The following is a 57,671-nucleotide window of genomic DNA, read 5'->3' as shown; positions in this document are numbered from 1 at the left end:
TGACGGCGAGTTCCAGTTCGCCCGCGGAGCAGACGTCCAGGCCGAGGCCCTCTTCGTGCACCCAGTGGACCATGGCGCGGCAGAGGAACGCCTTGGCCGCGTAGAAGACGTCGGTGTCCGGGAAGGCCCGGAGGTAGGCGCGGCAGCGGTGGCGCACCTCGTCCTCGTCCAGTACGTAGGCGGGGGTGCCGAAGCGGTCGGCCAGCTCGGTCAGCGGGACGCCGCCCAGGGTGAGGTCCCCGGGGCCGTACGGCAACGTGGAGCCGGGCCAGACGGAGAGCGGGTCGGGCGCCGGGGTGGGGAGCGGGGCGGGCAGCGGGGCCCTCACGTGGTCCGCGGGGGCCGGGGCGGTGGCCGGACTCGGGGCCGCGCCCGGTGCCGGGGACGAAGCGGGAGCCGGAGAGGGTGCCGAAGACGCTGCCGGAGAGGGCGCCGGAGAGGGCGCCGGAGAGGGTGCCGGAGGGGGGAGCGGTCCGTCGGTCGCGGACGGTGGCGGGCCGCCGGGCTCCTGGGCGGTGCGGGGGAGAGTGCTGTGGCTCATGGTGGTTCGCCCCTCTCAGACGGCCCGTAGGCGCGGCGTACCGGACGCCTGGGCCCTGTGCGAGGCGCCCGCCGTCCGGGCCGCCTGGGGCACGCGTGGTGTGCCCGGGGTGCGCGTGCCGCGGGTGGCGCGGGGGGCGTCCGGGGTGAGACGGGGATCGACGGTCAGGACCGTCGCCCCGAGGGGCTCGGCCAGCGCCCGCAGGGCCGGCTCGGAGAGCCTGACCCACGGCTGGCCGCCGCCGAGGGCCGCGGCGAGGCGTTGGACCGAGGTGAAACCGACGGCGGTACGGCCGCCGAGCGGAGTACGGAACAGGCGGGCCGTACAGCCCGCGGGGCCCGACCGGACGGGGACGAACAGAGGCCCGGCCGGGACGCGATCAGAGGGCTCGGGATCTTCCGCGTAGAGATGGTGGGACACGGCGTTGCTCCTCGAACAGGACATCGGCGGCCCCGGGCCGGTGGATGACGATGCGTATGCCGGGGCTCGGCTCTGCCGACGCTATGCCCGGAGAACGGGCGCATCCGCCGGATGCTGACGCGTCATTGACGAGTTGTGGACCCTACTTGACGCGATGCTGCCGCCCGGTGGCCGATTGTGGGGCGGGAGTGACGCGGTGGACACGGCCGCCCCGCTGATCGTTCGGCGTGCACCGCCCGCTCGTTCCGCCCGCCACCACCGCGTGGATCTTGGCATGGCCCACGGCCGTAGTCCCCGTACCCCATCCGGTGGACCACCGCTCTTGACCTTGACACTGTGGAAAGCACTCCACTGGAAGGCGTCATGTTCAGCATCGGAGATTTCGCCCAGTACGGACGCGTGTCGGCGCGCATGCTGCGCCATTACGACGCGATCGGGCTGCTGTGCCCGGCCCGTACCGACCCCGTCACCGGCTACCGCCACTACGAAGCGGCCCAGCTCGCCCGGCTCAACCGGATCATCGCGCTCAAGGACCTCGGATTCAGCCTCCAGCAGGTGGGGGCGATCCTGGCCGAGGAGGTGAGCGTGCCGGAACTGCGCGGCATGCTGCGGCTGCGCCGGGCGGAGCTGGAAGCGACGCTGACGGCGGCCGGTGAACGGCTGGCACAGGTCGAGGCGAGGCTCCGCACCATCGAGAGTGAGGGACACATGTCTGCCGACGATGTGGTGGTCAAGCCGACCGGGACGGTGCTGCTCGCGGAACTGAGCGGGATCGCCGCCAGTTACGGGCCCGAGGACATCGGCCCGGTGATCCAGCCGCTCTACGCGGAGCTGTGCGCCCGCCTGGAGGCGGCCGGTGTCACCCCGGCGGGACCAGGACTGGCGTATTACGAGGCCGTGCCGGGGGACTACGGGGACGGACCGGGGAGCGCGGCGGCCACGGCGGTGGCGGCGGCCGCCGCGGCCAACGAGCCGGGCCCCGGCGCCGTCGTCGTGCACGCCGGGCTGACGGTCACCGCGGAGGCGCTGGCCAGGGCGGGGGCCCGGTGCGGCGGGGCGGACGCCCCGGCCACCGGCACCCCCACGGCGACCGGCCTCGGCTTCGACGTGGTCGCGCTGCCCGGGCTGGAATGCGCCGCCACGGTGGTGCACCGCGGGCCGATGAGCCGCATCCTGCCCACCGCGCAGAACCTGGCCCACTGGATCGACGCGAACGGCTACCGCTCCGCCGGGTACGCCCGTGAGCTCTACCTGGAGTGCCCGCCGGACCAGGAGAAATGGGTCACGGAGATTCAGGAACCGGTGGTGCGGGCCGCCCCAGACACGCCGTGACGGTCTCCGCGAACGCCACCGCCGCCGGGCTCAGGGCGTCCCACTGACGCACCGCCCACCCCGTGTCGAGCGGCGGCAGCGCGGGGATAGGGACCAGTCGCAGGGAGGGATGGGCGGTGGCGCCAAGGCCCGGGGGCCGGGGGACGACCGCGGGGCCGACGCCGAGTTCGGCCAGCAGCAGGGCGGTGTCCCAGTCGGCGACACTGGTGGTGCTCGGCGGCGGCACGGCGCCGGAGCCTCCCCCGTAAGGCGGCTCCTGATCGCTGAGGGGCCCGCCGAGTCGATGACTGGGGTGCCCGTCGAGCCGATGGCCGGGGTGCCCGTCGAGCCGATGGCCGGGGTGCCCGTCGAGCCGATGGCTGACATGTCCGTCGAGTCGATGGTTGAGGTGTCCGTCGAGCCGCATCCGGGAGGTGGAGTTCTCCGGCAGCCGTATGTGTCGGATGCCGGCCAACTCCTCCGGCTCGATCCGCTCCCGGGCGGCGAGCGGATCATCGCTGCGTACGGCGAGCACCCACGGCAGTCCGATCACCGGATGCTGCTCGATGCCGCGCACCGCCGGACCGATGGTGATCCAGGCCAGTTCGGAGCCGCCGTCCGCCACCGCCTCGAAGCAGCGGCGGCTCGAACTCTCCGTCCGGAACTCCAGGTTGACGTGCGGATGGCGGCCGCGGAAGGCGACCACGGCCTCGGACATGAAGTGCCGTACGGTCGTCGCGCCGGTGGTGACCCGTACGGTGCCGCCGTCGCCCGCCCGCAGATCGGCGAGTTGTCGTAGCGCCAGATCGAGCCCGCTCAGGCCGTCCGCCGCGGCGCGCTGGAGGATCCGGCCCGCCTGGGTGGGGGCGACCCCGCGCGGCCGGCGTTCCAGGAGCGCGATGCCCGCCTCGCGTTCGAGGCGCTTGATCCGCTGGCTCACGGCCGACTGGGTGCAGCCCAGATCACGGGCGACGGCGCTGAGATTGCCCGCTTCGCAGACCGCCACGAAGGCGCGCAGATCATCGAGGGTCACCCGGGTACGGTACGCCGCGCCACCGCACCGCCCCACCCGCCGGATGAGGCGGACGATTCACCTCGCGGTGAACGACGACCGCAGCCGGCGGCCGTTGACGATCAGTGCGACGCCGAGCAGGGCGATGCCGCAGACCCCCTGCTCGATCTTCAGCCACATCGGGAAGGCACCGGGGACCGCGACGATCACCGCGATGGCCCCCAGCATGACGCCGGAGAGGATCCGCACGCGGCGGTACGCCGGGCGGGAGCCCCGGGCCGCGCGGAGAGCGGAGACGAACAGCAGCACCGCGCTGGCGACGACGATGACGGTGCGCACCCAGACGGCGTCGTTCACCATCGCGGCCGTCATCGCGCAGGGCGACGACGGCCGCGAGGGTGAGGACGCTGAGGCCGAGATAGCCGCCGACGAGCCACTTCGTGCGGCGGAGCGCCGCGAGGGCGCGCGGGGCGAGCGGCGGCGTGCCCACGGAGGGATCGGAAGCGGGAACGCAAGCGGGATCGGTAGCGGGAACGCAAGCGGGATCGGTAGCGGGAACGCAAGCGAGGTCGGAAGCGGGAACGGAAGTGGAGTCGGCGGCGGGGGAGGAGGAGGTCTCGGGGCGTACATTCCGGGCGCCCATGCGGGGGTCCTTTCGTTCCGTCGGCGGGCCGGTTCCGCGGGCCGGTTCCACGGGTCGGTTCACGGGCCGGTTCCGCGGGCCGGATTCCAGGATCCGGTGCGGCGAGCGCCGATTCCTCGGCCGCGTGGACGAGACGAGGCACCGCCGCTCTCCGGGGCCTGTCCGGGCCGCCCCGTAGTGGACCGGGCACGGGAACCCGGAAATCTCCCCCGTTCCGCCCCTACCGATCCGCCGGTACGGGCACGGTGGCCTCCCCCGCACGAGCCGCGCCCCCCCGCCCCGCCCCCGCCCTCACCCTCGGCCCGCGTCCTCGCCCCTGCCACCGGGCCCGCCACCCGGCCCGCCACCGGGCCCGCCACCGGGCCCGCCACCGTTCGCCTCGTCGCCCGCGCGCCGCTGCCGTACGACCGCCAGCACCAGCAGGCCGGCCGCCACCGCCACCAGTCCGGAGATCAGCATGATGTCCCGCAGCCCGGTCACATAGGCGGAGTTGACGGCCTGACGGGAGACGACGACCGGGCGCGCGGCCGATCCGCGTACGCCGTGCAGCGCGTCGGCGAATACGGTGCCGAGGACCGCGATGCCCAGGGCGTAGCCGAGCTGCCGGAAGGTGTTGACCGCGCCGCTCGCCATGCCCGCGCGCGAGGGCGGAGCCGCGCCCAGCGCCGCCGAGACCAGCACCGGCATCGCCATCCCGATGCCCACCCCGCTCACCGCGAGGCCGGGCACCAGCGTCGCCCAGCCGGAGCCGGCACCGAGCAGCACCCAGTGCAGCAGTGCGCCCGTACCGGTCAGCAACAGGCCGACACCGACCGGGAGTTGCGGCGCCAGCCGCTGCAGGTGCCGTCCGCCCAGCGCGCCCACCAGCAACGACATCACCGCCATCGGCATCACCGCGAGACCTGCCTGCACCGGGCTCAGCCCGAGGACCTTCTGCACCCACAGCCCCACGAACGTCAGGTACGGGAACGCCGCCGCCTGCAGCAGAAGCGCCGCCGCCAGCAGCGCCACGAACGACGGCCGGCGCATCAGGCCCAGGTCGAGCAGCGGCCGGGCCACCCGCCGTTCGATCACCAGGAACGCCACCAGTGCCAGGGCCGCGACCGCCAGCGAGCCCAGCGTCCCGGCCTCCGACCAGCCGCGTTCACCGCCGCGGATCAGCCCGTACGTCAGTGCGCCCGCACACACGGTGAAGGACAGCGCGCCCGGCCAGTCGATCCGGCCGACGCGGGCCACCCGTCCCAAGTCCGTTCGCAAAGACGGGAGTTCGCCGTACGACTCGGGGATCCGGCGCAGCGTGAGCAGCACGGCGACCGCGGTCAGCGGCAGATTGACCAGGAAGATCGCCCGCCAGTCGACGTACTCGGTGAGCAGCCCGCCCAGTACGGGACCGATCGCCGCCGCGGCCCCGCTGGTGCCACCCCAGACGCCGAACGCCACACCGCGGTCCCGGCCCTGGTACGTGGCCATCAACAGCGGCGTGTTGGTGGCGAACATCGCCGCCGCACCCACCCCTTGGACGGCCCGAGCCGCGATCAGCACGCCCGGCCCCGGCGCCAGCCCGCAGGCCAGCGAGGCGAGCGCGAACACCGCCAGCCCCGCCACGTACAGCCGGCGCCGCCCGAAGAGGTCGGCCGCCGACCCGGCGACCATCAGCAGTGCGGCCAGCGCCAGCGCGTAGATGTCCATCACCCACTGGAGCGAGGTGAAGGAGGCACCCAGGCCGTCGGCTATCCGGGGCAGCGCGGTGTTCACGATCGTCACGTCGACCAGCAGCAGGAAGTTGCCCAGCGTGATGGCGACCAGCGGCCACCACTTGCCGCCCCGGCCGGCCCCCGGCGTGCCCTCCGGCGACTCCGCACCGCCGACAAGCCCCTCGGGAACGCCGCGCATGCCCGGCTGTCCCGTGTCGGATGCGTGGGGCGCGCCGTGCCCGTCCGGTTGTCCTCCGCCGGGGCTGCCGGGGCTGCCGGGTCTGTCGGGTGTCTGGGGTGCACCGTGGATGAACGGTTGTCCGCCGCCGGACCCGTGCGATGGGCTGTGCATGACTGCCTGTCCTCTTTCCTTCGTCGCTTCGACCGCGACCCCACGGTCGGTTCCGTACCGGTGGGGTTTCCAGCCACCGGGCTCCCGGCGGCGCAATCCGACACGCGCTAGCCTCGAACGGTGAAAACCGACGGGGAGCCCGGCGCGGGTGGTGGCGGTTTCGACGCCCTCGACCGCAGGCTGGCCCATGCACTGCAGCTCGACGGTCGCGCGCCGTTCAGCCGGATCGCGGAGGTGCTCGGGGTGTCCGACCAGACCGTCGCCCGGCGCTACGGGCGGCACCGCTCCAGTGGTGCGCTCAAGGTGCTGGGACTGTCCGACGCGCGGGCGTTGGGCGAGGTCGAGTGGATGGTCCGGGTGCAGTGCGCGCCGGAGGCAGCGGTCACCGTCGCCGAGGCACTGGCCCGCCGCCCGGACACCTCGTGGGTCAGCCTGATGTCCGGCGGTACCGAGATCACCGCGGTCTGCCGGGCGGCGAGCAGCGACCACAGCGACGCCCTGCTGCTGGAGAAGCTGCCGCGCACGCCGAGCGTGGTCGGCGTCACCGCTCACTGCCTGCTGCACGAGTTCTGCGGCGGACCGCAGGGCCTCATCAGCAAGTCCGGTGCGCTGACCGAGGAGGAAGCCGCCCGGCTCGCCCCACCGCCCCCGGACGTCGATCCGGGGGCCGGTCCGGGGGCCGACGTCCAGGGGCGGCGGGCCGGTCCGGGGGCCGATCCGGTGGTGCTCGGCGACGCCGACCGCCGGCTCTTCACCGCCCTCGCCCGGGACGGCCGGGCACCGCTGGCCGAACTCGCCGCCGTCACCGGCTGGTCCCCCACCACCGTCCGCCGCCGGCTCGCCGAACTCCGCGCGACCGGGGCGCTGTATTACGACGTCGATTACGACCTGCGGAAGTTCGGGTACGGCGTGATGGTCGCCCTCTGGCTGTCCGTCGCGCCCGCCGAACTCGACGCGGCCGGGACGGCGTTGGCGGAACACCCGGAGGTCGCCTTCGCCGGCGCCACCACCGGCCCGAACAACCTGTTCGCGTCGGTGCTCTGCCGGGACGTCCGGGCGCTCTACACGTACCTGACGACCCGGGTCGCGGCGCTGCCCGGCGTACGGACGATGGAGAGCGCGCCCCGCATCCGGCAGATCAAGGGTCCGGGCCCGCTGGTCGCCGGCTCGCCGGCCGCCCGCCCGTCCGGGTGGACGGGGCGCCGCCGATGAGGACGCTGATGAGGATCCTGCTGGAGCCCCCGCGCGATCCCTGGGCGCGGCCCGCGGGCACCCCCGTGATCTGGGTGAAGAACTGGGTCCGGTCGTCCCCCGGCACCCACATCTGGCTGCTGATCATCGGCGTCACCAGCCTCGTGATCGCCTCCGCCTCGGAGGGGCTGGGCCAGTTCCTCATCCACCGCACCAGCAGCAACATCCACGAACTCAACGAGCATCCGCTGCCCTCGCTGCTGATCAGCGGCTTCTGGATCGAGAACCCCGGTTCGTTCCTGCTGTACGTCGTGATGTTCGAGCTGGTGCATGCCAACGTCGAGCGCTGGACGGGCAGTTGGCGCTGGCTGCTGATCGTCGGCGGGGCGCACGTCGCCGCGACCCTGGCCAGTCAGGAACTCGTCCTGCTGGCCATCGAGGGCCACCAGCTGCCGCGCTCGATGACGCACGTCGTCGACATCGGCGTCTCGTACGGTCTGGCGGCCGCCGCCGGAGCGCTGACGTACCGCCTGCGCTCCCCCTGGCGCTACGGCTATCTCGCCGGGGTCCTGGTCTTCTTCGCCATCCCCCTGACAACCGGCGCCACCTTCACCGACTTCGGCCACGCCATCGCCCTGACCATGGGCTTCGCGGCCTGGCCCCTCACGCCGGCGGCGGAGGTGACGGGTGAGGACGGGGACGAGGAAGCCGAGGCGAGAGGGGCGGGCGGCGCGGGGGCCGAGGCGAGAGGGGCAGGCGGCGCGGGGGCGCTGTGCGAGGAGGCCGACGTGAGCGAGGCAGGCAGCGCGGCGGCGCTGTGCGAGGAAGCCCACCCGGGCGAAGCCGAGGGCGGGCCTGGCACGGGGGGCGCGCCGGGCGCAGGGGGAGCAGGGGGAGCAGGGGAAGACGAGGGCGCGGGCGGGCGTTAGGGGTTCAGGGGGCCTTCGGAACCCCTACGGGTGGGTCGAACAGATCCCGTAGGGGACGCGAGCGCCCCCTCGGGGCCCTCAACAAGGCGGCGGGGAACGGTATTCCGTAGCTGTTGCCCACCAGCCACCAACCACCAGCCGCCGGTCACCAGCCAACAGCCGCCAACCACCGGCCACCAATAACCAACCACCGGCAACCAGGCCACCGGCCACCAATAACCAACCACCGGCAACCAGGCCACCAACCCCCGCCGCAGCCAACCGCCCCCTCACACCCCGTACAGCCGCCCCCTCACACCCCGTACAACCGCTCCAGTACCACCGCGATGCCGTCCTCCTCGTGGGAAGCGGTCACCTCGTCGGCGACCGCCTTCAGTTCGGGGTGGGCGTTGGCCATGGCCACGCCGTGGGCGGCCCAGGCGAACATCGGGACGTCGTTGGGCATGTCGCCGAAGGCCAGCGTCTCCTTGGCGGTGAGGCCCAGGCGGCGGGCGGCCAGGGACAGCCCGGTGGCCTTGGTCAGGCCCAGTGGCAGCAGTTCGACGACGCCGGGGCCGGCCATCATGATGCCGACCAGGTCACCGGCGACCTGGCGGGCGGCCGCCGCCAGCGCGTCGTCGTCCAGCGTCGGGTGCTGGAGGTAGACCTTGTTGATCGGTGCCGCCCAGAGCTCGCCGGGGTCGTCGAGCATGACGTTCGGCAGCGGGCCCTCCTGGACGCGGTAGCCGGGGCCGACCAGCACCTCGCCCTCCAGGCCGTCCCGGCTCGCCGCCAGATACAGCGGGCCGACCTCGGCCTCGATCTTGGACAGCGCGAGACCGGCCAGCTGGCGGTCCAGCGTCACCGAGGTCAGCAGCCGGTGCTCACCGGCGTGGTAGACCTGCCCGCCCTGGCCGCACACCGCGAGCCCGTTGTAGTCCAGGGCGTCGAGGATGTGCCGGGTCCAGGGCACCGCACGGCCGGTGACGACGATGTGCGCCGCGCCCGCCGCGGTGGCCGCGGCGAGCGCCTGGCGGGTGCGCTCCGAGACGGTTTCGTCCGGGCGCAGCAGCGTCCCGTCGAGGTCCGTCGCGATGAGCTTGTACGGCAGCGGCGGGGTGCCCGTCGGAGCTGATCGGCTCACTTGGCGCTGGACTCCCGGCCCGCCGTGACAGGCTCCAGCACGCTGCGGCCGCCGAGGTAGGGGCGCAGCACCTCGGGGACGCGCACCGAGCCGTCCGCCTGCTGGTGGTTCTCGAAGATCGCCACGATGGTGCGCGGGACGGCGCAGAGCGTGCCGTTGAGCGTGGCCAGCGGGCGGACCTTCTGCTTGCCGTCGGCGTTCTCGCGCATGCGGACGGAGAGCCGGCGGGCCTGGAATTCGTCGCAGTTGGAGGCCGAGGTCAGCTCGCGGTACTTGCCCTGGGTCGGGATCCACGCCTCGCAGTCGTACTTGCGGGAGGCCGAGGCGCCCAGGTCACCGGTGGCGACGTCGATCACCTGGAACGGCAGCTCCAGGCTGTTCAGCCACTGCTTCTCCCACTCCAGCAGGCGCTGGTGCTCGGCCTGCGCGTCCTCCGGCGCGACGTAGGAGAACATCTCCACCTTGTCGAACTGGTGGACCCGGAAGATGCCGCGGGTGTCCTTGCCGTACGTGCCGGCCTCGCGGCGGAAGCACGGCGAGAAGCCGGCGTAGCGCAGCGGCAGCTGGCCGGCGTCGAGGATCTCGTCCATGTGGTACGCGGCGAGCGGGACCTCGGAGGTGCCGACGAGGTAGTAGTCGTCCTTTTCGAGGTGGTAGACGTTCTCGGCGGCCTGGCCGAGGAAGCCGGTGCCTTCCATGGCGTGCGGGCGGACCAGCGCCGGGGTCAGCATCGGGACGAAACCGGCCTCGGTGGCCTGTGCGATGGCGGCGTTGACCAGCGCGAGCTCCAGCAGCGCGCCGATGCCCGTCAGGTAGTAGAAGCGCGAGCCGGAGACCTTGGCGGCCCGCTCGACGTCGATGGCGCCGAGAGCCTGGCCGATCTCCAGGTGGTCCTTGGGCTCGAAGCCCTCGGCGGCGAAGTCGCGGATCGTGCCGTGCGTCTCCAGGACGGTGAAGTCCTCCTCGCCGCCCACGGGGACGTCGGGGTGGACGAGGTTGCCGAGCTTGAGCAGCAGCTGCTGGGTCTCTTCCTTGGCCTCGTCCTGCGCGGCGTCGGCGGCCTTGACGGCGGCGGACAGCTCGCCGGCCTTCTTCAGCAGCGCGGCCTTCTCGTCGCCGGTGGCCTTGGGGATGAGCTTGCCGAGCGTCTTCTGCTCGGCGCGCAGCTCGTCGAAGCGGACGCTGGACGACCTGCGCCGCTCGTCGGCGGAGAGCAGAGCGTCGACGAGCGCGACGTCCTCTCCACGGGCGCGCTGGGACGCGCGCACACGGTCGGGGTCCTCACGGAGCAGGCGAAGGTCAATCACACCACCAGGCTACCGGGGTCGCGCCCCGCGCTTCGACGCGATATTCCCCGACATTGCAATGTGTCCGATTTGTGGGGTTTATTCCGTTGGTGGGGTACGGGGAATCCGGCGGGGAATTCCCGCTCATTCCCGCCCCTTGTGCGGGTGTCGTGATCTTCTGGAGAGTGGCGGTGGAGTCATCCGGTGTGCGGCTGCTCGCGGCGCTCGCGAGAGGTGATCCACTGGAGGGGGGCGGGGAGTTGGGGTGGCCTTCCCGGTCCCTCGCGGCGGGGTTGTCCACAGGGGGGAGGGGTTCCCGGATATTTATCCACAGGCTGTGCGTGGAATCTGTGGAAGTCGGTAGCGATCATTCCGCTTCCGAAATGCTCGACTATGGATTCTCTGTCCAAACCCCGTTCACGCACTCTTTCGTGTGGGATTGCCTCGCTCTAAAGGATGGACTGCAGGAATTATGCTGACGGCGTCCGAGGTGGGGCGCTGTGGACGGATGTGGGGTCAGTAGGGCGATTTGTCGACTGTGTCCGACTGTCATGTCGACTTACCCACAGGTCGAGAACCGGGCCTGTGGATAACTTTGTGGACAACCCACAGGCCCCTCAAAGCCGCAGGTCGTGGCGCCCGAAGCCGCAGGTCGTGGCGATCAGAGCCGCAGGTCGTGGCGCCCGAAGCCGCAGGTCGTGGCGATCAGAGCCGCAGGTCGTGGCGACCGTCCGGGCCCCGCCCGCCGTCCCGGGCCCCGCCCACCGTCCGGTCCCACCCGTCGGGAGCTCAGCCCCGCCCGTCCAGGCAGCGCGCGAGCCAGTCCGCAGCCTCGGTGAACGCCGAGTCGGTCATCTGCCGCCGCACGCTCGGCGTCGTCTCGTCCGCCCGCGGATACGAGCCGAGGAACCGCACCTCCCGGCAGATCCGCTTGAGGCCCATCAGGACCTCGCTGACCCTGCGGTCGGTGATGTGCCCCTCGCAGTCCACCGAGAAGCAGTAGCGCCCGATCCCCTCGCCGGTCGGCCGGGACTCGATGCGCATCATGCTGACCCCGCGCACCGCGTACTCCTGGAGCAGCTCCAGCAGCGCACCGGGGTGGTCCTCGGCCAGCCACAGCACCACCGACGTCTTGTCCGCGCCGGTGGGCGCCGCCGGCCGGGCCGGGCGGCCCACCAGCACGAAACGGGTGGCCGCGTTCTGCGCGTCGTGGATGTCGGTGACCAGCGGCGTCAGGCCGTACGTCGCGGCCGCGAACTCACCGGCGAACGCACCGTCGTAGCGGCCCTCCTGCACCAGCCGCGCCCCGTCCGCGTTCGAGGCAGCCGACTCCCATACCGCCTCCGGGAGTTGGGCCGCCAGCCACTTGCGGACCTGCGGCTGGGCGACCGGATGCCCGGTCACCGTCTTGACCTCGTCGAGCGTCGTACCGGGGCGCACCAGCAGCGCGAAGGCGATCGGCAGCAGCACCTCGCGGTAGATCATCAGCGGCTCGCCGGAGGCCAGCTCGTCCAGGGTCGTGGTCACCCCGCCCTCGACGGAGTTCTCGATCGGCACCAGGGCGGCCGCCGCCTCGCCCGCCCGCACCGCGTCCAGCGCGGCCGGCACCGACACCATCGGCACCAGCTCACGCGTCGCCGCCTCGGGCAGACTGCGCAGCGCGGCCTCGGTGAACGTGCCCGCGGGGCCGAGATACGTATAGCGGCTGGCCGACATCCTTGAGGACTCCCTCGCGTGACTGCGGGGGCACCCCGCCGATCTTCTCCCTGTCCTGCCACGATACCGAGCCGTTACGGCCCCCGGACCGGGCTTCCGAAGGCCGGACAGCCCGGCACGCCATGCGCCGGGACGTGCCGGACCACCTCATCAGGTATCTCAGGTATCTCAGGTATCTCAGGTACCTCAGCCCTCCAGTAGCGGCTGCCCCACGTACCCGCCCGGCTCCGCGGCCGGCGGTACCGCGTACAGGCCGCTCGCCTCGTGCCGCAGGAACGGCGAGAGCGCGTCCCCGCGGTCCAGCTTCCGCTGGACCTGGGTGAAGGCCCGCAGCGGATCGGCCTGCCAGCAGACGAACAGCAGCCCGGCGTCCGGCGCACCGTCGTCGCGGAAGCCGTCGTGGTACGAGAACGGGCGGCGCAGCATCGCCGCGCCCTGGTTGGACTCCGGCGCCGCGACCCGGGCGTGCGCGTTGGCCGGGATGACCGGCAGCCCGTCCGGGCCGGTGGCGTCGAGCTTCATGGGGGTGGTCTCGGAACCGCCGGTCAGCGGCGCCCCGTTGTCCTTGCGGCGCCCGATGACCCGCTCCTGCTCGTGCCGGGAGCGCTTCTCCCAGTCGTCCAGCAGCATCCGGATGCGGCGGAACACGGCGTACGAACCGCCGCGCATCCACTGCTGCGCGGCGTCCCGCCCGACGAAGATCCGCTCGTCGAAGTCCGGGTCGTTCGGCTTGGGGTTGTTGGTGCCGTCGACCTGTCCCATCAGGTTGCGGGCGGTCATCGGGTGCGCCGTGGCGCCCGGGGTGCGGTTGAAGCCGTTCATCTGCCAGCGCAGCCGGGCGGTGCCGGCCGCGTCCTTCTGCAGCGCCCGCAGGGCGTGGAAGGCGACCAGCGCGTCATCGGCGCCGATCTGTATCCACAGGTCGCCGTTGCTGCGCTTCGGATCCAGTGCGTCGGCGGAGAAGTCCGGCAGCGGATCGAGCTGCACGGGGCGGTGCTTCGTCAGGCCCGTGCGGTCGAAGAAGCTGTGACCGAGGCCGAACGTGACGGTCAGCGAGGACGGGCCGGCGTCCAGTGCGACGCCGGTGTCGGCGTCCGGGGTGCGGCCGGCCATCAGCTGCTCGGCCGTCCGCGACCAGCGGCGCAGCAGCCCGGCGGCGGCCTTGCGGTCACTGCCCGGCGCCAGGTCGAAGGCGACGAGATGCCCGCTGGCCTGCAGCGGGGTGGTGATCCCGGCCTGCTGCTTCGCGCGGTGGTCCCGGAACGGCACCTCGGTCGAGCCGACGGAGCTCAGGGCGGCGGCGGGCGCGCCGTCCGGTGCGGCGGCCGTCCCGAGGGCGCCACCGGCGCCGCCGACGACCAGCCCGGCGGCGCCCGCCGCGCCGACGGTGCCGAGCAGCCGGCGGCGGGAGAGCGTCAGGGCGGTCCGCGGGCCGGCCGGCTCGGGCGCCGGGGCCTGCGGGTCGGGGGCCTGGGGTTCGGGGGCCTGCGCGGTTCGCTTGCTCATCAGCCGATCTTCACGTTCCTGAACTCGGTCACCTGGTCGATGTCGGAGGTCCGTACGAGCAGCGCGAGCTGCCACCGTCCGGGGGCCGGCAGCAGGACACCGCTGGCGCGCCAGTGTCCCTTGCCGGTGTGCCGGGGCACCACCGTCAGCGGACCGAGCTTCTTGGCCTTGAGGGTGAACTCGATCTTCACCTCGGGTACATCCTCGGCCCGGCCCTTCGGGTCGGAGATCCGCAGCCGCAGCTCGTTGGCGTTGCCGCTGCGGCCGGGGTCGAGGTCGATGCGGGCGGTGCCCTTGCCGCCCGGGCCGCCGGTGTCGAACGGGACGGTGAGGACCTGCGGCCGGTTGACCGCGGCCGACTGCCCGCCGGACGCCGCCTTGACCGCCTCCTCGGTACGGGCCGGCTCGGTGGCGGTGAGCACCGTCGTCACCACCAGCAGGACCACGGCGACCGACGCCTCGGCCAGCACGGACCGGCGCAGCCCCAGCCGCTGGGGGTCGGCGTCGCGCAGCCGCTTGGTGCGGGCGGTGCGCAATGCGGCCTGCTGGCGCGCGAGTTGGGCGGCGCGGGCGGAATCGGCCGGTGCTGCCGTGGATGCCGCCGTCGGTTGCGCCGCTGGTGCTGTCGTGGACGCCGCCGTCGGTTCCGCTGCCGGTTCCCCCGCCGGCACGGTCACGGCCTTCTCGGAGAGCTTGCCGGCCTCCTCGCCGGTCTCCTCCTCGCCGGTCTCCTCCTCGTCCGGAGCCGCGTCCGCCGCTGCCGGCCCCGGCGCCCGCACCTCCGTCAGCCGCGCCGTCCAGCGCCGCGAGAACCAGGCGATGCCGACGAGCACCGCCACCAGGCCCACCTTGAGCAGCAGCAGCCGCCCGTAGGTGGTGCCGGTCAGCGCGCTCCAGGTGCCGACCTGCCGCCAGGACTGGTAGAGGCCGGTGGCCACCAGCACCAGGACGGAGCCGAACGCGAGCCGGGAGAAGCGGCGGACGGCGGTCCGTTCGACCGGCGGCCCCCAGTACAGGGACACCACCAGCGCCGCGAGCCCGCCGAGCCAGGTGGCGACGGCGAGCAGGTGCAGGACGTCGACCGGCATCGCGATCGCGGGCTGGAGCCCGGTCGAGGCGTGTTCGGCCATCGCCCAGGTCGCCGCGAGGCCGGTGGCGACGATCACCCCGCCGAAGCCCAGCCCGAACGTCAGGTCCTTGCGCCGCCGGGCGGCCTCACCGGCGTCCCCGGAGGCGTCCCCGGCCCTCCGGGCCGCCCCGCCCCCGCCGGCCCGGACCGCGTCGTCAGCGTTCCCCGTGTTCCCCGTGTCCCCCGTGTTCTCCGCGTTCCCCGCCTTCTCCGAGTCTTCAGCCCTCTCAGCCTTGTCAGCCCTGTCAGCCCCCTCAGTCGCGTCCGTCCGCTCAGCCCCGTCAGCCGTGTCCGTCCCGTCAGCCGCATCCGTCCCGTCCGTCCCGTCCGCCCCCTGCGCCCGCGCGTACGCCCCGAAGAGCACCGCCACGAACAGCGCCGCCGCGGCGAGCAGCAGCAGTCGGGAGACCAGCGCCGCGCCCGGCTTGGTGATCAGTACCTGCTGCAGTCCGCCGAGGTCGAAGACGTCGGCGAGCTCACCGGAGCCGGTGTACGGGGCGCGCAGCAGCAGCATCGCCAGGGTGGTGCCGGTCAGCAGCGCCCATCCCTGGACGACCAGGCGCTGGACGGACCGCACCCGGGCGGCGGCCGGCCGGCAGGCCACCACGAAGGCGGCGCCGCCGGCCAGCAGGACGAAGCCCGCGTACGCCAGCGCGCGGGCGATGCCGTAGAGCACCCCGACCACGCCGCCGCCGGCCTCCTGCTGGGGCACCGGGGCGGTGCTCTTCGAGGGCGCCCCGATCGAGAAGGTGAAGGCGCCGGAGACCGGGTGGCTGTCGGCGGAGACCGCCTGCCAGGCGACGGTGTACGTGCCGTCGCGCAGGCCCGGTGGCAGCCCCGTGCCGTATTTGACGGTGCTGCTGCTGCACAGGTTGCGCAGTTTGCCGCGGTCCACCCGTTTGCCCTGCGGGTCCAGGACCCGGATGGAGTCGTCGCCCATCGCGACGCCCTCGGAGAAGGTGAGTGCCACCTGCTCGGGCGCCTGGTCCACCACCGAGCCCTGCGCGGGGGTGCTGCCGGTCAGCGCGGCGTGCGCCGAGGCCGGGGCGGCACCGCCGAGCAGCGTGCCCGCCAGCGCCACCGCGACGACGAGCAGGCGCAGCGCGGCGGACCGTCGCGGCCGGAGGCCGGTGGTGACCATGGATCGCTCCCTCAACTGCCGTGTGTGCGTGTGCTGTGGCCTACCGGGCCGCCCGCTAGCTCTTCTTCGGCTGGTAGTTGGCGGCCCTGACCGGGACGGCCACCTTGACGGGCTCGGCGTGGGCGAACTGCAGCGTGACGCCGATCGAGTCGCCCTTGGCCGGCTTGTACTTGAGGCCCATGAACATCATGTGGCTGCCGCCGCGTTCGAACCGGACTTCACCGCCCGCCGGTATCGGCAGCGAGTCGACCTGCTCCATCTTGTTGCCGACCGTCTTGTGTATCGAGACGTCCTTGGCCAGGTCGGTGGTGACCGAGACGATCTTGTCGGCGGCGCCGTTGTTCTTGATCGTGAAGAACGCGCCGGCCATGTCCTGGGTGACCGGCTGCGGCATGTAGGCGCCTTCGACCTCGAAGTGCGGGGCGGCCTCCCCGGTGTCGCAGCCTGCCAGGGCGAGTCCGGCGGTCAGGGCGAGGGCGGCGGCGAGGGGGGTACGGCGGTTCACGGGTTCTGTCCCTTGACGATCTTCGGAAGTGCGGTGGTGTAGTTGTCGGAGGTCGCCTCCTGCATGCCCAGCCAGTGGATCTTGTCGTCCTTGGGGGAGCTCAGCAGGACCTGCGCGCCGTGGGTGGAGACCACATCGCCGTTCTTCTTCTTGACCGGCTTCTCGATCCCGATGTTCACGCTGCGGGCGCCCGCCTGGATGGTGTCGAACTTCCCGGTCAGGCCGACGAAGTCCTTGTTGATGCCGCCGAGCCACTTCTTGAGGGCGGCCGGGGTGTCGCGCTCCGGGTCGGAGGTGACGAAGACGACCCGCAGGTCCTTCTGCTCGGCCGCCGGCAGCTGCTTCACGGCGACCGCGATGTTGGCCATGGTCAGCGGGCAGACGTCCGGGCAGTGGGTGTAGCCGAAGTAGATCAGCGTGGGGTGGCCCTTGGTCTTCTCCAGCAGGTCGTACTTGGCGCCCTGGGAGTCGGTCAGGACCAGGTCCGGCTTCTCCATCGGGGTGTCGAGCGTGACGAGGGGCTTGGCGGCCGTGCCCCCGGAGACCTCGGCGGCCGGCTTGTCGCGGTCGCCGTCGCTTCCCGGGCCGCAGGCGGTCAGGCCGAGCGCGGTGACCGCCGCGACGGCGGAGGCGAGCAGGGCCCTTCTAGGCATTGCGCTACGCATTGCAGATGTATCCCGTTTGTGTGGTGTGGTCCGGCGCCCCGCTCACGGGGAACGGGGCGCCGGGGCCGGCGGGGCGCTGGGGCGCCGCCGGCCCGTACTGGCGATCAGGCGTTGCGCCGTCGGCCGGCGAACACGCCGAAGCCGACGCCGATGATGCCGACGACGATGCCGGCCGCGCCCAGGAGGCGGGCCGTGGTGTCGCTGGTGTCGGCGGCCGCGGCGGTCTTCTCCTCGCCGCCCTTGGCGCCGCCCTTGGCGTCGGCACCCGCGCCGTGTGCGTCGTCCTCGGCCGCGGTGAGCTTGAGCACCGGCGCCGGGTTCTCCGGCTCCGGGCCGCCTTCCTTCGCCGGCTCGATCCAGCGCACGACCTGCTTGTTGTCGTACGTCTGGAGGGCCTTGAAGACGAGCTGGTCGGCGTCCTTGGGCAGCTGGCCGACGGAGAGCGGGAACTGCTGGAACTGGCCGGGCTCGACGCCCTTGCCCTCAGCGGTCCAGGTGACCTTCGAGGGCGCCTCGGTGATCTTCTCGCCCTCCATCTCGATCGGCTTGGCGAGCTTGGTCTTGGTGACCGACACCTTCCAGCCGGGCACCGGCTGCGGCATGACGGACGCCAGCGGGTGGTCGGTCGGCAGGGTCACTTCGAGCTTCACCGTCGAGGCGTTGTCCTGCTCGTTGGGGACCTTGAAGTTGACGGTGGCGAAGCCGCCCTTGGGAGCCTCACCGGGCTGCACGCTGACGTGCGCGAAGGCCGGCCCGGCGAGCAGCAGCACACTGCCGGCCGCGATCCCGCCCACGAGGGGCAGCCGGGTCTTCACGAAACCGAAAATTCCGGACAATTTTACATTTCCGGAAATCGCGGAAGTCTCGGACATCGTGGGCTCGCTGGGCATGGTCGACGCGTTCGGCATGGAAAGCACTCCACTAAAAGGAGAGAGGTACGGGTGACGGTGATCGGTGGCACACACGGCGACGCCGCGCGAGCCCGTACCCCTCCCCCGTGCCTCCAGGACACGGGAGGTTCTCCCACGTGGGAACGTGCGTCGCGTGACGTCAGGCCGCGAGGGCCAGGGGGGTCACGGCAGGCGGCCCTCGCCGGATCACACTGTGGTGGAGTGCGGCGCCCTGCGGGCCGGGTTTGTCATCCCCGTACGAAACGAGGGTGCGCAGCAGGGCCTCGTGCGCCGCGCCGAGGCCCGCGAGCAGGGCGCGGACGAGCGTGAGGGCCCCGCGCACCGCGCCGAGCAGGGCGCGGAAGGCCAGTTGGTACGCCGTCGGGGCCGACAGCCGCACCAGCCGCCACAGCGCCGCCTCGCCCCGCCGCAGCAGCCAGCCGACCGCGAGCGCGGCCAGCAGGTGCCCCAGCAGCATGGGCAGCGACGGCAGCAGACCGTGCGTCATTCCCGGGTCGGCGGCGCCACCGGCCGTGGCCGGCCCGCCGGGCACGCCCAGACCGGCGGCGGAGGCCATGTCGTAGCCGCCCCCGTCGAGGAGCCGCCGCGCCCGCGCACCGTCCATCCGGCCCGTATCGAGCCCGCACATCAGGTGCCGGGCCAGATCCACGGCTGTCGCGTCGGACAGCGCGCCGGCCCCGGAACCCCCGGAGCCGGGCGCCATGCCGGCCAGCGGCATCCGCTGCTGCGCCATCCGCTGGGCCGGCGTCAGAGCGCACACCTGCCCCCAGGCGAACAGCGAGTGCAGTGCCAGCTGGCCCACGGCGAGCCCCGCGGCGATGCCCGGCAGCGACCGCTCCCGGCCGGCCAGCGGCGCCGCGACCGCGAACACCACGGCGGCGGCGACGCCCAGCGTCCACAGCGGAACGGCGGCACAGGAAGCGATCATGTGCCCGGCCGCGGACAGCGCGACACAGACCGCGGTGAAGACCGCGGCCCTCAGCAGCCGCAGGTCCGCGGCCGCGCGCGCTGGGGAGGCGGGCGGGGCAATCATGGCCGCGCCATCATCCCACTGCCCCCGTCAGCGGCCTACGGCAGGGCCGGGGCGAGAGGACGCCTTCGGGGGCGTCCAGGGCGTCCGGCGGGGCGCGCGGAGGCGCGGGCGCGGCGCTGCGTCTACACCGATGCGCTCACTCTTCGCATCCGCCGAATGAGCGGTATCACGTCCCGGACATGCTTACGGACCTTGGGGCACGGCAATACGTATCGATATGTCGAGCCGCGGCCAGGAGGCTGGAGCGATGAGCATCTGGTGGTCACTCCATTTGCGGCGCGAGGCTGCGAGCGTGCCCCTCGCCCGCCGACTGCTGCTGGGCACGATGGAAACGGCCGGCGTCGACCCGGACATCTGTTACGACCTGTCGGTCGCGCTGTCCGAGGCCTGCGCCAACGCCGTCGAGCACGGCGGCGACGGAGCCACCGAGGACTACCGCGTGACGGTCTTCATCGACGGCGACACCTGCCGCATCGAAGTCACCGACTCGGGCCCCGGCTTCCGCGGCGCACCCTCCGCCCCGCCCCATAGCCCGGCGGACCCGCCCCCGCCGGCCACCGTCCCCGCCCCCGCCCAGGCCCCCGCATACGCGGAGGACGGCCGGGGGCTCTTTCTGATCGAGGCCCTCACCGACCACGTCCGCTACCGCAACCGCACCGGCCGCCCGGGCGCGGTGGTCAGCTTCGACAAGATCCTGAAGTGGCGGGAGGGTGCGGCGCTGCCGATGGCGTCGTGAGGCGTCACCGGGAGTGCTGAGCGGGAGTCAGGCGCGGGCGGGCGGCGCGGAGTGTAAGGGCGGAAGTGCCTCGTGGAGCCGCGGGCTGGCCGGAATGTGCCTGCCGGAGAGGGATTGGCGGCGCGGTCTCGCGGTGGGAGGACCTCCCCCGCGGCGTCCCCTGTCCCTGCGAGACCGGCGCGCACCAAATCTAACGCGAAGATGCTCGCGTTAGTCTTTCCCGGACAATACTTGGCGTGATCCCGCACTGCAATACGGAGCCGGCGTGACGACAGCGCACCAGGCCCGGGAAGCCCCGGGCGAGACCCGACCCGGCGGGCGCACGGCGCGCACCCGCGAGGCCGTACTCGCCGCGGCGTTCGAGGAGTTGGGCGCCGACGGGCTCGCCGGGCTCACCATGGAGAAGGTCGCCCAGCGCTCGGGGATCCACGTCGCGACGCTCTACCGGCGCTGGCGCAGCATCGAGGGTCTGGTCTGCGACGTGCTGACCGAGCTGAGCGCGGACGTGCCGCTGCCGGACACCGGCACCCTCCCCGGCGACCTGCACGCGCTGGCCCGCTCGATAAGCGCGTTCTACGGCGAGCCGCGGAGGCGGCGGCTCATCGAGGCGGTGGTCTCCGCGGCGGCCCGCGATCCGCAGGCGGCCACCGCGCTGCGGTCGTTCTTCGGCGAACGGCTGGCGCTGGCCGGCCGGATGGTGGAGCGGTCCGTGGCGCGCGGCGAACTGCCCGCGGACACCGATCCCGAGCAGGTGATGTCGGCGCTCGGCGCGCCCTTCTACTACCGGATCCTGATCGCCCGCCGCCCGGTCGACCAGGCACTGGCGGAATCGGCGGCGACCGCCGTGTGGGCCGCGGCCCGCGCGGGCGCGTACGCGCGGAAGGGCGACGGGCCGGTGGACGACGCCACCGGCCCGTGAAGCAGGGCTACTTCTTCAGCCCGGCCATCCAGCTCTCGACCTCGTCGGACCGGCGCGGCAGCGCGGCCGAGAGGTTCCGGTTGCCGTCCTCCGTGACGAGGATGTCGTCCTCGATACGGACGCCGATGCCGCGGTACTCCTCAGGGACCGTCAGATCGTCCGCCTGGAAGTACAGACCGGGTTCGACGGTGAGCACCATGCCGGGCTCCAGCGTGCCGTTGACGTACGTCTCGGTGCGGGCCGCGGCGCAGTCGTGGACGTCCAGGCCGAGCATGTGGCCGGTGCCGTGCAGGGTCCAGCGGCGCTGCAGGCCGAGCTCCAGCACCCGCTCCACCGGGCCCTCGACCAGGCCCCACTCGACCAGCTTCTCGGCGAGCACCCGCTGGGCCGCGTCGTGGAAGTCGCGGTAGGCGGCGCCCGGCTTGACCGCCGCGATGCCCGCCTCCTGGGCCTCGTAGACCGCGTCGTAGATCTTGCGCTGGAGGTCGGTGAAGCGGCCGTTGATCGGCAGGGTGCGGGTGACGTCCGCGGTGTAGAGCGTGTCGGTCTCCACGCCGGCGTCCAGCAGGAGCAGGTCGCCGGAGCGGACCGGGCCGTCGTTGCGGACCCAGTGCAGGGTAGTGGCGTGCGGTCCGGCGGCGCAGATCGAGCCGTAGCCGACATCGTTGCCCTCGACGCGGGCGCGCAGGAAGAACGTTCCCTCGATGTAGCGCTCGGACGTCGCCTCGGCCTTGTCCAGGACCTTCACGACGTCCTCGAAGCCGCGGACGGTGGAGTCGACGGCCTTCTGCAGCTGGCCGATCTCGAACTCGTCCTTGATCACCCGGGCCTCGGAGAGACAGACCCGCAGCTCCTCGTCGCGCTCGGCGGTGACCTTGTCGGTCAGCGCGGCCTCGATGCCGGCGTCGTGCCCGCGGACGACGCGGACCGGGCCGGTGGCCTCCTTGAGCGCTTCGGCCAGCTCCCGCACGTCCTTGCAGGGGACGCCGAGCAGCGCCTCGGACTCGCTGAGGCTGTGCCGGCGGCCCACCCACAGCTCGCCCATGCCGTTGAGCCAGAACTCGCCGTTCTCGCGGTCGGAGCGGGGCAGGCGGTAGACCGTCGCCTCGTGGCCGTCCTTCGTGGGCTCCAGGACCAGCACGCTGTCGTCGGTCTGGTCGCCGGTGAGGTAGACGTACTCGGTGGAGGCGCGGAAGGAGTACTCGGTGTCGTTGGAGCGGGTCTTCAGGTTGCCCGCCGGGATCACCAGGCGCTCACCGGGGAACCGCGCGGACAGCGCGGCGCGGCGGCGGGCGGCGTTCGGGGCCTGCTCGATCGGCTGCAGGTCGCGCAGCTCGGTGTCGGCCCAGCCGCTCTTCATGTTCTCCGCGAGCTCATCCGAGACGCCCGGGTAAAGGCCGTTCTTGCGCTGCTTGATCGGCTGCTCGTCCTCGTCCGGGGTCTCCGGCGTGAGCTCGTCGGTCACAATGCCTCCTTTTAAGGGTGAACCGCATTCCATCGTATGTGCCGACGGATGACGGTCCAGGGGGCAGCAGAGGTGACCTCTCGGGCAGCGGCCGCGCCCCTTCCCGGGGCACCGCCGCTCACCCTTTTGACCTGCGCGATCGCGTCGCCTACTCCTCGAAGTACGCCACCAGCAGGACCACGTCCTCCTCCGACGACGGGTCGTCCAGTCCCCGCGGCAGCATCGTGCGCAGGACGTGGTCGGCCACCGCCTCCGGATCGTGGCGGAGAGCCCGGGGGACGCTTGCCGCGGCCGTGTGCAACCGGGCGAAGGCGCGGTCCATCGGCTCCCCGGTGCGGTGCAGCAGCCCGTCGCTGTAGAGGAGCAGGGTCTCGCCGCCGGCCGGTTCGATCTCCACGCTCGGCGCTTCCCAGCAGGCCAGCATGCCCAGCGGCGCGGACAGCGAGGTCTCCACGAACTCCGTGCGCAGATCACCGAGGATCAGCGGCGGGCAGTGACCGGCCCCGGCCAGCACCAGCTTGCGCGGCAGCACGCCCGGCACCGGCGGCGCGGGCGGGCCGCCCGGCGCGCCCGGCGGCGGCTCGGTGAACGCGAACAGCGCGGTCGCGCTGCGGGCCGGCTCGGTCAGCCGCAGCAGCAGCTCCAGATCGGAGAGGACCGCGACCGGGTCCTCGCCCTCCATCACCGCGTACGCGCGCAGCGACGCCCGCAGCCGTCCCATGGCGGCCACCGCGCTCGGCCCGGACCCGGTCACCGAACCGACGGCCAGCCCCAGCGCGCCGTCCGGCAGCGGCAGGGCGTCGTACCAGTCGCCGCCGCCGCGCGGCCCGGTGGCGTGCCGCACCGCGAGGCGGACGCCCGGGACCCGCGGCAGCCGGTGCGGCAGCAGCTCCGCGCGGAGCGTGGCGGCGGCCTGCCGGCTGCGGTGGAGTTCGAGGAGACGGGCGAGGTGTTCGGCGGCGTGGGCGCGGTACAGGCCCACGAGGTGGCGCTGGCGTTCGGTGGGCGCGGCCGGTTCGTCGTAGAGCCAGACCGCGGCGCCGGTCCGGCCGACGGGATCGGCGGTGAGCGGCACGGCGTAGCTGGCGGCGTACCCGAGACGGGCGGCGACCTCCCGCAGCCGCGGATCGAGGTCCTTCTCCCCGGGGATGTCGGGCTCGCTGATCTCCGTACGGTCGTCGGGGCCGCCCTTGCCGTCGGGCGCGTCGTCGCCGGTGCCGGAGGTGCCCGGCTCCGGAAGGCCGTCCAGTATCCGCGCGAACGACAGGGCGCGGCGCGGGACGGTCTCGATGTGTCCGATCTCGGCGTGGCCGAGTCCGAGGCCGACGGTGGTCTCCGGGCCGAGTCCGTCGGCCGGCGCCAGGACCACCAGCCCGCGGCGGGCGCCGACCAGCGAGGCGCCGGCGCGCAGCAGCTCGTGCAGCGCCTCGTCCAACGTCCTTGTGCGGGCGAGCCGTTCGGTCAGGTCGTGCAGGGTGCTGAGGTCGGAGATCCAGCCGGCCAGCCGGTCCTGGACGGCGGCGAGTTGGTCGAGCGCGGAGACCTCGGGGGTGGCGGGGGCGGAGCCGGGCGGGGGGTCGGGGGCGGTGTTCCCGGCTCCGTCGGTGGCGGGGTCGGACGTGTCGTCGGCGGGGTCGGACGGGGTGCCGGATGCCGGGTCCGCGGGGTTCTTCGCCGGATGCGGGCCGACAGTGTGCGTGGGAGCGGGCAGAGCTGGTTCGATTCCAGCCACTTTCGGTACGTGAGGGGCAGTCATGGCCGACGGCTATCGTCGCGCCAGGCATTGCTCCAGTTCAGGCCGCTGTTTGTGAGGGAGTGCGGCTTTTTGTTGAGTGACGTTGTGCGATCCGTTCGGGCGCTCAATTTCCTCAATAGCATCGCAAACCCCCATGTCATGCTGCTCCGCTATCAATGCCTCCACATGTACACGCACCAGCGAGGGGATGTCCAGCATTGTCCCCGTGGGGTTTGTGGTGTCCGTGAGGTCTGTAGATTGGCCTGAAAAAAGCCCCCTGAGCGTCAATTTGAGGTCGACTGACGCCGATCGACAGCGCGTCATCACCACCATGGCGGGTACGTACTCGGAAAGGTGCGGGGCCAGTTGGGGTCACGCCGGGAACTCTCCGGCGGGCACCGGCGTCTCATACGGCGGCGACCGCACGCACTCCCAAGTGGCGGGGACTGCACCACCGGAAGCGCAAGCGCCATGCGCGCGCCACCCCCCGCCACGTTCCCCGCTCGGCGTACGACGTGATGCGCTGCCTTGTACACGCGGTGACCAGAGATCCACGTGGCGTGATCGACGCGCGATCGACCCCGGCGTGCATGACCGGGCCGCAAGGACGCCACCACGGCATCGAGCGGCCCGGCCGCGAGACCATGCGGACCGGGCAAGCAGTGCCTTGAAGTGCCATGAAGAGCGATGGACTAAGCCCTCGGCGTTAACGGAAAGGAACGAGCGCTCATGCGCGAGATCCTCGGAAGGCGACGCAAGATCCTGTTCCGGCGCACGGGGAGGTCGGCGCTGCTCGGTGCGGCGCTCCAGTGCGCCACCGAGTGGCAGTGGCCCGTACTTCCCGGCGTGGCGCTCGGCCCCGCCGGCCGGCAGCCCGCCGGCGTCCGGCTCGGGCTCGGCGAGCGGCCCACCCGCCGCTGCAGCTGTCCCGACCCGGACTGCGTGGTGCCCGGCGCGCACCCCTTCGACCCCGGCCTGCTCGCCGCGACCACCGACGCCCGGATGGTGCGCTGGTGGTGGACCAACCGCCCGTCCGCCCCGATCGTGCTGGCCACCGGCGGCCGCGCGCCCTGCGCGGTGAGCCTGCCGGCGGTCGCCGGGGCCCGCGCGCTGGCCGCCCTGGACCACTTCGGCGTCCGCGTCGGCCCCGTCGTCGCCACGCCCACCCGCTGGTCGCTGCTCGTATCCCCGTACGGGCTGGCCGAGTTGGGCGAGCTGCTGCACTCGCAGGACTGGGTGCCCAGCTCGCTGCGGTTCCACGGCGAGGGCGGCTATGTGGTGCTTCCGCCGTCCCAGATCGGCGCCGGCCGGGTGCGCTGGGAACGGCCGCCGGCGGCCCCCAAGCCCTCAACCCTGTTCGAGCAGGGGGGACCCCCGTCCCCGGCCGCCCCCTGGCTGCCGAAGGTGGCCACGATCGTCGACGCCCTGGTGACGGCCAGCACCAGCACCCCGGACGGCGGCAGCCGGCTCGCGTACTGACGGGCGCGAGCGGGCGACCTCGAAGGACCCGCGGGCGGTTCACCCGTAAGGGTGTGACGGGCCCGATCACTACGGGAAACGGGTGTCCGGGCGACCGGACGCACCGCCCGCGGCCGATAGGTTCGGCCCACCGTCAAGCCGTCGGCGTCGACGATGGCATCTCAACCGCAGGTGGGTCCCATGCAGCGTGCGCAGAAACTCCGCATGACCGGGCTCGCCGGTGTGGCGGCGCTCGCCGTCGCCGTACCGCTCGGCGCCGCGACTGCCGGCCCGGCCGGACCACTGCTCCCCCACCGCCCGGCCGCCGCACCCCGCACCGGGCAAGAAACGCGCACGGCCGAAAAACGCCCCCTGGGTGCGCGGGCCATGGCGGGGAAGAACGGCGCCGCGGCGGGGAGGAGCGGCGCCGGGATGAGGGAAGTCGGCCCCGGAGCGGGGACCAACGGCGTCAAGACGGGGAAAAACGGGACCAAGGCGGGCAAGCGTTCCGCCGAAGCCGGGCACTCGCGCCGTCCCGCCGGGGCGCCCGCCGGGTCCTCCGCCAGACTGTCGGCCAGACCCCCCGACGGCCCCCTGGACGGCCCCCTGGACGGTCCCCTGGACGGCACCCTGGCCGACCTCGGTCTGCCGCTCCTCTCCGGCCGGATCACCCACTGCGGCCCCGAACTCGCCTCCGGGCGGGGCATCGAGGCCCAGACCTGTGTGCTCACCGAGTACGGCCGGACCTGGGCGCGGACGTACTACCGCAATGTCACCGGCAGCCCGCTGCGCGCCGTACTGACCCTGCTGCGGCCGGACGGCCGGAGCATCCAGGTGAACTGCGAGGTGCCGGCGGCCGATGCGCCGGGCGTGTGCGAGACGCCGGCCGGCCGGACCGTACGCGCGGGGCGTGCCGGGTACTCGGCGGTCGCGGAGTTCTCGGACGCGGCGGGGGAGCGGCTGCTGCTGCGCTCCGGCGGCAACGCGGCGGGGGCGCCACGGGCTCGCGGTGATCGTCCGGCGTGACTGTCCGGCGTGATCGTCCAGCCGGTCGGAGTGCCTGATTCCGGACATGGAAGCGCCCGGTCGCTGGCGACGGGGGATGCACCAGCGACCGGGCTTTTAGAACCGTAACAAGAGATCGGCGGTTAGCAAATTCGATCGTGGATTTCCGGACGCTTATTTACCGTCAGGTAGGGGGAGTTGTGACCGGCGTCACGCCGGTGTCCCCAGAGGCGTACGGTGCGCACGATCTCCGCCGGGACGGTCAGCTCAGCGTGATCTGACGGTTGGTGAGACCGCCGCGGGCCCGCCGCTCGTCGGCGGTCAGCGGGGCCTCGGCCGCGAGCGCCCCGGCCAGCCGCTCGGCGAACTCCGCGGCCGGCTTGGCGACCTCGTCCGCGCCCATCGCCGAGGGCAGGTCCCACACCGGTACGACCAGCCCGTGGGCGCGGAACGAACCGACCAGGCGGGTGCCCTCACCGAGCGAGGACACGCCCGCCGCGTGCAGCCGGGCGAGCGCGTCCAGCAGCTGCTCCTCGGGGTGGGCGGTGACCCAGCGCAGGTGGTTCTTCTCGGGGGCCTCGCACCAGTACGCGCCCTCCAGGCCGGGAATCCGGGCGGTCGGAATGGCGGCCGCGTTGGCCCGCTCCAGAGAGGCGGCGACCTCACCGGTGGCGTTCTCGGCGTTCTCCACCCAGAACTCGAAGCCCGTGTGGACGGTCGGCTCAAAAGGTGCGTTCAGGTCGAGCAGATCCTGGAGGCGCGGACCCTCGGCGGAGGGCCGCGCGGCAGCGACCGGACTGCCCGGTTCCGCGGCCAGTGCGCGCTGCAGGGTGTCCGCGAGGTCACGGCTGATGTCACCGGAGGCGGTGTCGTTCTGCAGCCCGAGCAGCACCGCCCCGTTGTCACGGCGCAGCGCGGGCCACGCCATCGGCAGCACCGTCGCCAGCGTCACGGAGGGCACGCCCTCGGGCAGTCCGCCCTTCAGCGTCAACTCGGCGGTGGCGGCGGGCACCAGCTCGCGCATCGCCACCCAGTCGCACTCGCCGGGCAGGCCCTCGAAGGGCCGCTGCACCAACTCGGTGACGGCGTGCGCCGCGCGCCGCCCGTGACACGCCTTGTACCGGCGGCCGGAACCACACGGGCAGGGCTCACGAGCGCCGACGACCGGCACCTCCCCGTCCTTGATCTGCGGTGCTGCGGACTGGGGCTGGGGGCGGCGCTTCTTGGCCATGCGGCGGCTTCTCCTGGTCGATCCCGGTCGTACGGCCCGGTCGTACGCACGGGACGCACGGCCTGGTCGTACGGGCTGGACGTACGGACGCGTTTCGGCGCGAGCCTAGAGGATCGCGCACCGGCCCGCCCCGACCATGCGTGGCGGCGTCGCGGGTGTTTTCGCGGGTGTCTCGTTGGCGGGCTGGGGAGGGCCGGTGGGGGACGGCCTACTGCCCAATTGTTCCGACTGTGCTGACTGACCTGACTATGTCGAATGTCCTGACTGGGCAGACTGTCCCGACCGCGCTGGCTGTCGCGACTGCATAGGCTGTCCCGACTGCGCCGGCTGTGCCGCCCATGTCCGCCGGGTTACCCGCGCCAAGTCCTCGACGTCTTGGGGTATCTGCGCCACGCCCAGGACGTCGTGGGCCCACCTACGTCAAGTCCTGGTCGTCTATGTCAAGAACGCGAGGGCTGCGCCGAGCCCTCGTCGTCTACCCCAAGCCTGCGAGGCCTACGCCAAGAGAGGCCGACCGCGAGGGATACGCCAAGACCGCGAGGGCTACGCCAAGTCCTCGATGTCCAGGAAGGCGGCCGGGTTCAGCGGCCGGCCGGTGGGTGCGAGGGGGGACGGCAGCCCGGCAACCGGGCCGGTCACTGCGTCGGCCGTCGGATCGGGCAACAGATCCACGCGCGTAGCGAACGCGCCCTGAAGAGAGAGCGCAGCCCACACCGTGACCTCACCCGGGGCGCTGTCGCGTACGCCCCAGTCCTTGGCGAGCGAGCGGATGATCGCCAGTCCCCGGCCGCCGTGTGCGGTGACGGAAGGAGTGGCCGGGCGTGGACGGGTCGGTCCGCCGCCGTCCGTGACCGCAACGGTCAGCCGGCCCTGCCCGTCGATCTGCCAGGACGCCCGCACGGACGCCACGGCCCCCACCCGCGAGCCGTTCCGGGCCGCCACCGGGCCCGCCGAGCCGGGTTCGTCGATCGGACGGGCATGCCGACAGGAATTGCTCAGCAACTCCGAAAGGACCAGGACCGCGTCATCGACGACCGTGTCCTGAACTCCGCTTGCCAACAGCTCTTCACGCATGCGCCGCCTGGCCATGCCCACACCCACTGGACCATGGGGTACGGCCATGATCGACGACGTCGGCACCTCTTGTGCCACCACCAACGCCACCCCCGAGACCTCCTTTGCCCCACGCCACGGGATGAATGCCCCAATGGACTGGACCGGAAACCGGCCACCCGGCACGCAATGACGCACAAACCGGCATCGGGCACCAGCCGAATGCGCCGGTGCACACCCTGTGATGAGCTTTAGCCAAGGCCGAGTTGCATTCGTACCTGCTTGGGGCGGTTTGTAATCACCGCGTCGACTCCCAATTCCTGGCACAGCACGACATCGTCGGGCTCATTGACCGTCCACACATGCACCTGATTGCCCGCTCGATGTGCCTTGGCGACGTATTCGGGATGTGCCCTCAGGATCCGGATGCCGGGCCCCGCGATGCCCACGCCCGCCGGCAACCGGCCGTCGCGGTAGCGGGGGGTGAGGAATTGCATCAGGTAGACGGCGGGGATGGCGGGCGCGGCGGCCCGGACGCGGTGCAGTGAACGGGCGGAGAAACTCATCACCCGGACCGGAGAGGGCGGGTCGTCGCTCTTGGCCGGTTTCGTGTACCCGAACCGGTCCAGCAACTCGACCAGCCGCTCCTCCACCTGTCCGGCCCAACGCGTCGGATGTTTGGTCTCGATGGCCAGCTCGACCCGGCGGCCCGCGTCGGCAACCAGCTCCAGAAGCCGCTCCAGCGTCAGTACGGACGTCCGCTCGGGATCCTCGTTCTGCCGGTCCGGCGCCTCGCCGCCGTAGACCCCGCCCTGGCGGTCCGGCGCCTCGGCCCCGAACGTCTGGCTGCCGAGCGCCTCCTCCTTCCAGGAGCCGAAGTCGAGGGAGGCGAGATCGGCGAGTTCGAGGGCGGAGACCGCGCCACGCCCGTTGGAGGTGCGGTTCACCCGCCGGTCGTGCACACAGACCAGATGGCCGTCCGCGGTCAGCCGGACGTCGCACTCCAGGGCGTCCGCCCCGTCCTCGATCGCCTTGCGGTAGGCGGCCAGGGTGTGCTCCGGGGCGTCCTCCGAAGCACCCCGATGGGCCACTACGGAAATGGCGGGACGATCCGGGTGGCGGTCCTGGGCGGGGCGTGCATAGCTCACCGCGTTATCGTGCCACTCGCCGACGCCGGGCCGCCCGGGCGTACGGGGAGATGGGGCCTGATCCCCCGTCCCTCGTCTCTACGTCTTTGCCGCGGACCGCCGACCGCAGGCCGAGGAACGCTGACCGCGGACCGCGGACGGCCGACCGCGGGCGAGCGGGCTGGGGTCTGCCCGGGACGGGAATGGTGATCTCCGTAGTGATCTCCTGCGGTGGTGCCGGCCGTGGCCCCCGCCGGCGCCCCCGCCGTGGCCTCCGCCGGGGCCCCGCCGCGTGGGGCAGCTGTACCCCGACGCGCGGAACAACGGATGCGCCCGTTTTGTCCGGCATAAAGGATGAGAGCACAGTCACAGCCTCGGCTTACGGCGCTCTGACGCGCGGTGGGAAAGGCTGGGACGGAGCTTCGCCCGTATCGCCCGGCCCGTACCGCCCGGCCCGGGGCCCGCGGACCCACCGCGCGGCCCGGACCGACGGACCGGTCCGGCGGCCCGGGACTCGCCGAGACCGCCGGGATCCTGAATCCTGGGGTACCGGAGTGCGGGAGCACCGGAGTACTGGAGCACTGGATCACTGGAGCAGTGGAGGAGAGGACAGGAGTACCGGAGTACTGGAGCACCGGAGTACTGGAGCACGGAACGGCGCGCCGGGAGTACTGGTGAGCCGCGAAGTGGGTAGCCGAGCCAACCGGAGGCAGACTCGGTCCACCGGGCCCGTCTGGTCCACCTGGTCAGCCTGGTTCACCTGGCCCATCGGTCCACCGGTCCACCGGAACTCCGGCGGTGACGGAGATCGCCCTCCGAGACGTAATCGGGGACGCGGTCCGCATCTCCGGACACCTCGGGGACGCACTCCGCGCCCCCGGACACCTCGGGGACGCAGTCCGTGTCACCGTCCCCACACCCGGTTGGACCGTGAGGCCCGGCCGGACCGTAAGACCCCCCCGTACGGGCCCGCCGGGCCCGGGCGGGACCGTAAGGCCGTGAAGCTGAGGAGAGAGCTGTGAGCACCGAGAACGAGGGAGCCGTCCCGTCGGAGGCCAAGCCGCCGACCGGGGCGCAGCCGGACAGCGCTGCCGCGTCCGCCTCCGGCGCCCAAGCTCCCGACACGCCGCCCGCGCCCGCGACTCCCCCCGCGGCACCCCCGCCGCCGGACTTCGCCCCGACCGTCGCCTCGGCCGACGGGCCCGGCCACCCCCAGCCGCCGCACCAGCAGCCGTACCAGCCGCCGCAGGCGGGGTACCCCGGCGGCGAGCCCACCACGCCCGGGCACCCGGGTGGTGAGCCCACCACGACCGGATATCCGGGTGGCGAGCCCACCTCCACCGGTCACCCGGTTGGCGAGCCCACCGCGCAGCTCCCCCCGTACGTCGAGGCCGGTCACGGTTCCTCCGGTGGCGGCTGGGGCGGGCCTCCGTACGGCGGTGGCGGCGACCCGTGGGCGGGGGCCGGCACCCCTACTCCCAAGCGGCGCACCGGTGGGCTGATCGCCGCCGTCCTGGTGGCCGCGCTGGTTGCCGGTGGAGTCGGCGGCGGCATCGGCTACTGGGCCGCGGGCCGCGACGACACCGCCTCCACGACGGTCTCCGCGCCCGGTGACGCCGGTGCGCTGAACCGCAAGCCCACCTCGGTCTCCGGAATAGCGCAGCGCGCGCTGCCGAGCGTCGTGACGATCGAGGCGCAGGGCGCCACCGGTGAGGGCGGCACCGGCACCGGCTTCGTCTACGACAAGCAGGGCCACATCCTCACCAACAACCACGTCGTCGCCAGCGCGGCAGACGGCGGCAAGCTCACCGCGACGTTCTCCAACGGCAAGAAGTACGACGCCGAGGTCGTCGGCCACGCCCAGGGCTACGACGTCGCCGTGATCAAGCTCAAGAACCCGGGGGACGCCACCCTCAACCCGCTCCCGCTGGGCAAGTCGTCCAACGTGCAGGTCGGCGACGCCACGATCGCGATCGGCGCGCCGTTCGGGCTGTCCGGCACGGTCACCACCGGCATCATCAGCGCCAAGGACCGGCCGGTGGCGTCCAGCGACGGCGGCGGCAGCCAGGCGTCGTACATGAGCGCCCTGCAGACGGACGCGTCGATAAACCCGGGTAACTCCGGCGGACCGCTGATGGATGCCGGCGGCAACGTCATCGGCATCAACTCCGCGATCCAGTCGGCCGGCAACGGCGGCGGCCTGGGCGGCGAGTCCGGCCAGTCCGGCAGCATCGGGCTGGGCTTCGCGATCCCCATCGACCAGGCCAAGCGGGTGGCCCAGGACCTGATCAAGACTGGTAAGCCGATCTACCCGCAGATCGGCGTCCAGGTCGGCATGCGGGACACCGGCGACGGCGCGACCATCGCCCAGACCGGCAACAACGGCTCCGACGCGGTCACCCCGAACGGCCCGGCCGACAAGGCCGGCCTGCAGCCCGGTGACACGATCACCAAGCTCGACGACACGGTCATCGACAGCGGCCCCACCCTCATCAGCGAAATCTGGCAGCACAAGCCCGGCGACCAGGTCACCCTGACCTACAAGCGCGCCGGCAAGGAGCACACGGCCAAAGTCACCCTGGGGCAGCGCACGGGCGACAAGTGACGCGCTAATCTGATCCCGCGGCACCCGCGCTCCACGCGCCGGGCGCCGCGGGGAGGCTTGCCCGAGCGGCCTAAGGGAACAGTCTTGAAAACTGTCGTGGCGGCAACGTCACCGTGGGTTCAAATCCCACAGCCTCCGCAGGTAGATGGCCCCTGACCAGGGTTTTCCCGGTCGGGGGCCTTCTGTGTTCGGGGTGTCTCAGGTGTCTCAGGTGTCGCACTCTGGATCTGGTGCACGTGCTCGTAGGGGTTCCAGTGGGGCGTGGCCCGGGAGGCGTCGTATTGCGGGAGCTGCTGCGTGGGCTTCGTATGGTCGTCGATGCCGTGGTTGTCCTCTGCGCGGCTTACCGGGGCGGGCTTAGTGGTGGCTTTGGGGCCGGCGGACGCGGTGCAGCGGGGTGGTGGCGGGAAGGCTGCCGGGGTCATGGCCGAGGCGCAGGTGTGCACGGCCGTGGCGGCCCGGCTTCGAGCAGCGCAGCAGAGCGCGGCGCAGTCCAGCGGTCGGTGCGTATGGGGCATGGCAACGCTTTCTCCGTTGGGGGCCCACCGGGTGGGGGTTTGTGCGACGCCTTGGCCGCGTGGTTGATGTGGAGCCGGCAAGCAAGGAGGCTCTGCGGTCTCAACTCCGCGCTGAGGCTGGGTAATTCGGTGGTGACACGTCGATCCTTGCCGGGCGGTGTCCTGTTCTACGCTCGCTCCTATGCGTTCCTTCCCGCACGCCGTGACGCGGATCATCCGCATCAGGGCGGTAATTGCGCCGACCAACGCGCCAAGAGTGTCAGCGAGCCGTGCCATGGCAGCGGCCACACCTGAGTGGTGAGCTCTGCCGCGAGCTCTGCTGCAGCTCTGGTTCCGGGTGATGGCTGGTGGCTGGTGGTTGGTGGTTGGTGACTGGTGGCAGGAGTTCGCGGCTGGGGCTGGTGTGAGGCGGTGGGTAAATGGGTGGTGCTGGGGGGTGATTAGAGGAAGTGTGGGGGTATGGAGCGTATGGATCGTATGGCTTGTATGCGCGGGTTTGAGGAATTGGTGGCCGAGGCGGAGGCCGTTTCGGTGGAGGGGTGGGATTTTTCGTGGTTGGAGGGGAGGGCTACTGAGGAGCGGCCCTCTTGGGGGTACCAGCGGGCGCTGGGGGAGCGGTTGGCGCGGGTGGGGGCGGCACTGGACATCCAGACGGGGGGTGGGGAGGTGCTTGCCGGGGTTCCGAAGTTGCCGCCGGTGATGGCGGCCACGGAGTCCTGGCCGCCGAACATCGCCAAGGCCACCGCATTGCTGCATCCGCTCGGTGCGGTGGTGGTGGCCGACGAGGATGAGCCGCCGTTGCCGTTCGGCGATGCGGCGTTCGATCTTGTGACGAGCCGTCATCCGGTGACCGTGTGGTGGGAGGAGATCGCGCGGGTGCTGCGGCCCGGTGGGGCGTACCTCTCCCAACAGGTGGGGCCGGCGAGCGTTTTTGAGCTGGTGGAGTACTTCCTCGGGCCACAGCCTGAAGACGTACGGCGGGCGCGGCACCCCGAGGACGCGCGGCGGGAGGCGGAGGCGGCCGGGCTGGAGGTGGTCGACCTGCGGGCCGAGTCGTTGCGGACCGAGTTCTTCGACATCGGGGCGGTTATTTATTTTCTGCGGAAGGTGGTGTGGATGGTGCCCGGGTTCAGCGTGGAGCAATACCTGGACCGGTTGCGGGAGTTGGATGAGCAGATGCGGCGGGAGGGGGCGTTCGTGGCGCATACGACGCGGTTTTTGATTGAGGCGCGGAAGCCTGGCGCCTCTGGGGACTAGGACGAGAAGGAGGGGCGGGATTTCCGCCGGGGGGGGGGAGGGGGAGGGGCGGGGTTTCCGCGGGCCGGGAGAGAGCGGCGTTGCTGGCCGGTGCCGGTGCCGGTGCCGGTGGTGGTCGGTGGTCGGTCGCCGGTGGTGGCTACTGGTCGGTGGTGGCTGGTGGCTGTGGAGAGGGGGGTCGGCGGGATGGTCCATTGGGCGGGCCGGTGGTCCTGTGCGGCCGGGGCGTTCTGTGCGGCCGGGGCGTTCTACGCGGGTCGGCAGTTCTACGGCTTCGCTGCCGGCGGTGGCGCGGAGCTTTGCTTGGCCCCGGCGAGGGGCAGTCACCGTCGAGGCTGATGCCGGTACCGATGTCCGCCGCGGGCTCGAAGTCGGCCTCGGTGTGGGCGTACGCGTCCGTTGCCGGGGTTCCTGGGCCGTGTCGGTCGCGTAGGCGCGGCAGGTGGGAGCAGGCGTTTGGTGGTGACACCCCTGGGATGGCTTCTTGTAAGAGGTGACTTCTGGGGGAGGTGGCTTTTGGGCGAGGTGGCTTCTGTGGGAGGGGGCTGCGACTAGCGCCGGCGGGATGCTGAGGCGATGGTTGCGCGGGCCTCCTCTTCGGGGAGGCCGGTGTGGCAGGCGGCCTCGGTCAGTCGGGCGGCGAGCTCCGGGCCGAGGCCGTCCTCGTAGGCGCGGCAGGCGGCCCAGAAGAGCCGGGCGTTGCGCTGGCCGACCGGGGAGGTGCGCACGAAGCGTACGAGCGCTGCGGCGGGCTGGGGCGGGACGTCCGGCGACGGCTCGTATCCGGTACCGGTGTGATGCGGGGAGGGGCGGTGGCGGGTCGGCGCGGGCGGGGCCGTGAGCAGGGTGAGCAGGGGTGCGGGGACGGGGGCCGGGCGGTCGGGGGTGTTCGGTGCGAGGACGTACCGGCCGTGGGTGGTGAGTGAGCCGGGGCCGACCAGGTAGCCGCCCGTTCCGCGGACGTCGATACCGGGGGCGAGGCGGCCGACCGAGTTCGGGACGGGCGGGGACGGCGGGCCGGTGAACCAGAGGTGCTGGCCGCCGCTGGGGGTGCGGACCATGATCGTCGGAGGGGTCGGGAAGTCGTGTGCCTCGGCGAGGAACAGCAGGGCGGTGAGGCCGTCGGCCCCGTTTTTGGTGTCGAGGTCGAGGCCTATGAGGTGGTGCGGCGGGAGTCCGCAGGCGATGCCGTAGCCGGTGGCCCAGGGTGCCGCAGCGAACATGCGGCGGATGGTGAACGGGTCGGTGCTCGCGTCGTGGACACCGTGCCCGAGGCGGCCGCAGTCACCGTGGCAGGGCGGGACCTCGGGGTGCCCGCGGTGCGGGGACCGTAGGGCGGGCAGCTTGGAGCGGGTGAGCGGGATGACGGGATAGCCGCGCTCGGCGGCGATCAGCGCCTCGGCCAGGGCGGCGGTGTGGGCGTCGAGGGGTGGGGAGAGGGCGGGGGAGGGGCTGGAGGGGGTGGAGGGGGAGGGAGTGGAGGCAGTGGAGGGGGTGGGGGGCGGTGTGGGTGTGGGCGGTGTGGGTGTGGGCGGTGGGGGCGTGGCTGGTGGGGGTGTGGGCGGGTGCGCGGGGGCGGCGGTGGGTGGGTGGGATGTGTCGGGGGTCGGTGATGCTTGCCACCGCGCGTCGATCGGTGGGTGTGAGTGTGCTTCGGCCGGGGGCTGTGAGCGGTCGGCCGGCGGGGGCTCGGTATGGCGTAGGTGCAGGGGTGCCATGACGCTATTTTCGTACGAATGTTCGATGAGGGGAAGGGGGGGGCGTGCGGGAGGCGGTTCGTGCGCCGGGGCGGCTGGGCGGAATGGGTGTGGCCGCTTATGCCTGAGGGGCCGGGGGTGCCGGCGGGCCGTGTCCTTGTCGCGGGGCGGCGGGAGGGGTGACGTGATGCGGCGGGGGTTTACCGGGGGTTCCTCATGCTTGCGAGGGAATCGGTCCGCGGTGGCGGATTCGTCGGGGATCCGTGGGCAATCCTGAGTTCGCGACGTGTGGCAAGCATCGTGGTGGCCGGCCAACTATCCGATGGGCCAACGGAGTTCTGCAATTGACCAGGCGTGGACCGGTCCCGGCGGGCCCGCCGAGCCCGGTCCGGCAGGTGGGATCCAGAAGTTGTGTTCCGTAGGAGGAATTGAGATGGCAAGCACCCGTACGGCCCGCGTCATCGCTGTGGCCGCCGCGTTGCCCTTCGCGGTGGCGCTCCTTTCCGGCGTGGCGCAGGCCGACAACGGCGGCTTTGCGACCAACGGGTCGAATGCGGCGTCGACGAGCCAGGGGGGCGTCCTCATCGGCGACGACAACCACGGCAATGCGACCAACGGCCAGCAGGTTGCCAACGGTGCCGGCGCCTCCAACCAGGACAACACCGCGAGCGTCAACGGGTCCGGTTTCACGACCATCGACCAGGGCAACGCCACCGTCAGCTTCGGGAACAACATCGGCTGACCCGGGGCCGCCGTATGGGGAGAGGCGGCTGACCAGGGGTGATACGTCGAGGCCGACGTCGAGAGCATGGGCTGCTCTGGGGTTCGCCGCGCCGGCCTTGACAGTGAGCGGGTTTCTGACGGACAGTCAGAAACCCGCTCGCTTGTGCTTGCGTGGGGGAATGGGCGTGGAGGCGTCGGGGCGCCGGGGTTGCTGGGCCACTGGGCCGCCGGGTGGGCCACTGGGGCGTTGCTTCCATCGGGGCCGCGGGGTTCGTGGAGCCGCGGGGTTCGTGGAGCCGCGGGGTCACGGGGCCGCAGGTTCGTGGGGCCGCCGGGGCGCCGCGTCACCGGGGCGCCGCGTAACCGGGCGCCGGGGCGTCGGGTCACTGTGCCATCTGGGTCATCGGGTCATCGGGCCTCCGGGCCACAGAAGGGGAGGCCGTCCACGTGCACCTCGCCCCCACCGCGCGCCAGGAACGTCTGCGTGCAGAACTCCGGGCCTACTTCCGTAACTTGATGCCGGACGGCGCGCCCGAGGGTGCCGATGCGCAGCGTGCGGTGCTGCGTCGGATCGGTGCCGACGGCATGCTCGGCCTTGGCTGGCCGACAGAGTACGGCGGGCAGGGGCGCGGCCCGGACGAACAGTTCATCTTCTTCGACGAGGCGTACCGCGCCGGTGCCCCGGTCTCCATTGATGTGTGTGAACCGGGTGCCGGTGCGGAGGGGCGGGAGGGGCCGGGAGGCGACAACGGCGGTGGGGCCGAGGGTGGGCATGGTGGCGAGGCCGGTAGTGGGCACGGTGGTGAGGCCAGCAGTGGTGGTGGGGCCAGCAGTGAGGGCGGGGCCAGCAGTGGTGGTGGGGCCAGCAGTGAGGGCGGGGCCAGCAGTGAGGGCGGGGCCAGCAGCGATGGCGGGGCCAGCAGCGTTGGCGGCGCTGACGGTCACTGGGTGATCAATGGTGCCAAGACCTTCACCAGTAACGCCCACCAGGCCGACTGGATCTGGCTGGCCTGTCGTACCGACCCAGAGGCGCCCCCACACAAGGGCATTTCGATCATCCTCGTACCGACCGATGCGCCGGGCTTCTCCTGGACGCCGATCGAGACGGTCGGCGGGCTGCGGACCACGGCCACGTACTACGACGACGTACGCGTTCCGGCCGGCAGTCTCGTCGGCGAGGAGAACGCCGGCTGGCGGCTGATCACCAACCAACTCAACCACGAGCGCGTGGCGTTGGCGGCGATCGGGATGCAGGCCGAGGACGCGTACCGCGCGGCGCTGGAGTACGCCCGCGCGGCCGACCCGGAGACCGGGGAGCGGCCGGCGGACCGTCCGTGGGTCCGGTCCCGGCTCGCCGAGGTGCACGCCCGGCTGGCGGTGACCCGGCTGCTGAACTGGCGGTTGGTCGGTGATGTGGGCGCCGGGACGCTCAGCCTCGGGGGTGCCAGCGGGGTCAAGTTCGCCGGGACGGAGAGTGCGGTTGAGGTCTACCGGATGTGCCAGGAGGTGGTCGGCGAGTCCGCCCTGGTGCGGGCCGGTTCGCCGGGCGCTTACGGGGACGGCGAACTGGAGCGGATGAACCGCGCGGCGCAGATCAACACGTTCGGGGGCGGCGTGAGCGAGGTCCAGCGGGAGATCGTCGCGATGATGCGGCTGGGGATGCGGTTGGGGATGTGGAGGGGACGGCGATGACGGCGACCGGGGACACGCGGGAGACGGAGGGCGCGCAGGGGACGAAAGGCGCGCAGGGCACGAAAGGCGCGCAGGACAGGGAAAGCGCGCAGGACAGGGAAAGCGCGCAGGGCACGGAAGGCGCGCAGGGCACGGAAGTGGACACGGACGAGGCAACGGCCGCCGGGGACCTGTATGAGCGGCTGAAGGCGTACGAGGGGCGGCCCGCGGCCACCGCCGGTGTCGGGAAGGACCCGGTCAACGCGGTCATGATCCGGCACTGGTGCGAGGCGATGGGGGACGCCAACCCGGCGTACCAGGGACCGGACGCGATCGCCCCGCCGACGATGCTCCAGGCGTGGACGATGGGCGGGCTCTCCGGCCATCAGGGCCGCTCGGGGGCGTACGACGAGCTGTCCACGCTGCTCGACCGCGCCGGCTACACGGCCGTGGTGGCGACCGACTGTGAGCAGGAGTATCTGCGGCTGCTGCGGCCGGGCGACCGGATCACCTTCGACGCGGTGATCGAGTCCGTATCGGAGCGTAAGACCACCAAGCTGGGGACCGGCCACTTCGTCACGACGCGCATGGACGTCCGAGCGGGTGGGGAACTGGCGGGGACGCACCGCTTCCGGATCCTCAAGTACGCGCCGGCCCAGAGGCCGGCACGGCAGAAGGAACCGCCACCGGCACCGCCACCGTTGGCGGAGGCACCGGCGAAGGCGCGGCGGCCGCGGCCGGTGATCAACCGGGACAATGCGGGGTTCTGGGAGGGCGTGAGCCGGCACAGGCTGTTGATACAGCGGTGCGGAGGCTGCCGGACGCTGCGCTTCCCCTGGCTTCCCGGCTGTCAGGCATGCGGCTCCCCCGAATGGGACACGATCGAGGCGAGCGGCTCCGGCACCGTCTACTCGTACGTGGTGATGCACCACCCACCCTTCCCGGCCTTCGACCCGCCCTACGCGGTGGGGCTCATCGAGCTCGCCGAGGGCGTCCGGATGGTCAGCAACGTGATCGGCGTGCCCCGCGACAAGGTGCGGATCGGGATGCCGGTACGACTGGAATTCCTGCGTGTGGAGGAGGAGTTGGAGCTGCCGGTGTTCCGTGCGGGCGAGGGCTCGGTGCCGTCGGTGTTCCGCACGGGCGAGGGCTGAGGGCTGATGGACGTCACCCCCACCGAGGAGCAGTCCGCCGCCCAGCAGCTCGCGGTGCGGATCTTCGGCGACCTCGCCACGCGCGACCGGCTGACGGCGGCCGGTACCGCCTCGGACGCCGAGCTCTGGAAGGCGTTGTGCGCGGCCGGACTGCCGGCGGCCGTCGAGGAGATCGAGCTGTTGGGTCTGGCGCTGGTCCTGGTGTTCGGCCGTCCGCTCTCCGCCAACCAGGCCGTCCTGCTGCGCGCGGCCGACGCGTACATGGATACCGAGGCCATCCGCGTCACCACCTACGAGGCGGCCTGGGGCCATGACGCGGGGCTGCCGTACGGCGCGCATGCGCTGGCCGGCGCGTGGTGGGCGTCCGAGGCTGGCCGGCGCGTGGTGCACACCGGCCAGCATCTGCACGGCGTCGTCGGCGCGGACCTCGACCACCCCGTCCACCGGCACTTCCTCTGGGGCCGCCAACTCGACGCCCACCTCGGCTGCGGCGCCGCACTCCTGGAAGAACTCGGCACCCTGCTGACCGATCCGCCGAATGAGGAGGCCGCATGACACGGGAAGAACGAGGCAGAAGCGTCCGGGCCGGTGACGTACTACCCGCCCTGGAGATTCCGATCACGCGGACGCTGATCGTCGCCGGGGCCCTCGCCTCCCGCGACTACCAGGACGTGCACCATGACGTCGAGCTCGCCAGGGAGAAGGGCTCCCCGGACATCTTCATGAACATCCTCACCACCAACGGGCTGGTGGGCCGCTACCTCACCGACCACTTCGGTCCCACCGCCGTGCTGCAGAAACTCGCGATACGGCTCGGTGCCCCCAACTACCCAGGAGACACCATGACGTTGACCGGGACGATCACCGAGGTCGACGCACTCCCCGCCCGTCCCACTTCCACCCCTAACGCCACCGCCACCTCCACCGCCAGCCCCACCACCCCCCACGGAATCACCGCTCGCGTCCAGATCATCGGTACCAACGCGCTCGGTAATCACGTCACCGGCACCGCCACCGTCCGCCTGCCTCCGCCCGGGGCCGCGGCGTCCTGCGCGTCCCGGTCCCGCCTTTCCCCGGAGGGCACCGTATGAGCCTGCACCGTCCCGATGCGCTCTCCGGGCGCGCCGCCCTCGCCGGGATCGGTGCGACGGAGTTCTCCAAGGACTCCGGTCGCAGCGAGCTCAAGCTCGCCGTCGAGGCCGTGCACGCCGCGCTCGACGACGCCGGCCTGGCCCCGGGCGACGTCGACGGCCTGGTCACCTTCACCATGGACACCACCCCCGAGATCACCCTCGCGCAAGCAGCGGGCATCGGGGAGCTGTCCTTCTTCTCGCGCGTCCACTACGGCGGTGGCGCGGCCTGCGCCACCGTGCAGCAGGCGGCCCTCGCCGTCGCCACCGGGATCGCCGAAGTCGTCGTCTGCTACCGGGCGTTCAACGAACGCTCGGGCCGCCGCTTCGGTTCCGGTGTGCAGGAACGGCAGCCCTCCGCCGAGGGCACGGCGCTTGGCTGGAACCTCCCCTTCGGTCTGCTCACCCCGGCCTCCTGGGTCGCGATGGCGGCGCAGCGCTACCTCCACACCTACGGCCTCACCTCGGAGGCCTTCGGCCAGGTCGCGGTCACCGGCCGCCGGCACGCCGCCCGCAACCCGGCCGCCTATTTCCACGGCAGGCCGATCACCCTCGCCGATCACGCGGCCTCCCGCTGGATCGTCGAGCCGCTGCGGCTGCTGGACTGCTGCCAGGAGACCGACGGCGGCCAGGCCCTCGTCGTCACGACCCCCGAGCGGGCCCGTGACCTGCGACGCCCGCCCGCACTGATCACGGCCGCGGCCCAGGGCGCCGGACGCGCCCAGGAGCAGATGACCAGCTTCTACCGTGACGACCTGACCGGCCTGCCGGAGATGAACGTGGTCGCCCGCCAGCTCTGGCGCACCTCCCGATTGACCCCCGCCGACATCGACGTCGCCATCCTCTACGACCACTTCACCCCCTTCGTGCTCATGCAGCTGGAAGAGTTCGGCTTCTGCGCGCCCGGCGAGGCCGCCGACTTCGTCGCCGCGGACGTCCTTCCGCTGAACACCCACGGCGGCCAGCTCGGCGAGGCCTACCTGCACGGCATGAACGGCATCGCTGAAGCCGTCCGGCAACTCCGCGGAACCTCCCCCAACCAGACGCCGGACGCCACCCACGTGCTGGTCACGGCGGGGACCGGCGTGCCGACCTCCGGGCTGATCCTCAGCCGGGACGGAGCCGGCGCTCCGGGCGGTACCCCGGGCGGTACCCCGGGCCCGGGCCGTACCCCAGATGGTGCCCCGGACAGTTCCCCGGATGGTGACCCGGACAGTTCCCCGGGCAGTCCCTAGGGGACCGCCGCGCCCCCTCCCCCCAGAGGAGGTGGGGCCCGCCCGCTCCGTACAACTTGAGGGGGAGGCCGCTTCGGCACTTGGGGCCGATCCGCTTACACCCCCCTCGCTCCTAGCGTGGGGGCCATGACCACGCCTGTGTGCACCAGCGCTTCGACCGCCGCTGTGTTCCCCAGCTTCTCGTCCTACGTACGGGCCCGGGGGCCGGTCCTGCTGCGCGCCGCGCGGTCGCTGTCCGCCAACCCCAACGACGCCGAGGACCTCCTCCAGACCGCCCTGGCCAAGACCTATCTGGCCTGGGAGCGGATCGAGGACCACCGCGCGCTGGACGGCTACGTCCGCCGCGCACTGATCAACACCCGTACCTCGCAGTGGCGCAAGCGCAGGGTGGAGGAGTTCGCCGTCGACGAGCTCCCCGAGCCCGACCCGCTGCCGGCCCCCGACCCGGCCGAGCTGGAGGGTCTGCGGGACGCGATGTGGCGCGCGGTGATGCGGCTGCCCGCCCGCCAGCGGGCCATGGTCGTCCTCAGGTATTACGAGGACCTGAGCGAGGCCCAGACCGCCGAGGTCATGGAGGTCTCGATCGGCACGGTCAAGAGCGCCGTCTCCCGAGCCCTGGCCAAACTCCGCCAGGACCCCGAACTCGCCATGATCGCCTGACCGAACAGCCGTACCGGGCCCGTCTGTCCGGGGCCCGAGGGAGTGGATCAGCCGACACTCCAGGAGGGCGTGAAGGTTCAGCTGGAGCCGGATCTGACGGAGCGGATACTGCTCGGCCTGATGGCGATCACCGGTCAGGACGAGGCCGCATTCGACGCGGCCTGGGCGCCGGGCGGCGAGCTCGCGCGCGGCCACCGCTTCCGGGGCGGGCCGGGGCGGGAGCCCGGGCGCGGGCCGTACCCCATGGACCAGCGGGCCGGGCGGTCTTACGGCTCGCGGTTCACCAGCAGTCTGCCGACCGCCTGTTCCAGTTCGGCGATGCGGTCGGCGAGGTGGGCGCGGTCGATCGTTGAGGCGTCGCGCAGGAGGAGTTCCAGGTCGGCCAACTGGCCGGCGATATCTGCCAGATGGGCCGCTTCGCCGGGTGTGGGGGCAGTGGTTGCCGCCAGGTGCGGGACAGGGCCTTCAGGGGGGCCACCGGCCGTCTCGGTCCCCTCGGGTGCCTTGGGTTCCGCGGAGGGCACAGATCGCGCGGATGGCGCGGATGGTGCGGGGGGCGCGGATGGTGCGGACGCGGCCGATGCGTCGGTGGGTGCGGCGGCCGCCGGGCTCTCCTGTGTCTCGGCAACCTCACGAGCCTCCTCCAGCCCATGATCCCCTTCCAGCCCATGACCCTTCTCCAGTCCCTGAGCCTCCTCCCCGCCACGGGCTTCCGCGGAAGTAGCCGTGGACGCAGACGCGGAAGTAGACGCGGAAGTAGAGGTAGAAGCAGAAGCAGAAGCAGAAGCAGGAGGAGATGCAAACGTGGGTGCCGAGGCGGACGTGGCCGCGGACGTGTCCGTCGCCTGTTCCGTTTCCGCGCCGCCCGGGCGGTTCTCCTTCGTCAGGAGGCGTTTCAATTGTTCGGCCTGAGCGGCGAGTTGGCGGTTCTTTCGGTGGAGGTCCAGGAAGACGTTCACCTTGGTACGCAGGAGCCAGGGGTCGAAGGGCTTGATGAGGAAGTCGGCGGCGCCGACCGTGTAGCCGCGGTAGGCGTAATTGGGGTCGACCGAGGCGCCGGTGAGCAGAATGATGGGCACGTCCTTCGTCTGGTCCAGGCCCTTGATGTTGGCCGCGGTCTCGAAACCGTTCATGCCGGGCATCAGGACGTCGATGAGCACCACCGCGAATTCCTCGCGGAGCATTGCCTTGAGGGCCTCTTCGCCGGAGCGGGCGCGGACGACCTTCTGGGTGAGGGAGCCCAGTACGGCCTCCAGTGCGACGAGGTTTTCCTCCATGTCGTCGACGATGAGGATGCTCGATGTGGTGTCCGGTGTCGTCGTCATGACCGCCGTCCTGACTCCGGTCCCGCCGTTCCCCGGTCCTGAGGGGTACGCGGCGTCCCCGGGGCGTGGTACGCCCGGGCCGCCGTTCCGCCGTCGCCCTGCCGGCCGGCTGCCCCCGCCTTGTCCCCGGCTCCAGGGCCGGCCCCGGCCCCTTCCCCTGCCTCTTCTCCTTCCGCTCCCCTTTGCGATTCCCTTTCCCCCTCCCCCTCCCCCTCCGCTTCCCTTTCCCCTTTCCCCTCTGCTTCCCCGTGACCGCCGTCCCCGTCCCCGTCCCCGTCCCCAACCCCGGCGTACGGTTCGCAACTGCTCCCGGAATCCGCGGTCGGATTCGGGTCCAGCAGGCGGCAGATCACCGAGAGGAGACGGTCCACGTCCACCGGTTTCGGGATGTAGTCGTTGGCGCCGCTTTCGATGGTCTTTTCCCGGTCGCCGGGCATGGCCTTTGCGGTGAGCGCGATGACCGGCAGCTCCGCGAATCGAGGGGCTTGCCGGATCGCCTTGATCATCTCGTAGCCGTCCATTTCCGGCATCATGATGTCCATCAGCACCAGGGAGACGTCCGGTGTCCGGTTGAGAACTTCCAGCCCCTCGCGGCCGTTCTCGGCGTATTTCACATTGATGCCGACCCGGCCCAGTACGTGGGTGAGCGCGAAGACGTTGCGGATGTCGTCGTCGACGATGAGGATCCGGCGGTTCGCCAGGATCTGGCCGGCCCGCCCGCTCAGCCAGTCCTTGAGGCGGGTGGTCTCGGGCCAGGTCACGTCGCCGCCGTCGGGGGCGCGGGGGCCCGTGCGGGGGGTGGCCGGCTCGGGCTGGGCGGGGAAGAGCTCGCCACTGGTCGGGCCCTGGCCGCCCGGCGCGGGGGCGGACGGGCCGGACGGGGCGGACGGTGCGGACGGGGTTGACGGTGCCTCCACGGAGCCCGGCGCGGCCGCGGCGGCAGGGACGAGCCCGGTCCCGCGGTCGGCCCCGCCACCGGTACGGCGTTCCGTCACGCCACCGGTACGGCGTTCCGTCACGCCGCCGGTACGGATCTCGGGCCCGCCGTCCGGCCTGGGCTCGGTGCCGTCGACGGGCCGGGGTGATGCGGCCGGGGCGGGGGCTGGGAGCGGTGCGGTGTAGCGGGCCGGGACGTAGAGGGTGAAGGTCGAGCCGACGTCGGGTTCGCTCTCGGCGGTGATCCGGCCGCCGAGCAGCGCCGCCATGTCGCGGCTGATGGACAGGCCCAGGCCGGTGCCGCCGTACTTGCGGTTGGTGGTGCCCTCGGACTGCTGGAACGCCTCGAAGATCCCGCCGAGTTTCTCCGGCGGAATACCGATGCCGGTGTCCTTGACGGAGAACGCGACGACATCGTCGGCGGTGCGCAGCGATTCCTCCTCGAAATGCCGCCCGGAAACGCGGGCGACGAGGAGTTCCACGCCGCCGGTGGAGGTGAATTTCACCGCGTTGGAGAGGAGGTTGCGGAGGATCTGCTGGAGGCGCTGTTCGTCGGAGAACAGTTCCTCGGGGACGTCGTCGGCGACCTTGATGTCGAAGGTGAGGCCGCGGTCGACGGTGAGCGGCCGGAAGGTGGCGCGGACGTAGTCGACGAGTTTGGTGAGCGGCAGCGGCTTGGGGTGGACGTCCATCCGGCCGGCCTCGATCTTCGACAGGTCGAGGATGTCGTTGATCAGCTGGAGCAGGTCGGAACCGGCGCGGTGGATGGTGACCGCGAATTCCACTTCCTGCCCGGAGAGCCGGCCTTCGGGGTTGTCGGCGAGCAGCCGGGAGAGCACCAGCAGGGAATTCAGCGGGGTGCGCAGCTCGTGCGACATGTTCGCCAGGAATTCGGACTTGTACTGCGAGGAGGTGGCGAGGAGTGCGGCCTTCTCCTCCAGTTCGGCGTTGGTGAGCTGCAACTCGTCGGAACGCTGGCGGAGTTCGGCAGTGAGCCGCTGGGATTCCGAAAGCAGCGATTCGGTACGGGAGTTGGCGATGATGGTGTTGATGGACACCCCGATGGTGTTCACGAACTGGTCGATGAAGGCGAGGTGGACATCGCTGAAGCGGCTGAAGGACGCCAGCTCGATGACGCCGAGCACCTGGTCCTCGAAGAGCACCGGCAGGATGACGATGCTGGCCGGGGCGGCGGCGCCCAGGCCGGAGCTGATGGTGATGTAGTCGGGCGGCACGGCGTCGACCACGATCCGCTTCTTCTCCATGGCGGCCTGGGTGATCAGCCCCCACCCGGGGGTGCCCAGGCGCAGCCGCGGCAGGGAGCGCCGGCCCTCGGGCTGACCGGTGCCGTAACCGGCGATCAGCTCCAGGCCCTCGCCCGGCTCGGCGCCCGCCTCGGCCAGGAAGAACGCGCCGAACTGGGCGTTCACCAGCGGGGTCAGCTCGCGCAGGATCAGGTCGGCGACCTCCACCAGGTCGCGGTGGCCCTGCATGAGGCTGGCGATACGGGCGAGGTTGGACTCCAGCCAGTCCTTGGCGCGGGTGGTCTCGCGGAGGTTGGCGACCATCAGGTTGATGTTGTTCTTCAGCGCGGCGACCTCGCCCTGGGCGTCCACGGTGATCGAGCCGGACATGTCGCCCTGGGTGACCGCGCTGGCCACCTCGGCGATCGCGCGCACCTGCGTCGTCAGGTTCAGTGCCAGGTCGTTGACGCTGGTGGTCAGCCGCTTCCAGGTGCCGTAGACGCCCTCGACCCGGGCCTGGCCGCCCAGTTGGCCCTCGCTGCCGACCTCGCGGGCGACCCGGGTCACCTCGGAGGAGAAGGAGGAGAGGGTGTCGACCATGGTGTTGATGGTCGTCTTGAGTTCGAGGATCTCGCCGCGGGCGTCGACGTCGATCTTCTTGGACAGGTCGCCCTTGGCGACGGCGGTGGCGACCTGGGCGATGTTGCGGACCTGGGACGTGAGGTTGTCCGCCATGAAGTTGACGTTGTCGGTGAGGTTCTTCCAGACGCCGGACACGCCGTGGACCTGTGCGCGGCCGCCGAGCCGGCCTTCGGTGCCGACCTCGCGGGCCACGCGGGTGACCTCGTCGGCGAACGCCCGCAGCTGCTGGACCATGGTGTTGACGGTGTCCTTGAGTTCGAGGATCTCGCCGCGGGCGTCGACGTCGATCTTCTTGGACAGGTCACCGTTGGCGACGGCGGTGGTCACCTGGGCGATGTTGCGGACCTGGGACGTCAGGTTGAGCGCCATGGAGTTGACGTTGTCGGTGAGGTCCTTCCAGACCCCGGACACGCCCCTGACCTGCGCCTGACCGCCCAGGTTGCCCTCCGTGCCGACCTCGCGGGCGACGCGGGTGACCTCGTCGGCGAAGGCGGAGAGCTGGTCGACCATGGTGTTGATCGTCGACTTCAGTTCGAGGATCTCGCCCTTCGCCTCGACGGTGATCTTCTTGCCGAGGTCGCCCTCCGCGACCGCGGTGGCGACCTGGGCGATGTTGCGGACCTGGGACGTCAGGTTGTCCGCCATGAAATTGACGCTCTCCGTGAGGTCCTTCCAGACCCCGGATACGCCCCTGACCTGGGCGCGGCCGCCCAGCTGGCCTTCGGTGCCGACCTCGCGGGCGACGCGGGTGACCTCGTCGGCGAAGGCGGAGAGCTGGTCGACCATGGTGTTGATCGTCGACTTCAGTTCGAGGATCTCGCCGCGGGCGTCGACGGTGATCTTCTGGCTCAGGTCACCGTTGGCGACGGCCGTGGTCACCTGCGCGATGTTGCGGACCTGCCAGGTCAGGTTGGACGCCATGAAGTTGACGTTGTCGGTGAGGTCCTTCCAGACCCCGGATACGCCCCTGACCTGGGCGCGGCCGCCCAGCTGACCTTCGGTGCCGACCTCGCGGGCCACGCGGGTGACCTCGTCGGCGAACGCCCGCAGCTGGTCCACCATCTTGTTGACGGTCAGCTTCAGCTCCAGCAGCTCACCCGTGGCCTCGACGGTCACCTGCTGGGTCAGGTCACCGCGCGCCACGGCCGTGGTGACCACCGCGATGTCCCGCACCTGCGCGGTCAGCCGCGACGCCATGGTGTTGACCGCCTCGGTCACGTGCAGCCAGTCGCCGGACAGCCCCTGGACCTTGGCGCGGCCGCCCAGCCGGCCCTCGGTGCCGACCTCGCGGGCGACCCGGGTGACCTCGCCCGTGAACAGGGACAACTGGTCGACCATGCGGTTGACCCCGCTGCCCAGGCGGCGCAGATCGCCGCGCAGTTCCCGGCTGCCGTCGTGCAGCTCGACGTGCTGGGTCAGATCGCCGTCGGCCACCGCGTCCAGCACCCGGGTGGCCTTGGCCAGCGGCACCATCAGCGCGTCCAGCACGGTGTTGGCCGCCTCGACGCTGGTCGTCCACGTGCCCTGGCCGGGGCTGGCGGAGATCCGCTCGTCCAGCCGGCCCTGCCGGATGATCTCTCCGCGCACCCGTTGGAGTTCGGACGAGAGATGGGCGTTACGGGCCACGATCTGATTCAGGACACCGGCCATGTCCGCCAGGAGACCGTCCCCGGCGGGGCCGTCCGGGATCTCCACCCGGCTGGTGAAGTCCCCGTCGCGCAACGCGTTCATCGCGGCGAGCAGCGGCCGCAACTCGCTCGTGCGTACCCACTCCCCGTGGCCGTCCGGCCGGGGCGGGTCAGGAGCCATGGCGCACCATCCCCCCAATGATCGTTGTGGAGAGATACATTCCCGCGGAGAGATCCTTTTGGGGCAGGTATGACATAGTATAAAGCGCTTGTAATTACTTTCTCCCGGTATATCAGGGGCCCGTAGTGGCAGCGCTGTCCAGCCCGTACGCGACGGAAACCGTGTCCCGGAAGGGTCTGCCGGCCAACCAGCTCGCGGCTTCCGGTGCGCGCAAATTCGTCCGCGCGCTGCTCACCGAACGGGCCGCCGCACCGTCCGCCACCGCCGGCCCGGGAGCCCCGGCGATCAGCTCCGAACTCATCTACACCGCGGTCCTGCTCACCAGCGAGCTGGTCACCAACGCCGTGATGTACGCCGGCACCGACATCGACGTGACCTGCCGCCTGGAACACGGCCCGCCGTCCGGCCCCGCCACCGGGAACGGCCCGGCGACCGTGGGCGTGGTCCTGGAGGTCTCCGACCGCCACCCCGCCCGGGGCGTACGAGGCGGGGTGGACGCCCGTACGGGAGAGCCCGGCTACGGCCTCCAGCTGGTCAGCGCGCTGTCGGAGTCCTGGGGCGTCACCTACCGCAGGTCGGTCAAGACGGTCTGGTTCCGGCTGGAGGCCACCGAGGGGGAATCGGTCGGCCCGCAGCCCCAGCCGCGGCCCCCGGCCGAGGAGCGCGCCGACTCCCCGCCCCGGCGCTCCCACCCGGCTGCCGGGCTCCCGGCCGCGCACGCCGCCGAATGGGCCGACCGCGGCGGCCCGTCCTTCCTCGCCGAGACCAGCGAGCTGCTGGCCGGCCAGCTCGACCAGGACATGGTCACCGCGCTCGCCGCCCAGCTGCTGGTCCCCCGGCTCGCCGACTGGTGCGCCATCTGGCTGAGCACCGAGGGCGGCGGACGGCAGCTGTCCCGCGTCTGGCACGTCGACGAGCGGCGCATCCCCCCGCTCCGCACCGACCTGGAGCGCGACCCGCCCCGTGAGCTGTTCCGGACCGGCGGCACCCCCTGGCCCTGGCCGGAACACGCCGGTGCCTCCCCCGCGGGCGGCTCCGCGCTCGCCTTCCCGCTCATCGCCCGCGACACCGACCAGGGCGTCCTGCTGCTCGGCCGGGCCGGGCAGCTGCGGATGACCGACACCGTGGTGCGGATGGTCGAGGACGTCGCGCGGCGGGTCGCCCAGGCCGTCCACACCGCCCGCCAGTACACCCGGCAGACCACCATCAGCCTGGCCCTCCAGCGCCGCCAGCTGCCCTCCTCACTGGCCAGCATCGAGGGCGTGGACACCGCGATCGTCTACGAGCCGCACGGCGAGGGGCAGACCGTCGGCGGCGACTTCTACGACGTCTTCCCGATGGGCGGCCGCCGCTGGTGCTTCCTGCTCGGCGACGTCCAGGGCAAGGACCCCGAGGCGATGTCCGTCACCGGCCTGGCCCGGCACCTCGTCCGGCTGCTGGCCCGCGAGGGCCACGGCGTGGAGTCCGTCCTCGGGCGGCTGAACCTCGCCATGGCCGAGGAGACCGCCGAGGCCATGGAGCTGGGCGGCGAGCAGGCCGGCGCCCGCTTCCTGAGCCTCCTCTACGGTGAGCTGGAGGTCGACCCCGGCGTGCCGGGCGCCCGCTGCACGGTCGCCAGCGCCGGGCATCCGCCGCCGCTGCACATGTTCGTCGACGGCACCGTCGAGTCGGCCTCCGAGCCGCAGATGCTGCTCGGCATCGACGAGGGCACCGAGTACCACGCCAGCTCCTTCGACCTGCGGCCCGGCGAGACGCTGCTCTGCGTCACCGACGGGGTGACCGAACGCCGGTGCGGGAACTGGCAGTTGGACGACAACGACGGCCTGATCGGGGTGCTGCGGGACGGCCTGGGCCTGGGCGCCAAGGCGCTGGCCGAGCACGTACGGCGGGCGGCGCACGACTTCGGCACCGGCCCGGTGGAGGACGATCTGTCGGTGCTGGTCCTCCAGGCGCTGCTGCCGACGGTCGAGCCACGGGGCTGACGGGCGGCCGGCCGCCGCCCGCGACGACCCCACCCGCCCGGCGGGCCCTCCCCGTGGGTGAATTCCGGCCACACGTCCCGGCCGGACCCGGCCGACCGGCCACGGCACGCAGGTAATCGAACAGAAGGAAAGAATCAGCCTCGTGCCCGCCGGCTAGTGACATACCGCCTGGTATGCCAGCACAATCACCAGGAAATTACCCTCGCGTAACGGCCGCTGTCTTGGGAGGCCCCTGGTGTACAGCACGATGCAGGACGTACCGCTGCTGATCTCACGAATCCTGACCCACGGATCCACGGTCCACGGTCAGTCCCAGGTGACCACCTGGACCGGCGGTGAGCCGCACCGCCGCAGCTTCGCCGAGATCGGCCACCGGGCCGCCCAGCTGGCCCACGCACTGCGCGACGAGCTGTCGGTGACCGCCGAGGACCGGGTCGGCACGCTGATGTGGAACAACGCCGAACACATGGAGGCGTACCTCGCCATCCCCTCCATGGGAGCGGTGCTGCACACCCTCAACCTGCGGCTGCCCGCCGAGCAGCTGGTGTGGATCATCAACCACGCCGAGGACCGGGTCGTCCTCGTCAACGGCACCCTGCTGCCGCTGCTCGCCCCGCTGCTGCCCCAACTGGAGGGCCTGCGGCACATCGTGGTCGTCGGCCCCGGCGACCGGTCCGTCCTGGACGGCGCACGGGCCCGGGTGCACGACTACGAGGAGCTGATCGCCGGCCGCCCGGAGACGTACGACTGGCCGGACCTCGACGAACGGGACGCCGCGGCCCTCTGTTACACCTCCGGCACCACCGGCGACCCCAAGGGCGTGCTCTACAGCCACCGTTCGCTCTACCTGCACTCGCTCCAGGTCAACACCGCCGAGGCGTTCGCGCTCTCGACGCGCGACCTCACGCTGCCGGTCGTGCCGATGTTCCACGTCAACGCCTGGGGCCTGCCGCACGCCGCCTTCATGGCCGGCGCCTCGCTGCTGATGCCGGACCGCTTCCTGCAGCCCGCCCCGCTCGCCGAGATGATCGAGACCGTACGGCCCACCATCGGCGCCGCCGTCCCCACCATCTGGCAGGGCCTGCTCGCCGAACTCGACGCCAACAAGAGGGACGTCGCCTGCCTGCGGACCGTCGTCATCGGCGGCTCCGCCTGCCCGCCCGCCCTCATGCGCGGCTTCGAGGAGCGGCACGGCATCCGCGTCGTACACGCCTGGGGCATGACCGAGACCTCCCCGCTGGGCTCCGTCTCGCACCCGCCGGCCGGGGCGAGCGGCGAGGCCGAGTGGGGCTACCGCGCCACACAGGGCCGCTTCCCCGCCTCCGTCGAGGCCCGGCTGATCGGCCCGGACGGCGCTCAGCTGCCGCACGACGGCACCGCGGCGGGCGAGCTGGAGGTCCGCGGCCCGTGGATCGCCGGTGCCTACTACGGCGGCGCACAGGGCGAACCACTGCGCCCCGACGACAAGTTCAGCCCCGACGGCTGGCTGCGCACCGGCGACGTCGGCACGATCACCCCCGACGGCTACCTGACCCTGACCGACCGCGCCAAGGACGTCATCAAGTCCGGCGGCGAATGGATCTCCTCGGTCGAGCTGGAGAACCACCTGATGGCGCACCCGGACGTCACGGAGGCCGCGGTGGTCGCCGTACCGGACGACAAGTGGGGCGAGCGGCCGCTGGCGACCGTCGTGCTGAACCAGGGCGCGACCATCGGCTACGAGGAGCTCAAGGCGTTCCTCGGCGAGCGGATCGCCCGCTGGCAGCTGCCGGAGCGCTGGGCGGTGATCCCGGCGGTGCCCAAGACCAGCGTGGGCAAGTTCGACAAGAAGAAGATTCGTGAAGCACACAGGTTGGGCAAGCTCGACGTGACCCGACTCGACTGACCTTGGCTGAGTGCCCGCATAGAGCCCCTGGCACCCGCTAGGGGCTCTTGTTCCTCCCCTGTCCGGATGCCCTCTTGACGCGATCCCTACCCCCCCGCGAGGGGCATTGCGTAGAAGTCCGTGCAACGGCATAGCTCGGGAGGCTGCTGTGTCGCTACGGTTCATCGCCAAGGACCCGAACACGGATGGGGCCAACTGCCCCACCGCGTGGGTGGACGAAGAGAAGCAAGAGATTGTGTTGCAGGGTTGGACGGTGGACGAGGCCACGCGTGCCGAGTGCCTGAAGACCGGACCCATCCCCGACAGTGAGACCGTCATTCGGCTGCCCATGCGCATGGCCGCCGCTCTCCGGGAGGCTTGCGATGCCGCAGACGGCACCGCCGTTCACTGAGCTGCTGGCGAACTGCCAGCGGTCCGCCGTGCATCTTGAGATGCGCGACTTCTACGACGATCCCGACGAAGCCCCGCGCGTGGCCGCGTGGAAGGCCGGGCATCGGCCCGACCCGAACGACCGCGCCTCTTGGTGGCGTCCGTGGCTCGACATGGTGTCGGAAGCCGTGTCCCGTGGCGTGGTCATCCGCCGCGCCCGGATCGTCTCGGAGCCCGTGAGCGAGTACACGCGGTACCTGTACGACGGCACGTTTACCAACGTCGCCGCTGGTGAGCAGATCCGTTGGCTTCCCCGCCGGAACGCCTCAGACCTTGCCCTGCCGGGCAATGACTACTGGTGCTTCGATGATCGATTGGTGAGGTTCGGCTACTTCTCGGGTGAGGGCGTATACCTCGGCGATGAGGTGGACGACCGCCCCGAGGTGGTCAAGCTCTGTGCCTCGGCGTTCGAAGCCGTGTGGGACCGAGCCATTCCGCACGACCGCTACAAGATCTGAGGCCCGACAGCACCAATGGCCCGTTCCCCGTCGTCCAGCGTTCAGGATGCCCGTGAGGCACTGGCAGCACGTCTCCGGGAGATTCGCCTAGATGCTGGGCTGACGGGGCGGGAGGTGGCCCTACAGGCCGGCTGGCACCCCTCCAAGGCAAGTCGGTTGGAGAACGCGGTTACGCCCCCGTCCGACGCTGATATCCGCGCATGGTGCGGCATCTGTGGGGTTGACGACCAAGCGGCCGACTTGATCGCCGCTTCACGTTCCGCTGAGTCCATGTATGTCGAGTGGCGACGCCTACAGCGCACGGGGCTGCGCCGACTGCAAGAGTCGTATGTGCCGCTCTTCGAGCGCACGCGGAACTTCCGGATCTACTGCTCCAACGTCGTGCCGGGGCTGCTCCAGACCCCCGCCTACGCCACGGCGTTGCTCTCTGAGATCACCGACTTCCGGCAGTCCCCGAACGATGTCACGGAAGCCGTCGCCGCCCGTATGGATCGGGCGCGCGTGCTGCGCCAAGGGGATCACCGTTTCGCGATCCTGGTTGAAGAAGCCGTCTTGCGGTACCGCATGGGCGATGCTGCGGTAATGGCTGGGCAACTCGGGCACCTGCTGTCGATCATGTCGCTTCCGGCCGTATCCCTGGGTGTCGTGCCGTTCTCAGCTTCGCGGCACATGTGGCCGCTGGAGACGTTCAGCATCTACGACACCGAGCAAGCCCAGGTGGAGCTACTGACTGCCGCTGTCAACGTCACTGCCCCCTCTGAGATCGGGCAGTACGCCAAGGCGTTCGATCGGCTGTCTGAGATTGCCGTGTACGGGGGCGCAGCACGCGCCCTGATCACCGACGCCATAGGGGACCTCGGGTAAGTCGCGTGCAATTCCGTAGAACATCGTGGTGCCCCACCGTGGCCCGTTCCTAGCTTGTTGGCCACGGAGCGCAGCTACGAGGAGCGGGCGACCATGGCGAGCGAAGCGAGAGCACGACTGGCCCAGAGCATCGCAGAGCACGGAAATGACGGGCTGCTACTCGTCTTCAATGACGCCGAGGACCCGCTAGGGACCAGCGCAGAAGGCGCAGACCTGGCCCCGCATTCCGGTGTCGGCGGTCCCCGCCCGACTCTGAGGGAGCGAGTAGCGGAAGCCAACCGGCAGAGCCGCTTGGGCCGACCGTGACGACAGCCCCGGAGCGCCCGAAGAGGAAGCAACGGGCAGGCCGCACGGGGTATGGCGGCGGGCCGCCCAGGCAGCCGAGTCTGATCGAGTGGTTGAACGAGATGGCCACCATCTGCGGGATGTGCTTCGGTCACCGGACGGTGTGGTGCCCCTGCTGTGCGGGCTTTGGTGGCTGCTCGACGTGCCAGGGGCGCGAGAAGGTTCGGTGCCCGCAGTGCGCGGGCGGAAGGTTCGACGGCTGGAGATGGTGAGGCGATTCCTCGGCCGCATCTTCTGGCTGTGCTTCGTGCTCACGGTCGCCGCTTCGTGCGGCTTGATCATCACCCTTGCCGCTACAGGCAACTTATGAGCCCCCGCCCGTCTGTGGGAGGACAGCGGCAGTCGGGCGGGTCCACACCCCATCAATTGGAAGGGGAACCATCGCATGACCGTCATGGTCGAAGCTCAGAGCGGTACCACGTACCGCGACCCTCGGGCGCTGCTGAACGCGGTACGCCCGCACGTCAGGGAGTGCACCTACAACGTGCTGGAGAGCCCCGGATCGGCGGGGCTCGACCTCTGGGACCGCGAGATCGCGCTTCTCATGCGGGACAACGTCATGGTTCGCGACATGGCGGAACGGATCCTCGGCAACTCCGTGGCGTACCTGATCACCGCCATGGAACACCCGAACGTGCACCTCGGCGTGGGCAAGATCGTGGACATGGGCGTTCACCAGATCATTCTGGACACGCCCGTGTACTTCGCGTTCTGCGACGCGTACAACCACGGCCGGTACAAGCACCACGCGCCGCTCATCGAGCGCCGGACGGATGGCCTGGTGATCCGTACGGCCGACTTCCTACGCTCGAACGGCTTCGACGCCGACGAGGAACTGTGGGCCATGGACGGCAGCAACTGCTCTCCGTGCGACAACAAGGTCCCGGACAGCCACTGACGGGCCTACTGTGGGCGCCCCTGCCGGAGTGCCGGCGGGGGCCGCCCCGGCCCAACTATGTAGAGAGGTCCAGTCGTTGACAGCGCCGCACAACCTTGACCATGAACGCGCCCTATGGGACACGTTCGCCGAGAGCGCGTGGAAGGACGTGACGGACGGGAATCCGGTGTTCTGCTGGACCCAGTACGCGGGTCACGGCCCCGGCCCGGAACTTCTCGGAGACCCGGCGACGGCGCTAGAGATCGGATTCGGTACCGGAAGGCATCTCGCCCACCTGGTCCACAGGGGCGTCAAGGTGACGGGCGTGGACATGTCCCCCGTCACGGTGAACAACGCCGCCGAACGGTGGGGCGCGCTCGGCGCGCAGTTCCTCTGCGCCGAAGTGATCGAACATCTGGCCGACAGCACCGAGACGTACGATGCCGTGTATTCGATCTTCGGGGCGGCCTGGTTCGCCGACCCCGAGCGGTTGTTCCCGCTCGTTGCTCGGGCGCTCAACCCCGGAGGCGCGTTCGTCTTCTCCCAACCTCCCGCCATCCCCGGCGCCTACGGCCCCCAAGGCATGTACAAGGGCGGGTTCGCTGGCCCCGCTATGTACACGTACCGCTACAGCTATCCGCCGGAGCAGTGGGAGGCGTATCTCCTTGCCGCCGGATTCGCGGCGGCGGAAGCCCGTGTGATCGAAGCACCGAAGGCAGGCCACATCGGCACTCTCATCGTTCGAGGAGTCCGGGAGTGACCGAGCCCCGGCGAGCCGTCGCCGCTGACGCTGGAGAACTCGGCAGAATGCGGGCCGCCCTGGTGGAAGATGTCGGCCCGTGGAACCTTCGACTGATCCAGTTCTTCCGAGAGAACGTCGAGTCGGACCGTATGGCCGCGTTCGTCGTTGACCGTCCCGGCGGTCTTGCTGCCTGTGCTTCCGGCACGGTAACTCGGTCGGTGCCTGGCCCCGACCATGAAGGTGTCGTCGGGTACATACACACGGTCTACACCGATCCTGAGTATCGGCGTCGAGGCTACGGGCGGGCCGTGACACAGGCCCTGATGGATTGGCTCGCGGAATGCGGCTGCACGCTGCTCACGCTCAACGCGAGCGATGAAGGAGAGCCGATGTACCGTGCGCTGGGGTTCGGCGTGAATCGGCGGGCTATGCGGCTGATCCGAGTCGCTAGCCATCGCGGATAAGACCCCGCCCCAGTAGGCGAACGCGAGCGGTGCGCGCGGGTCCAAGGCGGCCCTAGGCCGCACCCCACTGGTGTGCCTGGTCGCCTTCCCACTCCACCCAGCTCGGGTCATCCATGACCGCCCCTGGGTCGGTCATCCCGGCCTTTTCGATGAAGACGCACAGGTCATGATCAGAGAATGCCGTACCGAGGGTTTCGGTCCGGTCGGAGTGGCGCACGCTTACTCGGCGGCCACCGCTCGCCGATGGTCGGTGAACGACGATGGGTGCACTTCCCATGCCATCCATTGTGCTCGTTTGGCTCGCTGCGCCTGAAGGTAGGTCCCGTGCCGAAGTGTCCCCGCTGTGGCTCTGAGTGCCCCGCAGACCCTGAGAACGGCATTCCGTGGTGCGCACGGTGCGGGGCGTTCTTCGGGCTCTCGGCGCCTTCCTGCCGGGGCTTGTGGTGGTGGCGCAACGCTGCCACCCGTGCCCCCGTTCGGCCGCGCGAGCACTGAGCGGGCCGCCACTGTCTGCCCCGTCCGTCTGTCGTTCCCCCGTGGCAGATGGGCGGGGCTTCCCCGTGCCGTACGGAGAGCGCGGGAATGACGAAACCCCCGGCCCGAGAGCGCGGGGGGTTCCTGTTGGGCGCTGCTGCGCCTACTCGGAGAGGTGACGGTAAACGGTGGCCTGTCCGACTCCGAGAGCCTTGGCGATCGTCCCGTAAGACTTGCCAGCCGCCCGGCGAGCCTTGGCCGCCGCGATCATGTCTTCGGTCATAGCCTTGGGCCTGCCCCCGGTACGGCCCTGAGCCTTGGCGGCTTCCAAACCGGCTCGGGTGCGCTCCACGATCATGTCTCGCTCAAGCTCGGCGAACGCGACCATCATCGTGAAGAAGGTGCTGCGGCGGCAGTACGCGGACGGCGAGCTGGACGTCACGCTGCTGGCCTGAACCGGCCCACCGGGCGCCCGACGACCGGGCGCCCGGTACCGCCTCATCAGGGAAGTCCCCTAGGGAGCGTATTTGGTTGTGATCAAGGGGCCGCTCGCGTGAGGTCCTTGATCCAGATCACGGAGGCCCGGAGGTGGAGTCCCGCGAGGTAGCTCCCCGGGGTCTTGTCGTAGCGGGTGGCGATGCCTCGCCATGCCTTCATCCTGTTGATCGCGCGTTCGACGGTGTTCCGTTCCTTGTAGAGCTCGGTGTC

The 57,671-nt window shown here is 71.5% G+C and carries 45 protein-coding genes, 1 tRNA gene and 3 pseudogenes (1 of these 49 running past the window's edge); 25 read left to right on the top strand and 24 right to left on the bottom strand.

The genetic code is table 11. From position 1 onward, the window contains the following. Together lysA and AB0G35_RS02090 are read right to left on the bottom strand one after the other, a co-directional pair. A protein-coding gene (lysA, locus tag AB0G35_RS02095; protein ID WP_360942239.1) for a diaminopimelate decarboxylase crosses the window boundary here: on the bottom strand, nt 1-328 show its start. It extends 1,010 nt beyond the left edge of the window; only the first 328 of its 1,338 coding nucleotides appear in the window; its start codon is at nt 326-328; its stop codon lies beyond the left edge, outside the window. Between the two features lie 228 nt (nt 329-556). Continuing rightward, complete coding sequence (locus AB0G35_RS02090; protein WP_360942236.1) at nt 557-961, bottom strand: SAV_915 family protein; 405 nt, start codon at nt 959-961, stop codon at nt 557-559. 363 nt (nt 962-1,324) lie between these two features. Between AB0G35_RS02090 and AB0G35_RS02085 the strand changes: the two genes are divergently transcribed. Beyond that, entirely contained in the window at nt 1,325-2,293 is a 969-nt protein-coding gene (locus AB0G35_RS02085) for a MerR family transcriptional regulator (RefSeq protein ID WP_360942232.1), read from the top strand. Here AB0G35_RS02085 and AB0G35_RS02080 read toward each other — a convergent pair. The 3 genes from AB0G35_RS02080 to AB0G35_RS02070 all read right to left on the bottom strand — a co-directional run bounded on the left by AB0G35_RS02080 (nt 2,244) and on the right by AB0G35_RS02070 (nt 5,820). Then, complete coding sequence (locus AB0G35_RS02080; RefSeq protein WP_360942229.1) at nt 2,244-3,305, bottom strand: LysR family transcriptional regulator; 1,062 nt, start codon at nt 3,303-3,305, stop codon at nt 2,244-2,246. The genes AB0G35_RS02085 and AB0G35_RS02080 overlap by 50 nt on opposite strands. A gap of 57 nt (nt 3,306-3,362) precedes the next feature. Further along, nucleotides 3,363-3,644, bottom strand: a complete 282-nt coding sequence (locus AB0G35_RS02075) for a hypothetical protein (RefSeq protein WP_360942226.1) — start codon at nt 3,642-3,644, stop codon at nt 3,363-3,365. A gap of 574 nt (nt 3,645-4,218) precedes the next feature. After that, complete coding sequence (locus AB0G35_RS02070; protein WP_360942223.1) at nt 4,219-5,820, bottom strand: MFS transporter; 1,602 nt, start codon at nt 5,818-5,820, stop codon at nt 4,219-4,221. A 273-nt stretch (nt 5,821-6,093) separates the two neighbouring features. On the opposite strand from AB0G35_RS02070, the gene AB0G35_RS02065 reads away from it, so the two are divergent. After that, nucleotides 6,094-7,185, top strand: a complete 1,092-nt coding sequence (locus tag AB0G35_RS02065) for an Lrp/AsnC family transcriptional regulator (RefSeq protein WP_360942220.1) — start codon at nt 6,094-6,096, stop codon at nt 7,183-7,185. Nucleotides 7,186-7,193: 8 nt separating this feature from the next. After that, nucleotides 7,194-7,841: pseudogene (locus AB0G35_RS02060) on the top strand (rhomboid-like protein); the annotation flags it as partial. Between the two features lie 544 nt (nt 7,842-8,385). Here the strand turns inward: AB0G35_RS02060 and AB0G35_RS02055 are convergent. From AB0G35_RS02055 to AB0G35_RS02015, 9 genes are all read right to left on the bottom strand, one after another. Then, entirely contained in the window at nt 8,386-9,216 is an 831-nt protein-coding gene (locus AB0G35_RS02055) for an HAD family hydrolase (RefSeq protein ID WP_360942217.1), read from the bottom strand. Then, nucleotides 9,213-10,523, bottom strand: a complete 1,311-nt coding sequence (gene serS / locus AB0G35_RS02050) for a serine--tRNA ligase (protein ID WP_360942214.1) — start codon at nt 10,521-10,523, stop codon at nt 9,213-9,215. The genes AB0G35_RS02055 and serS overlap by 4 nt, the downstream gene beginning before the upstream one ends. Before the next feature lie 768 nt (nt 10,524-11,291). After that, entirely contained in the window at nt 11,292-12,218 is a 927-nt protein-coding gene (gene pheA / locus AB0G35_RS02045; protein WP_360942211.1) for a prephenate dehydratase, read from the bottom strand. Between the two features lie 186 nt (nt 12,219-12,404). Further along, nucleotides 12,405-13,724, bottom strand: coding sequence for an iron uptake transporter deferrochelatase/peroxidase subunit (gene efeB / locus AB0G35_RS02040; RefSeq protein ID WP_360942208.1), 1,320 nt, complete (start codon nt 13,722-13,724; stop codon nt 12,405-12,407). Further along, complete coding sequence (locus AB0G35_RS02035; RefSeq protein WP_360942205.1) at nt 13,724-15,994, bottom strand: copper resistance protein CopC; 2,271 nt, start codon at nt 15,992-15,994, stop codon at nt 13,724-13,726. Before AB0G35_RS02035 ends, efeB begins: the two co-directional genes overlap by 1 nt. 55 nt (nt 15,995-16,049) lie before the next feature. After that, nucleotides 16,050-16,499 carry a copper chaperone PCu(A)C gene (locus AB0G35_RS02030; RefSeq protein ID WP_360942202.1) on the bottom strand — a complete coding sequence of 150 codons (450 nt, stop codon included), beginning with the start codon at nt 16,497-16,499 and terminating at the stop codon, nt 16,050-16,052. Next, a complete protein-coding gene (locus AB0G35_RS02025) occupies nt 16,496-17,152 on the bottom strand; it encodes an SCO family protein (protein WP_360942199.1) in 657 nt (218 codons plus the stop codon). Before AB0G35_RS02025 ends, AB0G35_RS02030 begins: the two co-directional genes overlap by 4 nt. Nucleotides 17,153-17,268: 116 nt before the next feature. Next, complete coding sequence (locus AB0G35_RS02020; RefSeq protein WP_360942196.1) at nt 17,269-18,072, bottom strand: YcnI family protein; 804 nt, start codon at nt 18,070-18,072, stop codon at nt 17,269-17,271. A 142-nt stretch (nt 18,073-18,214) separates the two neighbouring features. Beyond that, a complete protein-coding gene (locus tag AB0G35_RS02015) occupies nt 18,215-19,108 on the bottom strand; it encodes a hypothetical protein (protein ID WP_360942193.1) in 894 nt (297 codons plus the stop codon). Between the two features lie 247 nt (nt 19,109-19,355). On the opposite strand from AB0G35_RS02015, the gene AB0G35_RS02010 reads away from it, so the two are divergent. Together AB0G35_RS02010 and AB0G35_RS02005 are read left to right on the top strand one after the other, a co-directional pair. After that, complete coding sequence (locus tag AB0G35_RS02010) at nt 19,356-19,844, top strand: ATP-binding protein (protein WP_360942190.1); 489 nt, start codon at nt 19,356-19,358, stop codon at nt 19,842-19,844. A gap of 265 nt (nt 19,845-20,109) precedes the next feature. Further along, nucleotides 20,110-20,763: a TetR/AcrR family transcriptional regulator gene (locus AB0G35_RS02005; protein ID WP_360942187.1), complete on the top strand. Its 654-nt coding sequence runs from the start codon at nt 20,110-20,112 to the stop codon at nt 20,761-20,763. A gap of 7 nt (nt 20,764-20,770) precedes the next feature. Here the strand turns inward: AB0G35_RS02005 and AB0G35_RS02000 are convergent, their stop codons facing one another. From AB0G35_RS02000 to AB0G35_RS01990, 3 genes are all read right to left on the bottom strand, one after another. After that, on the bottom strand, nt 20,771-22,228 hold the full coding sequence (locus AB0G35_RS02000) for an aminopeptidase P family protein (protein WP_360942184.1): 1,458 nt from the start codon (nt 22,226-22,228) through the stop codon (nt 20,771-20,773). A 148-nt stretch (nt 22,229-22,376) separates the two neighbouring features. Beyond that, the gene (locus AB0G35_RS01995) at nt 22,377-23,984 is read right to left on the bottom strand and encodes a PP2C family protein-serine/threonine phosphatase (protein WP_360942181.1); all 1,608 of its coding nucleotides are present in this window, start codon (nt 23,982-23,984) and stop codon (nt 22,377-22,379) included. 9 nt (nt 23,985-23,993) lie between these two features. After that, nucleotides 23,994-24,296 carry a hypothetical protein gene (locus AB0G35_RS01990; protein ID WP_360942178.1) on the bottom strand — a complete coding sequence of 101 codons (303 nt, stop codon included), beginning with the start codon at nt 24,294-24,296 and terminating at the stop codon, nt 23,994-23,996. 396 nt (nt 24,297-24,692) lie between these two features. Between AB0G35_RS01990 and AB0G35_RS01985 the strand changes: the two genes are divergently transcribed. Both AB0G35_RS01985 and AB0G35_RS01980 read left to right on the top strand, forming a co-directional pair. Then, entirely contained in the window at nt 24,693-25,442 is a 750-nt protein-coding gene (locus AB0G35_RS01985) for a bifunctional DNA primase/polymerase (protein ID WP_360942175.1), read from the top strand. A gap of 180 nt (nt 25,443-25,622) precedes the next feature. Then, nucleotides 25,623-26,447, top strand: coding sequence for a hypothetical protein (locus tag AB0G35_RS01980; protein ID WP_360942172.1), 825 nt, complete (start codon nt 25,623-25,625; stop codon nt 26,445-26,447). 241 nt (nt 26,448-26,688) lie between these two features. Here the strand turns inward: AB0G35_RS01980 and AB0G35_RS01975 are convergent, their stop codons facing one another. The 3 genes from AB0G35_RS01975 to AB0G35_RS01965 all read right to left on the bottom strand — a co-directional run bounded on the left by AB0G35_RS01975 (nt 26,689) and on the right by AB0G35_RS01965 (nt 29,858). Beyond that, on the bottom strand, nt 26,689-27,657 hold the full coding sequence (locus AB0G35_RS01975) for a DUF5926 family protein (RefSeq protein ID WP_360942169.1): 969 nt from the start codon (nt 27,655-27,657) through the stop codon (nt 26,689-26,691). Nucleotides 27,658-28,200: 543 nt separating this feature from the next. Further along, nucleotides 28,201-28,821 carry an ATP-binding protein gene (locus AB0G35_RS01970; RefSeq protein ID WP_360942166.1) on the bottom strand — a complete coding sequence of 207 codons (621 nt, stop codon included), beginning with the start codon at nt 28,819-28,821 and terminating at the stop codon, nt 28,201-28,203. Between the two features lie 140 nt (nt 28,822-28,961). Continuing rightward, nucleotides 28,962-29,858, bottom strand: a complete 897-nt coding sequence (locus AB0G35_RS01965) for a glycerophosphodiester phosphodiesterase (RefSeq protein ID WP_360942163.1) — start codon at nt 29,856-29,858, stop codon at nt 28,962-28,964. A gap of 997 nt (nt 29,859-30,855) precedes the next feature. Between AB0G35_RS01965 and AB0G35_RS01960 the strand changes: the two genes are divergently transcribed. The 3 genes from AB0G35_RS01960 (at nt 30,856) to AB0G35_RS01950 (ending at nt 34,217) form a co-directional block, all read left to right on the top strand. Then, a complete protein-coding gene (locus AB0G35_RS01960; protein ID WP_360942160.1) occupies nt 30,856-32,442 on the top strand; it encodes a trypsin-like peptidase domain-containing protein in 1,587 nt (528 codons plus the stop codon). 51 nt (nt 32,443-32,493) lie between these two features. Then, nucleotides 32,494-32,580, top strand: a tRNA-Ser gene (locus tag AB0G35_RS01955). A gap of 839 nt (nt 32,581-33,419) precedes the next feature. Continuing rightward, the gene (locus AB0G35_RS01950; RefSeq protein ID WP_360942157.1) at nt 33,420-34,217 is read left to right on the top strand and encodes a methyltransferase domain-containing protein; all 798 of its coding nucleotides are present in this window, start codon (nt 33,420-33,422) and stop codon (nt 34,215-34,217) included. Nucleotides 34,218-34,768: 551 nt separating this feature from the next. Here AB0G35_RS01950 and AB0G35_RS01945 read toward each other — a convergent pair. Further along, entirely contained in the window at nt 34,769-35,623 is an 855-nt protein-coding gene (locus AB0G35_RS01945) for a bifunctional DNA primase/polymerase (RefSeq protein ID WP_360943055.1), read from the bottom strand. Between the two features lie 724 nt (nt 35,624-36,347). On the opposite strand from AB0G35_RS01945, the gene AB0G35_RS01940 reads away from it, so the two are divergent. The 7 genes and pseudogenes from AB0G35_RS01940 to AB0G35_RS01910 all read left to right on the top strand — a co-directional run bounded on the left by AB0G35_RS01940 (nt 36,348) and on the right by AB0G35_RS01910 (nt 42,487). Next, nucleotides 36,348-36,656, top strand: a complete 309-nt coding sequence (locus tag AB0G35_RS01940) for a hypothetical protein (RefSeq protein ID WP_360942154.1) — start codon at nt 36,348-36,350, stop codon at nt 36,654-36,656. Between the two features lie 428 nt (nt 36,657-37,084). Next, complete coding sequence (locus tag AB0G35_RS01935; RefSeq protein WP_360942151.1) at nt 37,085-38,329, top strand: acyl-CoA dehydrogenase family protein; 1,245 nt, start codon at nt 37,085-37,087, stop codon at nt 38,327-38,329. Beyond that, nucleotides 38,326-39,462: a bifunctional MaoC family dehydratase N-terminal/OB-fold nucleic acid binding domain-containing protein gene (locus AB0G35_RS01930; RefSeq protein WP_360942148.1), complete on the top strand. Its 1,137-nt coding sequence runs from the start codon at nt 38,326-38,328 to the stop codon at nt 39,460-39,462. Before AB0G35_RS01935 ends, AB0G35_RS01930 begins: the two co-directional genes overlap by 4 nt. Before the next feature lie 6 nt (nt 39,463-39,468). Continuing rightward, nucleotides 39,469-40,017: an acyl-CoA dehydrogenase family protein gene (locus tag AB0G35_RS01925; protein WP_360942145.1), complete on the top strand. Its 549-nt coding sequence runs from the start codon at nt 39,469-39,471 to the stop codon at nt 40,015-40,017. After that, the gene (locus AB0G35_RS01920; protein ID WP_360942142.1) at nt 40,014-40,553 is read left to right on the top strand and encodes a MaoC family dehydratase; all 540 of its coding nucleotides are present in this window, start codon (nt 40,014-40,016) and stop codon (nt 40,551-40,553) included. The genes AB0G35_RS01925 and AB0G35_RS01920 overlap by 4 nt, the downstream gene beginning before the upstream one ends. Further along, nucleotides 40,550-41,713, top strand: a pseudogene (locus AB0G35_RS01915) (lipid-transfer protein); the annotation flags it as partial. The gene AB0G35_RS01920 and the pseudogene AB0G35_RS01915, both read left to right, overlap by 4 nt. 240 nt (nt 41,714-41,953) lie before the next feature. Next, on the top strand, nt 41,954-42,487 hold the full coding sequence (locus tag AB0G35_RS01910; protein WP_360942139.1) for a SigE family RNA polymerase sigma factor: 534 nt from the start codon (nt 41,954-41,956) through the stop codon (nt 42,485-42,487). Nucleotides 42,488-43,371: 884 nt separating this feature from the next. On the opposite strand, the pseudogene AB0G35_RS01905 reads toward AB0G35_RS01910, so the two are convergent. Continuing rightward, nucleotides 43,372-43,812: pseudogene (locus AB0G35_RS01905) on the bottom strand (response regulator); the annotation flags it as partial. Next, nucleotides 43,809-48,443 carry a HAMP domain-containing protein gene (locus tag AB0G35_RS01900; protein ID WP_360942136.1) on the bottom strand — a complete coding sequence of 1,545 codons (4,635 nt, stop codon included), beginning with the start codon at nt 48,441-48,443 and terminating at the stop codon, nt 43,809-43,811. The gene AB0G35_RS01900 and the pseudogene AB0G35_RS01905, both read right to left, overlap by 4 nt. Nucleotides 48,444-48,568: 125 nt before the next feature. On the opposite strand from AB0G35_RS01900, the gene AB0G35_RS01895 reads away from it, so the two are divergent. The 8 genes from AB0G35_RS01895 to AB0G35_RS01860 all read left to right on the top strand — a co-directional run bounded on the left by AB0G35_RS01895 (nt 48,569) and on the right by AB0G35_RS01860 (nt 56,489). Beyond that, nucleotides 48,569-50,425, top strand: coding sequence for a SpoIIE family protein phosphatase (locus AB0G35_RS01895; RefSeq protein ID WP_360942133.1), 1,857 nt, complete (start codon nt 48,569-48,571; stop codon nt 50,423-50,425). Nucleotides 50,426-50,660: 235 nt separating this feature from the next. Then, complete coding sequence (locus AB0G35_RS01890; RefSeq protein WP_360942130.1) at nt 50,661-52,310, top strand: long-chain fatty acid--CoA ligase; 1,650 nt, start codon at nt 50,661-50,663, stop codon at nt 52,308-52,310. A gap of 148 nt (nt 52,311-52,458) precedes the next feature. Then, nucleotides 52,459-52,701, top strand: coding sequence for a hypothetical protein (locus AB0G35_RS01885; protein WP_360942127.1), 243 nt, complete (start codon nt 52,459-52,461; stop codon nt 52,699-52,701). Then, nucleotides 52,673-53,197 (top strand): DUF6879 family protein, encoded by a 525-nt coding sequence (locus tag AB0G35_RS01880; RefSeq protein ID WP_360942124.1) that lies wholly within the window; start codon nt 52,673-52,675, stop codon nt 53,195-53,197. The genes AB0G35_RS01885 and AB0G35_RS01880 overlap by 29 nt, the downstream gene beginning before the upstream one ends. 15 nt (nt 53,198-53,212) lie before the next feature. Then, entirely contained in the window at nt 53,213-54,061 is an 849-nt protein-coding gene (locus tag AB0G35_RS01875) for a helix-turn-helix transcriptional regulator (protein ID WP_360942121.1), read from the top strand. A 730-nt stretch (nt 54,062-54,791) separates the two neighbouring features. Then, on the top strand, nt 54,792-55,304 hold the full coding sequence (locus AB0G35_RS01870) for a hypothetical protein (protein WP_360942118.1): 513 nt from the start codon (nt 54,792-54,794) through the stop codon (nt 55,302-55,304). 76 nt (nt 55,305-55,380) lie between these two features. After that, nucleotides 55,381-56,043: a class I SAM-dependent methyltransferase gene (locus AB0G35_RS01865; protein WP_360942115.1), complete on the top strand. Its 663-nt coding sequence runs from the start codon at nt 55,381-55,383 to the stop codon at nt 56,041-56,043. Next, nucleotides 56,040-56,489: a GNAT family N-acetyltransferase gene (locus AB0G35_RS01860; RefSeq protein WP_360942112.1), complete on the top strand. Its 450-nt coding sequence runs from the start codon at nt 56,040-56,042 to the stop codon at nt 56,487-56,489. The genes AB0G35_RS01865 and AB0G35_RS01860 overlap by 4 nt, the downstream gene beginning before the upstream one ends. A gap of 637 nt (nt 56,490-57,126) precedes the next feature. On the opposite strand, the gene AB0G35_RS01855 is transcribed toward AB0G35_RS01860, so the two are convergent. Continuing rightward, nucleotides 57,127-57,321, bottom strand: coding sequence for a helix-turn-helix domain-containing protein (locus tag AB0G35_RS01855; RefSeq protein ID WP_360942109.1), 195 nt, complete (start codon nt 57,319-57,321; stop codon nt 57,127-57,129). Nucleotides 57,322-57,671: the final 350 nt, after the last annotated feature.

Source organism: Streptomyces sp. NPDC021749, from assembly GCF_040640655.1.
Taxonomy (GTDB): domain Bacteria; phylum Actinomycetota; class Actinomycetes; order Streptomycetales; family Streptomycetaceae; genus Streptomyces.
Note: the sequence above shows the minus strand (reverse complement) of the source record. Positions and strands in the feature narration are given on the sequence as shown.

What these genes read in the sequence shown, in the direction of transcription:
- AB0G35_RS02085 (WP_360942232.1), top strand. Translation starts at nt 1,325, where the DNA reads ATGTTCAGCATCGGAGATTTCGCCCAGTACGGACGCGTGTCGGCGCGC.
- AB0G35_RS02075 (WP_360942226.1), bottom strand. Translation starts at nt 3,644, where the DNA reads ATGGTGAACGACGCCGTCTGGGTGCGCACCGTCATCGTCGTCGCCAGC.
- AB0G35_RS02070 (WP_360942223.1), bottom strand. Translation starts at nt 5,820, where the DNA reads ATGCGCGGCGTTCCCGAGGGGCTTGTCGGCGGTGCGGAGTCGCCGGAG.
- pheA (WP_360942211.1), bottom strand. Translation starts at nt 12,218, where the DNA reads ATGTCGGCCAGCCGCTATACGTATCTCGGCCCCGCGGGCACGTTCACC.
- efeB (WP_360942208.1), bottom strand. Translation starts at nt 13,724, where the DNA reads ATGAGCAAGCGAACCGCGCAGGCCCCCGAACCCCAGGCCCCCGACCCG.
- AB0G35_RS02035 (WP_360942205.1), bottom strand. Translation starts at nt 15,994, where the DNA reads ATGGTCACCACCGGCCTCCGGCCGCGACGGTCCGCCGCGCTGCGCCTG.
- AB0G35_RS02025 (WP_360942199.1), bottom strand. Translation starts at nt 17,152, where the DNA reads ATGCCTAGAAGGGCCCTGCTCGCCTCCGCCGTCGCGGCGGTCACCGCG.
- AB0G35_RS02020 (WP_360942196.1), bottom strand. Translation starts at nt 18,072, where the DNA reads ATGCCGAACGCGTCGACCATGCCCAGCGAGCCCACGATGTCCGAGACT.
- AB0G35_RS02015 (WP_360942193.1), bottom strand. Translation starts at nt 19,108, where the DNA reads ATGATTGCCCCGCCCGCCTCCCCAGCGCGCGCGGCCGCGGACCTGCGG.
- AB0G35_RS02010 (WP_360942190.1), top strand. Translation starts at nt 19,356, where the DNA reads ATGAGCATCTGGTGGTCACTCCATTTGCGGCGCGAGGCTGCGAGCGTG.
- AB0G35_RS01995 (WP_360942181.1), bottom strand. Translation starts at nt 23,984, where the DNA reads ATGACTGCCCCTCACGTACCGAAAGTGGCTGGAATCGAACCAGCTCTG.
- AB0G35_RS01990 (WP_360942178.1), bottom strand. Translation starts at nt 24,296, where the DNA reads ATGGTGGTGATGACGCGCTGTCGATCGGCGTCAGTCGACCTCAAATTG.
- AB0G35_RS01985 (WP_360942175.1), top strand. Translation starts at nt 24,693, where the DNA reads ATGCGCGAGATCCTCGGAAGGCGACGCAAGATCCTGTTCCGGCGCACG.
- AB0G35_RS01980 (WP_360942172.1), top strand. Translation starts at nt 25,623, where the DNA reads ATGCAGCGTGCGCAGAAACTCCGCATGACCGGGCTCGCCGGTGTGGCG.
- AB0G35_RS01975 (WP_360942169.1), bottom strand. Translation starts at nt 27,657, where the DNA reads ATGGCCAAGAAGCGCCGCCCCCAGCCCCAGTCCGCAGCACCGCAGATC.
- AB0G35_RS01950 (WP_360942157.1), top strand. Translation starts at nt 33,420, where the DNA reads ATGGAGCGTATGGATCGTATGGCTTGTATGCGCGGGTTTGAGGAATTG.
- AB0G35_RS01940 (WP_360942154.1), top strand. Translation starts at nt 36,348, where the DNA reads ATGGCAAGCACCCGTACGGCCCGCGTCATCGCTGTGGCCGCCGCGTTG.
- AB0G35_RS01930 (WP_360942148.1), top strand. Translation starts at nt 38,326, where the DNA reads ATGACGGCGACCGGGGACACGCGGGAGACGGAGGGCGCGCAGGGGACG.
- AB0G35_RS01925 (WP_360942145.1), top strand. Translation starts at nt 39,469, where the DNA reads ATGGACGTCACCCCCACCGAGGAGCAGTCCGCCGCCCAGCAGCTCGCG.
- AB0G35_RS01920 (WP_360942142.1), top strand. Translation starts at nt 40,014, where the DNA reads ATGACACGGGAAGAACGAGGCAGAAGCGTCCGGGCCGGTGACGTACTA.
- AB0G35_RS01910 (WP_360942139.1), top strand. Translation starts at nt 41,954, where the DNA reads ATGACCACGCCTGTGTGCACCAGCGCTTCGACCGCCGCTGTGTTCCCC.
- AB0G35_RS01900 (WP_360942136.1), bottom strand. Translation starts at nt 48,443, where the DNA reads ATGGCTCCTGACCCGCCCCGGCCGGACGGCCACGGGGAGTGGGTACGC.
- AB0G35_RS01880 (WP_360942124.1), top strand. Translation starts at nt 52,673, where the DNA reads ATGCCGCAGACGGCACCGCCGTTCACTGAGCTGCTGGCGAACTGCCAG.
- AB0G35_RS01875 (WP_360942121.1), top strand. Translation starts at nt 53,213, where the DNA reads ATGGCCCGTTCCCCGTCGTCCAGCGTTCAGGATGCCCGTGAGGCACTG.
- AB0G35_RS01870 (WP_360942118.1), top strand. Translation starts at nt 54,792, where the DNA reads ATGACCGTCATGGTCGAAGCTCAGAGCGGTACCACGTACCGCGACCCT.
- AB0G35_RS01855 (WP_360942109.1), bottom strand. Translation starts at nt 57,321, where the DNA reads ATGATCGTGGAGCGCACCCGAGCCGGTTTGGAAGCCGCCAAGGCTCAG.